Origin of the sequence: Sphingobacterium sp. N143, assembly GCF_030325625.1 — a bacterium.
In the GTDB taxonomy this organism is placed as follows: domain Bacteria; phylum Bacteroidota; class Bacteroidia; order Sphingobacteriales; family Sphingobacteriaceae; genus Sphingobacterium.
In genome coordinates this window covers 1-57,671 of record NZ_JACAIS010000011.1, presented here as the reverse complement: position 1 = coordinate 57,671, position 57,671 = coordinate 1, and the positions used below count along the sequence as shown (strand labels likewise).

General features: G+C 37.8%; 51 protein-coding genes, 2 tRNA genes and 1 pseudogene (1 of these 54 running past the window's edge). 34 read left to right on the top strand and 20 right to left on the bottom strand.

Annotated elements, in window-relative coordinates:
- The 3 genes in view from HX021_RS19165 to HX021_RS19155 are tightly spaced (at most 1 nt apart) and all read right to left on the bottom strand, a layout consistent with a single transcriptional unit that may run on beyond the window.
- Window positions 1-728 carry the start of a ligase-associated DNA damage response DEXH box helicase gene (locus tag HX021_RS19165; protein WP_286592190.1) on the bottom strand. Its footprint begins 1,738 nt before the window's first position, so only the first 728 of its 2,466 coding nucleotides appear in the window; the start codon lies at window positions 726-728; its stop codon lies off the left edge, out of view.
- A 1-nt stretch (window position 729) separates the two neighbouring features.
- Window positions 730-2,310, bottom strand: a complete 1,581-nt coding sequence (locus HX021_RS19160; RefSeq protein WP_286592189.1) for an ATP-dependent DNA ligase — start codon at window positions 2,308-2,310, stop codon at window positions 730-732.
- Entirely contained in the window at window positions 2,307-3,317 is a 1,011-nt protein-coding gene (locus HX021_RS19155; RefSeq protein WP_286592188.1) for a ligase-associated DNA damage response exonuclease, read from the bottom strand. Before HX021_RS19155 ends, HX021_RS19160 begins: the two co-directional genes overlap by 4 nt.
- Window positions 3,318-3,541: 224 nt before the next feature.
- On the opposite strand from HX021_RS19155, the gene HX021_RS19150 reads away from it, so the two are divergent.
- The 5 genes from HX021_RS19150 to HX021_RS19130 all read left to right on the top strand — a co-directional run bounded on the left by HX021_RS19150 (window position 3,542) and on the right by HX021_RS19130 (window position 10,268).
- The gene (locus HX021_RS19150) at window positions 3,542-5,026 is read left to right on the top strand and encodes a hybrid sensor histidine kinase/response regulator (protein WP_286592187.1); all 1,485 of its coding nucleotides are present in this window, start codon (window positions 3,542-3,544) and stop codon (window positions 5,024-5,026) included.
- A complete protein-coding gene (locus tag HX021_RS19145) occupies window positions 5,016-8,621 on the top strand; it encodes a response regulator (RefSeq protein WP_286592186.1) in 3,606 nt (1,201 codons plus the stop codon). The genes HX021_RS19150 and HX021_RS19145 overlap by 11 nt, the downstream gene beginning before the upstream one ends.
- A gap of 14 nt (window positions 8,622-8,635) precedes the next feature.
- On the top strand, window positions 8,636-9,010 hold the full coding sequence (locus HX021_RS19140) for a response regulator (protein WP_286592185.1): 375 nt from the start codon (window positions 8,636-8,638) through the stop codon (window positions 9,008-9,010).
- Window positions 9,011-9,841, top strand: coding sequence for a CheR family methyltransferase (locus tag HX021_RS19135; RefSeq protein WP_286592183.1), 831 nt, complete (start codon window positions 9,011-9,013; stop codon window positions 9,839-9,841).
- A gap of 64 nt (window positions 9,842-9,905) precedes the next feature.
- The gene (locus HX021_RS19130; RefSeq protein WP_286592182.1) at window positions 9,906-10,268 is read left to right on the top strand and encodes a response regulator; all 363 of its coding nucleotides are present in this window, start codon (window positions 9,906-9,908) and stop codon (window positions 10,266-10,268) included.
- 143 nt (window positions 10,269-10,411) lie between these two features.
- Here HX021_RS19130 and HX021_RS19125 read toward each other — a convergent pair.
- A tRNA-Arg gene (locus HX021_RS19125) sits at window positions 10,412-10,485 on the bottom strand.
- Between the two features lie 185 nt (window positions 10,486-10,670).
- Here HX021_RS19125 and HX021_RS19120 point away from each other — a divergent pair.
- From HX021_RS19120 to HX021_RS19105, 4 genes are all read left to right on the top strand, one after another.
- The gene (locus tag HX021_RS19120) at window positions 10,671-11,189 is read left to right on the top strand and encodes a YceI family protein (protein WP_286592181.1); all 519 of its coding nucleotides are present in this window, start codon (window positions 10,671-10,673) and stop codon (window positions 11,187-11,189) included.
- A 55-nt stretch (window positions 11,190-11,244) separates the two neighbouring features.
- Window positions 11,245-11,332, top strand: a tRNA-Ser gene (locus HX021_RS19115).
- A gap of 266 nt (window positions 11,333-11,598) precedes the next feature.
- Entirely contained in the window at window positions 11,599-11,898 is a 300-nt protein-coding gene (locus HX021_RS19110; protein WP_286592180.1) for an MGMT family protein, read from the top strand.
- An 8-nt stretch (window positions 11,899-11,906) separates the two neighbouring features.
- Complete coding sequence (locus HX021_RS19105) at window positions 11,907-12,434, top strand: DUF1697 domain-containing protein (RefSeq protein WP_286592179.1); 528 nt, start codon at window positions 11,907-11,909, stop codon at window positions 12,432-12,434.
- A gap of 105 nt (window positions 12,435-12,539) precedes the next feature.
- Here the strand turns inward: HX021_RS19105 and mgrA are convergent, their stop codons facing one another.
- Entirely contained in the window at window positions 12,540-13,571 is a 1,032-nt protein-coding gene (mgrA, locus tag HX021_RS19100) for an L-glyceraldehyde 3-phosphate reductase (protein WP_286592178.1), read from the bottom strand.
- Window positions 13,572-13,836: 265 nt separating this feature from the next.
- Between mgrA and HX021_RS19095 the strand changes: the two genes are divergently transcribed.
- A complete protein-coding gene (locus HX021_RS19095; protein ID WP_286592177.1) occupies window positions 13,837-14,478 on the top strand; it encodes a peptidylprolyl isomerase in 642 nt (213 codons plus the stop codon).
- Between the two features lie 78 nt (window positions 14,479-14,556).
- Here the strand turns inward: HX021_RS19095 and HX021_RS19090 are convergent, their stop codons facing one another.
- Both HX021_RS19090 and HX021_RS19085 read right to left on the bottom strand, forming a co-directional pair.
- Window positions 14,557-15,192 (bottom strand): HdeD family acid-resistance protein, encoded by a 636-nt coding sequence (locus HX021_RS19090; RefSeq protein ID WP_286592176.1) that lies wholly within the window; start codon window positions 15,190-15,192, stop codon window positions 14,557-14,559.
- Window positions 15,193-15,571: 379 nt separating this feature from the next.
- The gene (locus HX021_RS19085; RefSeq protein ID WP_286592175.1) at window positions 15,572-16,411 is read right to left on the bottom strand and encodes an aldo/keto reductase; all 840 of its coding nucleotides are present in this window, start codon (window positions 16,409-16,411) and stop codon (window positions 15,572-15,574) included.
- A gap of 275 nt (window positions 16,412-16,686) precedes the next feature.
- Here HX021_RS19085 and HX021_RS19080 point away from each other — a divergent pair, with 275 nt between their 5' ends.
- Window positions 16,687-18,906: an NADP-dependent isocitrate dehydrogenase gene (locus HX021_RS19080; protein ID WP_286592174.1), complete on the top strand. Its 2,220-nt coding sequence runs from the start codon at window positions 16,687-16,689 to the stop codon at window positions 18,904-18,906.
- A gap of 113 nt (window positions 18,907-19,019) precedes the next feature.
- Here HX021_RS19080 and HX021_RS19075 read toward each other — a convergent pair whose 3' ends face one another.
- Both HX021_RS19075 and HX021_RS19070 read right to left on the bottom strand, forming a co-directional pair.
- A complete protein-coding gene (locus HX021_RS19075) occupies window positions 19,020-19,973 on the bottom strand; it encodes a glycoside hydrolase family 43 protein (RefSeq protein ID WP_286592173.1) in 954 nt (317 codons plus the stop codon).
- 255 nt (window positions 19,974-20,228) lie between these two features.
- The gene (locus HX021_RS19070; protein WP_286592172.1) at window positions 20,229-21,116 is read right to left on the bottom strand and encodes a DUF4377 domain-containing protein; all 888 of its coding nucleotides are present in this window, start codon (window positions 21,114-21,116) and stop codon (window positions 20,229-20,231) included.
- A gap of 54 nt (window positions 21,117-21,170) precedes the next feature.
- Here HX021_RS19070 and HX021_RS19065 point away from each other — a divergent pair, with 54 nt between their 5' ends.
- The 4 genes from HX021_RS19065 (at window position 21,171) to HX021_RS19050 (ending at window position 26,251) form a co-directional block, all read left to right on the top strand.
- The gene (locus HX021_RS19065; RefSeq protein WP_286592171.1) at window positions 21,171-22,055 is read left to right on the top strand and encodes a hypothetical protein; all 885 of its coding nucleotides are present in this window, start codon (window positions 21,171-21,173) and stop codon (window positions 22,053-22,055) included.
- A gap of 60 nt (window positions 22,056-22,115) precedes the next feature.
- Entirely contained in the window at window positions 22,116-22,982 is an 867-nt protein-coding gene (locus HX021_RS19060) for an alpha/beta hydrolase (protein ID WP_286592170.1), read from the top strand.
- A gap of 138 nt (window positions 22,983-23,120) precedes the next feature.
- Window positions 23,121-25,445, top strand: coding sequence for a TonB-dependent receptor (locus tag HX021_RS19055; RefSeq protein ID WP_286592169.1), 2,325 nt, complete (start codon window positions 23,121-23,123; stop codon window positions 25,443-25,445).
- Between the two features lie 8 nt (window positions 25,446-25,453).
- Entirely contained in the window at window positions 25,454-26,251 is a 798-nt protein-coding gene (locus tag HX021_RS19050) for a DUF4249 family protein (RefSeq protein WP_286592168.1), read from the top strand.
- A 2-nt stretch (window positions 26,252-26,253) separates the two neighbouring features.
- Here the strand turns inward: HX021_RS19050 and HX021_RS19045 are convergent, their stop codons facing one another.
- Window positions 26,254-26,796, bottom strand: a complete 543-nt coding sequence (locus tag HX021_RS19045; RefSeq protein WP_502959016.1) for a polysaccharide deacetylase family protein — start codon at window positions 26,794-26,796, stop codon at window positions 26,254-26,256.
- Between the two features lie 122 nt (window positions 26,797-26,918).
- Here HX021_RS19045 and HX021_RS19040 point away from each other — a divergent pair, with 122 nt between their 5' ends.
- From HX021_RS19040 to ispE, 5 genes are all read left to right on the top strand, one after another.
- Window positions 26,919-28,283 (top strand): TolC family protein, encoded by a 1,365-nt coding sequence (locus tag HX021_RS19040; protein ID WP_286592166.1) that lies wholly within the window; start codon window positions 26,919-26,921, stop codon window positions 28,281-28,283.
- A 22-nt stretch (window positions 28,284-28,305) separates the two neighbouring features.
- Window positions 28,306-29,610, top strand: a complete 1,305-nt coding sequence (locus HX021_RS19035; RefSeq protein WP_286592165.1) for an efflux RND transporter periplasmic adaptor subunit — start codon at window positions 28,306-28,308, stop codon at window positions 29,608-29,610.
- 108 nt (window positions 29,611-29,718) lie between these two features.
- The gene (locus HX021_RS19030; protein WP_286592164.1) at window positions 29,719-30,675 is read left to right on the top strand and encodes a ComEA family DNA-binding protein; all 957 of its coding nucleotides are present in this window, start codon (window positions 29,719-29,721) and stop codon (window positions 30,673-30,675) included.
- Window positions 30,662-31,189 (top strand): adenine phosphoribosyltransferase, encoded by a 528-nt coding sequence (locus HX021_RS19025; RefSeq protein WP_286592162.1) that lies wholly within the window; start codon window positions 30,662-30,664, stop codon window positions 31,187-31,189. Before HX021_RS19030 ends, HX021_RS19025 begins: the two co-directional genes overlap by 14 nt.
- 34 nt (window positions 31,190-31,223) lie before the next feature.
- Complete coding sequence (gene ispE, locus HX021_RS19020) at window positions 31,224-32,045, top strand: 4-(cytidine 5'-diphospho)-2-C-methyl-D-erythritol kinase (RefSeq protein ID WP_286592161.1); 822 nt, start codon at window positions 31,224-31,226, stop codon at window positions 32,043-32,045.
- 85 nt (window positions 32,046-32,130) lie between these two features.
- Here the strand turns inward: ispE and HX021_RS19015 are convergent, their stop codons facing one another.
- The gene (locus HX021_RS19015; RefSeq protein WP_286592159.1) at window positions 32,131-32,976 is read right to left on the bottom strand and encodes an ATP cone domain-containing protein; all 846 of its coding nucleotides are present in this window, start codon (window positions 32,974-32,976) and stop codon (window positions 32,131-32,133) included.
- A gap of 132 nt (window positions 32,977-33,108) precedes the next feature.
- Here HX021_RS19015 and HX021_RS19010 point away from each other — a divergent pair, with 132 nt between their 5' ends.
- Window positions 33,109-33,405 (top strand): YgaP family membrane protein, encoded by a 297-nt coding sequence (locus HX021_RS19010; RefSeq protein WP_286592158.1) that lies wholly within the window; start codon window positions 33,109-33,111, stop codon window positions 33,403-33,405.
- Between the two features lie 286 nt (window positions 33,406-33,691).
- On the opposite strand, the gene ychF is transcribed toward HX021_RS19010, so the two are convergent.
- Window positions 33,692-34,792, bottom strand: a complete 1,101-nt coding sequence (gene ychF / locus HX021_RS19005) for a redox-regulated ATPase YchF (protein WP_286592157.1) — start codon at window positions 34,790-34,792, stop codon at window positions 33,692-33,694.
- A 68-nt stretch (window positions 34,793-34,860) separates the two neighbouring features.
- Between ychF and HX021_RS19000 the strand changes: the two genes are divergently transcribed.
- The 7 genes from HX021_RS19000 (at window position 34,861) to trxB (ending at window position 41,802) form a co-directional block, all read left to right on the top strand.
- Window positions 34,861-35,196, top strand: coding sequence for a Rieske (2Fe-2S) protein (locus HX021_RS19000; protein ID WP_286592156.1), 336 nt, complete (start codon window positions 34,861-34,863; stop codon window positions 35,194-35,196).
- 89 nt (window positions 35,197-35,285) lie between these two features.
- The gene (locus HX021_RS18995; protein WP_286592155.1) at window positions 35,286-36,290 is read left to right on the top strand and encodes an NAD(P)H-dependent glycerol-3-phosphate dehydrogenase; all 1,005 of its coding nucleotides are present in this window, start codon (window positions 35,286-35,288) and stop codon (window positions 36,288-36,290) included.
- A 17-nt stretch (window positions 36,291-36,307) separates the two neighbouring features.
- Window positions 36,308-37,204 (top strand): oxygen-dependent coproporphyrinogen oxidase, encoded by an 897-nt coding sequence (gene hemF / locus HX021_RS18990; RefSeq protein ID WP_286592154.1) that lies wholly within the window; start codon window positions 36,308-36,310, stop codon window positions 37,202-37,204.
- 19 nt (window positions 37,205-37,223) lie between these two features.
- On the top strand, window positions 37,224-38,483 hold the full coding sequence (locus HX021_RS18985; protein ID WP_286592153.1) for a M16 family metallopeptidase: 1,260 nt from the start codon (window positions 37,224-37,226) through the stop codon (window positions 38,481-38,483).
- Complete coding sequence (locus tag HX021_RS18980; RefSeq protein ID WP_286592152.1) at window positions 38,473-39,795, top strand: M16 family metallopeptidase; 1,323 nt, start codon at window positions 38,473-38,475, stop codon at window positions 39,793-39,795. Before HX021_RS18985 ends, HX021_RS18980 begins: the two co-directional genes overlap by 11 nt.
- 72 nt (window positions 39,796-39,867) lie before the next feature.
- Window positions 39,868-40,818 (top strand): 3'-5' exonuclease, encoded by a 951-nt coding sequence (locus HX021_RS18975; RefSeq protein ID WP_286592151.1) that lies wholly within the window; start codon window positions 39,868-39,870, stop codon window positions 40,816-40,818.
- A gap of 27 nt (window positions 40,819-40,845) precedes the next feature.
- Window positions 40,846-41,802 (top strand): thioredoxin-disulfide reductase, encoded by a 957-nt coding sequence (gene trxB, locus HX021_RS18970; RefSeq protein WP_286592150.1) that lies wholly within the window; start codon window positions 40,846-40,848, stop codon window positions 41,800-41,802.
- 121 nt (window positions 41,803-41,923) lie between these two features.
- Here trxB and HX021_RS18965 read toward each other — a convergent pair whose 3' ends face one another.
- A complete protein-coding gene (locus tag HX021_RS18965) occupies window positions 41,924-42,418 on the bottom strand; it encodes a ribonuclease H family protein (protein ID WP_286592149.1) in 495 nt (164 codons plus the stop codon).
- A gap of 209 nt (window positions 42,419-42,627) precedes the next feature.
- Here HX021_RS18965 and HX021_RS18960 point away from each other — a divergent pair, with 209 nt between their 5' ends.
- The 4 genes from HX021_RS18960 to HX021_RS18945 all read left to right on the top strand — a co-directional run bounded on the left by HX021_RS18960 (window position 42,628) and on the right by HX021_RS18945 (window position 46,984).
- Window positions 42,628-44,487 (top strand): alpha-L-fucosidase, encoded by a 1,860-nt coding sequence (locus tag HX021_RS18960; RefSeq protein WP_286592147.1) that lies wholly within the window; start codon window positions 42,628-42,630, stop codon window positions 44,485-44,487.
- Window positions 44,488-44,693: 206 nt separating this feature from the next.
- Entirely contained in the window at window positions 44,694-45,152 is a 459-nt protein-coding gene (locus HX021_RS18955; RefSeq protein WP_286592145.1) for a hypothetical protein, read from the top strand.
- Window positions 45,153-45,164: 12 nt separating this feature from the next.
- Entirely contained in the window at window positions 45,165-45,872 is a 708-nt protein-coding gene (locus tag HX021_RS18950; RefSeq protein ID WP_286592144.1) for an SIR2 family NAD-dependent protein deacylase, read from the top strand.
- Window positions 45,873-45,886: 14 nt separating this feature from the next.
- Window positions 45,887-46,984, top strand: a complete 1,098-nt coding sequence (locus HX021_RS18945; RefSeq protein ID WP_286592142.1) for a DUF2891 domain-containing protein — start codon at window positions 45,887-45,889, stop codon at window positions 46,982-46,984.
- Window positions 46,985-47,078: 94 nt separating this feature from the next.
- On the opposite strand, the gene HX021_RS18940 is transcribed toward HX021_RS18945, so the two are convergent.
- Window positions 47,079-47,621: a dihydrofolate reductase family protein gene (locus HX021_RS18940; protein WP_286592140.1), complete on the bottom strand. Its 543-nt coding sequence runs from the start codon at window positions 47,619-47,621 to the stop codon at window positions 47,079-47,081.
- 79 nt (window positions 47,622-47,700) lie between these two features.
- Window positions 47,701-48,054 (bottom strand): winged helix-turn-helix transcriptional regulator, encoded by a 354-nt coding sequence (locus tag HX021_RS18935; protein WP_286592138.1) that lies wholly within the window; start codon window positions 48,052-48,054, stop codon window positions 47,701-47,703.
- A 93-nt stretch (window positions 48,055-48,147) separates the two neighbouring features.
- On the opposite strand from HX021_RS18935, the gene HX021_RS18930 reads away from it, so the two are divergent.
- Window positions 48,148-48,519, top strand: a complete 372-nt coding sequence (locus HX021_RS18930; protein ID WP_286592137.1) for a DoxX family protein — start codon at window positions 48,148-48,150, stop codon at window positions 48,517-48,519.
- 171 nt (window positions 48,520-48,690) lie between these two features.
- Here HX021_RS18930 and HX021_RS18925 read toward each other — a convergent pair whose 3' ends face one another.
- The 5 genes from HX021_RS18925 to HX021_RS18905 all read right to left on the bottom strand — a co-directional run bounded on the left by HX021_RS18925 (window position 48,691) and on the right by HX021_RS18905 (window position 56,830).
- Window positions 48,691-49,593: a DUF6528 family protein gene (locus tag HX021_RS18925; protein WP_286592135.1), complete on the bottom strand. Its 903-nt coding sequence runs from the start codon at window positions 49,591-49,593 to the stop codon at window positions 48,691-48,693.
- Entirely contained in the window at window positions 49,575-51,332 is a 1,758-nt protein-coding gene (locus tag HX021_RS18920; protein WP_286592133.1) for a RagB/SusD family nutrient uptake outer membrane protein, read from the bottom strand. The genes HX021_RS18925 and HX021_RS18920 overlap by 19 nt, the downstream gene beginning before the upstream one ends.
- 13 nt (window positions 51,333-51,345) lie before the next feature.
- On the bottom strand, window positions 51,346-54,819 hold the full coding sequence (locus HX021_RS18915) for a SusC/RagA family TonB-linked outer membrane protein (RefSeq protein ID WP_286592131.1): 3,474 nt from the start codon (window positions 54,817-54,819) through the stop codon (window positions 51,346-51,348).
- Window positions 54,820-55,004: 185 nt separating this feature from the next.
- Complete coding sequence (locus tag HX021_RS18910; protein ID WP_286592130.1) at window positions 55,005-56,195, bottom strand: FecR family protein; 1,191 nt, start codon at window positions 56,193-56,195, stop codon at window positions 55,005-55,007.
- 50 nt (window positions 56,196-56,245) lie between these two features.
- Complete coding sequence (locus tag HX021_RS18905; RefSeq protein WP_286592128.1) at window positions 56,246-56,830, bottom strand: RNA polymerase sigma factor; 585 nt, start codon at window positions 56,828-56,830, stop codon at window positions 56,246-56,248.
- 530 nt (window positions 56,831-57,360) lie between these two features.
- On the opposite strand from HX021_RS18905, the pseudogene tnpA reads away from it, so the two are divergent.
- Window positions 57,361-57,671 (top strand): annotated as a pseudogene (gene tnpA, locus HX021_RS18900) (IS66 family insertion sequence element accessory protein TnpA); the annotation flags it as partial.

The window sequence follows — 57,671 nt, the reverse complement described above, 5'->3', positions numbered from 1 at the left end:
AGGTGCCCTGCCCAGGGAAGGAGTTCTATTTTGTGGGGATATATTGATCGAATGTCAATTTTCTTTTTTTGTTTGGCAACGACCTTGTAACGTTTTTTTTCTGTTGGCAGTAATACATTCAAAGCTTCATCTAAGTTTCCAATGGTTGCTGTAATTCCCCATATACGAAGGCCTTTTTGTTTTGACTTTAAATAAGATAAAGCTAATTCTGTCATTACTCCACGTTTATTTCCGATCAATTCATGCCATTCGTCTATGGTAATGCAACGTAAGCTTTTGAAATGTCTATCGCGCTGTTTTTGGGCCAATAATAGATGTAAGCTTTCAGGTGTCACCAAGAGAATATCAGGCATAGCTTTAGTTTGCTGTGCTTTTACTTTTGGATCAATATCGCCATTGCGAACCTGTACTATCCAATCTAAACCGATGTTATTGATGGCCATCTGCATTGCCTTTGCAAGATCTTTGGCCAATGATCGTAAGGGAGTAACCCAAAGTAGCTTTAGTCCTTTTTGGTAATCTTCAGGATGATTCATGTAGTCAATCAATACCGCTATAAATACAGAAAAAGTTTTTCCAAATCCAGTAGGCGCTACGACCATGCCACTATAACCTAAAGCATATTTTTCCCAGGTCTTGATCTGAAAGTCGAAGGGTATGTTTCCTTTGGAATCAAAGTACTGTCTTGCGATTTGAAATCCAATGCTATCTTGTAGTTTATCTTTCAATTTATTGTATCAGTTTTTTAATGTTGTCCAATGTATCAATGTCGGTTACCGTTTTGTCTTTGCGCCAGCGTAAAATCCGTGGAAAGCGTAAAGCAACACCAGATTTATGCCTTTTACTATAACCTATTCCTTCAAAAGCGATTTCGAAAACCAATACCGGCCTGACGGTTCGAACAGGTCCGAATTTTTCCAGGGAATTTTGCCTGACAAACCGACTTACCTCTATAATTTCTTTATCTGTAAGTCCAGAATAAGCTTTAGCAATGGTGACTAGGTCATCCCCATCTTTTATCGCAAAGGTATAGTCAGTATAATGTGCACTTCTTCGGCCACTTCCTTTCTGGGCATAGATTAATACTGCATCAAGAGTCATGGGATTAACTTTCCATTTCCACCAGTTACCCTTTTTTCGTCCAACATCATAAATAGAATCTTTCTTTTTGAGCATAATACCCTCACTGTTTATCTCCCGGGCTGTGGCCTGAATACCTCTCAGTTCTGTCCAATTGGTAGGGGAAATGAGTGGTGACAATTGTAGTGTTGGCTGGTTATTATGCTTAATTAACTGCGCTAGAATATGCCTTCTTTGCTGAAGTGGCAGGGGGCGAAGGTCCTCCCGTTCCAGTTCAAGTATATCATATAGATATACTTGAACTGGGATTTCAGTTTGTAGGCTTTTGGAAATAACCTTACGGTTTATACGTTTTTGTAATTCGGTAAAATTCAATATCCGTCCATTTTTATAGGCCAAAATTTCGCCATCTAAGACCATATTTTCTTTCCACTGGGCCAATGCCGCTGTTATTTCAGGAAACTGGGAAGAAATAATTTCTTCTCCTCTTGACCATATAAAAATTTCACCTTCCCGTTTGATGAATTGCCCGCGTATTCCATCCCATTTATACTCGATCTGCCATTCTTGCACTAAGCCTAGCTGTTCCAATTCTTTTTCGATTGGATAGGCTAAGCAAAAAGGATAAGGTTTAGAGAGGTAGGTATCGCTATATTCGCCCTTTATGAGTTTTTCAAATTCAAACTCATATGGATTCCATTCTCCCATGATACTGTGTACAATAATATCGGCATCAATGCCGAAGTGTTGCGCAAGCGTGTTGACTAATCCCTTAGATGATATACCGATACGAAAATTGCCACCAAGTAGTTTGTTGAAAATAAAACGTTCCATGGTGTTCAATGCATTCCATGATGAAAGTACAAAGCTTTTCTTTTCCTCAATTGAAGCATGTTGTAATATGGAAATGTCTTCCATCCAGTCACTCAGATTTTTATCTGATTTTTCTAATGGTGGAGGCAAAAGTAATGCTAAAGTCTCGGCTAGATCTCCTACAGCGGCGTAGGATTCAACAAGTAACCAATCGGGAATACCCGTTATCTCTAATACCCATATTTTAAGATCCTTGGTAGCAATACTTCGTTTTGGTCTTTTTCCTGTCATTAATGCCAAGAACCAAAGTTTGTCCTTTTCAGTAGCGTGTGTCAAGAATTGAATTATGGCCTCTTTTTTCAAAGTGGTCTTATTACTGCTGTCTAAGGCAGTGATCAATGTAGCAAATGTTTTCATGGTTGTGTTTCTGTAAAGACTGTTTGTATATCTTCTTCATTGCCAAAATCAGTCTTGACTTCTTCGGCCTGGATGCCAATCTCGTTGAGATATTTTGCGAATACCGCTGTTTGTCCATGAGTGACATATACTTTTTCGGCATTGCTTTCTCTGACGGCTTGAAGTAAGCCATCCCAATCTGCGTGATCACTTATGGGAAACCCCGCATCTGCACTGCGCCATCTTCGTGCGCCGCGAATTTGCATCCATCCCGAGCAGATGGCATAAGCTAAACTAGGTATTTTTTGTATGAGTCTTGTATCGAGCAATGCAGGTGGTAGCAAGACAATCTGTCTTTCCAGATGCTTTGTGTCCATCTTTAAGTCGATGACCTGATAGGATGGTAGCTTTATTCCTTCATTTGTATAGACTTCATTTAATTTAGCGATACTCTCATGTACATATACTGTTCCCATATCAGCAACTGCATTTAAAATTCGTTGTGATTTCCCCAACGAATAGCCTATGAGGACTGAAGTCTTCTTGTTGCTTTGATTACTTAAGATCCAGTTTTTCAGACGATCATTTTGAGTGGTAATTGGATCCCAGCGATATATTGGTAGACCAAATGTGCTTTCTGTAATAAGTTCATGACATTGAATTGGCTCAAAAGGAATAGACAAGCCGTCATCCTGAAGCTTGTAGTCGCCTGTAAAAACCAGCACCTTACCTTTATATTCTATGCGTACCTGTGCAGAACCAATAATATGTCCAGCAGGATGGAGAGATACCTTGACTCCATTGATATGGATGGGATCATTGTATGCCACACCCTGAACTTGTATGTCGCGGCCAATTCTTCTTTGAAGGATTCCGACTGTCGAATGATGGCAAAGATAATTTTTCATACCCAAATGGGCATGGTCCGCATGACCATGCGTAATAATAGCCAAGTCTACTGGTTGCCAAGGATCAAGATAGAAGTTGCCAGGAATACAGTAAATGCCTTTTGATGTAAATTGAATCATACTTTTTATGCAGGTAAGTATTACTTATAGTTTAATATTCAAACAGGTGAGATCGATTTAAAGTTTTGGGTATTTATGTCAGCGCTTATTAAAAGATATTTTGTTCAATAAGCTATTGTTATGTTTTTTTCATTTTTATCCTGTACGATTACCTTGATGAATATAGGCTGTATTCAGTTAATTTTTTTACATTTGTTTATGTTGATCCTTAGTTTTAGTGCTCTATGATATTAATAGTTGATGATAACCCTGATAATATTTTCTCATTACAAAAATTATTGGAATCCAAGAATTTTAAAGTGGATACTGCTCATTCAGGAGAGGAAGCTTTAAAAAAGATATTAAAGCATAATTACGCTTTAATTATTTTGGATGTTCAAATGCCGGACATGGATGGTTTTGAGGTTGCAGAAAATATTGCTGGATTCAGTAAAACGAAAGAGACTCCAATTATATTTCTATCAGCGGTCAATACGGATAAACGTTTTATTACGAAGGGGTATAACTCGGGAGGGTTGGATTATGTCACCAAACCGGTGGATCCAGACATCCTGATGTTGAAGGTGAAGACATTCTATCGTTTGTATGAGCAGACTCAGGCACTCAAAGAGATTCAGCAAACATTAGAATTGGAGGTCGAGCGACGCAAACAAGCTCAAAAGGAACTCCGATCTAAGGTTGATTATTTACATACTTTATTGGAATCCCTGCCGCAGATTGCTTTTTCCTGTGATTACCAAGGAAATATAGATTTTGTCAATGGTCGCTGGTTTCAGTTTTCGGACAGTGCCTCCAGTTTCCCAGAAACCCACCCAGACGACATGCCTATTGCTACTGCGCTGAATGAAAGTCTTGGATTCGGAAGACCGCTTGAGATGGAGGTGAGAATCAGGAAGCGGGATGTAATGGATTATTCTTATCAGCTGCTACGTGTATGGCCAATTCTGGAAAATAGCAAAAATAATTGGATTGGGACTTTTACGGACATCGATGCGCAGAAAAGAGCTGAAAAGGAAAAAGATGAATTTTTGAGTATCGCTAGCCATGAACTCAAAACCCCATTGACAAGTATTAAAGCCTATATGCAACTATTGGATCGTAAGTTAAAATTGGACCGGGAATGTGCGGAAGCTAAATATGTAAGCCGTGTGCAAGGACAAGTTGAAAAACTCAATAGTTTGATTACGGATCTGCTCGACTTATCAAAAATTGATAATGGTAAATTGGGTATAAATAAGAAAATGTTCTTGCTTGAGCATATGGTTCAGAACGCGATCGATTCTATCGTGCAGACACATGACCAAAGTAATATGAACCTTTATCGAGAAGGAGATATTTCAGGACTAATGGTTTACGGGGATGAAATCCGTTTAGAACAGGTTTTGGTCAATTTTCTAACAAATGCTTATAAATACGCTGCTGGAACTGAAAAAGTGATCGTGCAATGTACTGTGATCAATGATTTTGTTAAAGTCAGTGTCATTGATTTTGGAATAGGGATTCCAGCAAATAAACAGAAAGAAGTTTTTGATAAATTCTACCGGGTAGAAGAAACTTCATTTGATTTTCAGGGATTGGGCATAGGACTCTATATCTGTTCGGAGATTATCCGTAGTCATCAGGGGGAGATAGCTGTAGAAAGCTCAGCTGGAAAAGGAGCTACATTTTATTTTACCTTACCACTAAATCCAGTAACAGATGTCAAATAAGACGATGAACAATTTAAAACTTGGAGTAGGATTTTCCTTATTTGTATTGCTCTTAAGTTCTACAATTTCATATATAAGTATTCAGGAACAAAATAAACATCGTCAAGAATTGTCCAAAACCCGACGAATTATCGGTTTGGCAAATATGATTCTTAATTCATTACAAGGAGCCGAAACCGGGAACAGGGGCTATTTGCTTACCGGTAATAGTGAATATTTGGAACCTTTTGAGCTGGCATTGAAAAGTTTACCTGGGGAACTAAAAGAAATGAAGGCGTTGACTAAACATGATCTCGTGCAAATGGTACGTGTAGATAGTTTATTGTTGGCTTCTAGTAGGCGTTTAGATGTGTTAAGGCAATCTATAGATATCAAAAGAAAAGGCGGTGTTGTACCTATGGATCAGTTGGAAGTGAGTAGGATGGCAATGGATAGATGTCGGGTTCTTATCAAAGATATTGTCCTGCATGAAGACCGGGGTATCGATGAAAAATCGGCTAATTTGGACGGTTCATCTTTAAAAGCCACTTTATTTATAGTTATCAGCGCATTGCTTTCTTTGATTATCACTGCATATTTTTACTTGAAGTTGAAGGATGATTTTCATAAGCGTTCAGAGCTTGAAAAGTCTTTACGAGAAAAAGACGAAGGGACCTCGAGACGGTTGGAGCTGGTGCAAAAAATTACAAATCGTATTGCCTTGGGAGATTATGAAGTGACAACTGGGGAGATCGATCTTCATGATGATGATCTTGGTGCGATTGCAAAATCCGTTAACCGCATGGCGAAATCTTTGAAGCGGTCTTTTGAGCAACTTAAGGAAAATGACTGGTTACATACTGGATATGCAAATCTATATACAGGTTTAGTGGGTAATAAAACCGAAAAAAACATCACTTCCTACTCCATAAAAGCACTCGTGAAATATATTGAGGCCATTACGGGGGCAATTTACATTGTTAATGAAGAGAAGCTCGATTTATCTAGTTCGTATGGACTGGATGTCAAGTCACAAACATCATTTTATCCAGGAGAAGGATACGTGGGACAAGTCTACTCAGATATAGAGACAAAATTATTGACTGATATAAATTCTACGGATTATACAATAAGCTGTGCCACTGGCAAGATCCATGTTCCGCATCTCATTTTTGTACCAATCGTATTCGAAGATCAAGTCCTTGGTGTTTTGGAGATAGGTCATATGCGTACATTTTCAGAGGTAGAAGTAAAGTTTTTGACTGAATGCGCCCGACAGCTTGGAATTGCGTTGGTTTCTGCAAAAAGTAGGGCAAGAATCCAGTCTCTCTTAGAAGAAACTCAAGTTCAATCTGAAGAATTATTGTCACAGCATGCCGAACTTGAAAACTTAAATACTGAATTAGAAGCACAGACCCTGCGCTTACAGTCGTCTGAGGAGGAACTTAAAGTACAACATGAAGAATTGATGCAATCCAATCAGGAATTGGAAGAACGCTCAAAATTGCTTGAGGATAAAAATTTGATGATTGCGGAAAGGAACCTTGAAATTCAACAGAAGGCGGAAGAACTTGCATTGAGTACAAAGTATAAATCTGAATTTCTGGCAAATATGTCTCACGAGCTGCGTACACCATTAAATTCGATTTTGCTTTTATCTCGCCTATTATCAGAGAATACCGAACAAAACCTAAATGTGGATCAGATAGAATCAGCAAAAGTTATTCAAAGTTCAGGGACAAGCTTACTAACACTGATCGATGAAATATTGGATCTCTCTAAGATAGAATCTGGTAAGATGACCTTAGAGTACACTAATTTGAATCTGGATGATATCGTAGAAGACCTCAGTAATTTGTTTTTGCCAATCATTCATGAAAAGAAATTAGCATTCAATATAAATATTGATCCGAAAATTAATCATAATTTTCAGGGTGACCGGCTGAGAATAGATCAAGTGTTACGTAATTTGATGTCCAATGCCATTAAATTTACTGCGAAAGGTGAAGTCAGATTAGACATATATGAGGATTCATCTGATGATAATAGGCTGGTTTTTGCTGTAGTAGATTCCGGCATAGGGATTCCGCTGGAAAAACAAAAAATAATTTTTGAAGCTTTTCAGCAAGCAGATGGTTCGACCAGAAGAAAATATGGTGGAACGGGGCTAGGTTTATCGATAAGCCGGGAGATTGCACGCCTACTGGGTGGAGAAATTAAGCTCGAAAGTGAAGAGGGCAAAGGAAGTGTTTTTCTATTCTGTATCCCAAAATATAAGACAGAAGTTGGTGAAATCCTAACCAAGGAACAACAGCTCGTGGAAGAGATCCAATTGGAAGTTGATGAAGTGAAAGAACTTGTCATGGAGAATAGCTATGATCCAGCAACAATACGTATTCCAGAAGAACTACCGGATGACAGAGACCATATTCTTACAGGAGATAAGGTAATCCTGATTGTAGAAGATGACATTAATTTTGCGAAAGCACTTTTGAAATATGCGCATAGTCAACAGTATAAAGCGGTGGTTGTTGTCCGTGGTGATCATGCCTTGCCTGCGGCCAGGAAATTCCAGCCGAAGGCAGTTTTATTAGATATACAATTACCGATTATGGATGGATGGGCAGTGATGGATGAATTAAAGGCCGACAAGAGCACGCGACATATTCCGGTTCATATTATGTCTTCTCTGGAGGTTAAGAAAGAAAGCCTGATGAAGGGTGCAATTGATTTTATCAATAAACCCGTTGCCCTGGAGCAGATGACTTCTGTGTTTCAAAAGATTGAATCCGCCTTGAGTCAGTCTCCAAAGAAAGTCCTAATCATAGAAGAGAATCCTAAACATGCGAGCGCATTAGCTTATTTTTTAGGTAGTTTTAATATTTCCCTTGAAGTAAAGGATAATGTAAATGATAGTATTATTGCTTTGCAGACAGCGGGAGTGGATTGTGTGATTTTAGATATGGGAGTACCTGATGAGATGGGATATAATACTTTGGATGCCATTAAACACCACGAAGGTTTAGAAAATTTACCTATTATCATATTCACGGGTAAGAATCTGTCGAAAGCTGAAGAGCTCAAGATTAAGAAATATGCCGACTCAGTAGTGGTTAAAACAGCTCATTCTTACCAACGGATTTTGGATGAGGTTGGGTTATTTCTACACTTGATTGAGGTCAATAATTCAGATGAAACCAAGAAAAGAAATAATGGATTGGGATCATTGATTGATGTTTTGAAAGGTAAAAAGGTGCTAATAGCCGATGATGATGTACGCAATATATTTTCAATGACAAAAGCATTGGAGAAATTTCAAGTACAGGTTATCCCTGCAATGGATGGAAAAGAGGCCCTCGCTCTTTTGGGCTCTGGGGATTCGATTGATATTGTATTGATGGACATGATGATGCCTGAGATGGATGGTTATGAAACGATTAAGAATATCAGGCAGATCGCTAAGTTTTCTACTTTACCAATTATTGCTGTAACTGCCAAATCCATGATTGGTGATCGGGAAAAATGCATTCAGGCTGGGGCTTCGGATTACATCTCAAAACCTGTGGATATTGATCAACTTTTGTCGCTTTTACGTGTGTGGCTATATGAAAGTTAATAATGACATATTGAATGAATCAGAATAAGTTAATTTTAATTGTAGACGACGATAGCAGAAATATTTTTGCCTTGAGTCTAACGCTCAGGACAAGAGGATATCAGGTAATGAGCTGCTCGATGGCGCTCGAGGCGATTCGTTTATTGGAAGACAAAGATAATAAGGTATCGTTGGTCTTGATGGATATGATGATGCCAGAAATAGATGGATATGAGGCCATTCGTTTGATCCGTAATTCGCCCATCATATCGGATATTCCGATCATTGCGGTAACTGCTCAAGCCATGAGTGGTGACCGGGAGAAATGCTTGGCGTCTGGTGCTCAATCCTATATATCCAAACCCATAGATGTAGACAGGTTGTTGATTGAAATAGAACGATTCATTTAAATGTTGGGGCATAATATAATTAAAGATGATGAGATAGATATTTTGCTGGAAGATATCTACCAACGTTATGGTTATGACTTTATGCAATATAGTCGAGCTTCCATAAAAAGGAGAATCAATCGAATTATGACCAACGATCGATTTGCAAGTTTTGCAGAACTCAGATTTGCGCTGAAAGATAATACAGAATTTCTACAACATTTTATTGAAGAGATCACGGTCAATTTAACCGAAATGTTTCGGGATCCTTTGTTTTTTAAGCAATTGCGGGAAGAAGTTTTACCCCAATTGGGGACCTATCCATTGATTCGAATTTGGGTTGCGGGATGCTCCAGTGGAGAGGAAGCTTATTCGATAGCAATCTTACTTAAAGAAGCCCATATTCTTCATAAATCCTTGATTTATGCTACTGATATTAATCCAAGGGTTCTTGAAATTGCGAAAAAGGGTATTTATCCATTACGTCATATTAAATCGTTTTCGGAGAGTTATATTGAATCTGGTGGAAAAGAGGACTTTTCTAATTATTATACAGCAAATTATGACTGGGTAAAATTTAATGCTGAACTAAAACAAAAAATGATCCTATCAGCACACAATTTAGTGTCTGATACTTCCTTTAATAGCTTTCAGCTGATTATTTGCCGGAATGTATTGATTTATTTTAACAAAGAATTGCAGGAGCGTGTCTTTCATTTATTTGATGCAAGCCTTGAAAATTTAGGATATTTGGCTTTAGGTAGTAAGGAGACTATTCGCTTTTCAGGTATTCAGCATAATTATACTGCCATTGGTGATCAAAAAATTTGGAAAAAACTTTATCCTTTATAAAATGGTTTATTTAAATAGTACAGGCTGTTTTATAGACTAGTGAAAGGGACTAAAATTAAAATATATGAGCGAAAGAAAAACGGTATTAATATTTGAAGATGATACAATAATTTTGGAAGTCATAACTGTAGTATTGACAGATTTGGGGTTCCGAGTGGAAGTTTCCGAGACTTCTCATGATATTATTCAAAAGGTGGAATCCACAGAACCGGATCTTATTTTAATGGACAATTGGATCCCTAACATTGGTGGGGTAGAAGCGACCAGGCTTTTGAAGGCTGATGATAGATTTAAACATATTCCCGTCATTTATGTTTCCGCCAATAATGATATTCAGACATTGGCAGCCCAAGCCGGTGCGGACGATTTTTTATCAAAACCGTTTGATCTGGACGATCTGGAAGATATCGTCAATAAATATATTTAAGCTAATAGACAATTGCTAAAGAACAATAAGTATCGCGCACAAATTCTTATCGGCGGTATTTATTGTTATTGTTTATGCTTGATTATTTTGATAACTCGCGTAACAATAAAAAGGCCTCTAGTTTTAATTAGAGGCCTTTTTTGTACGCCAATCAGGATTCGAACCTGAGACCGTCGGTTTAGAAAACCGATGCTCTATCCAGCTGAGCTATTGGCGCGTCGCTTTCGGTAATGCAAAAGTAGACATTTGTTCAATAATTCCAAAATATCGCCTGTTTTTTTTTATGGTTTTTCAATAAGTGATTGCCTCTCAATAAGATTATTTTTATTGATCTAGATCAAACAAAATGTTTTAAACTGCTGTTACCTTTGTGTTGTTAAACAAATAAAAAAACACAAAATTATGGCACAGACAAAATGGGAATTAGACGCTGCACATAGCGAAATAGAATTCAAAGTAAAACACATGATGATTACTAATGTTAAAGGAAACTTTGACAGTTTTAAAATAGATGTTGATACTGAAGGAGATGAATTTGAGAATGCACTTGCAAAAGTAGTGATTGATACTGCATCCATTAATACACGTAACGAGCAACGTGATGGACATTTAAAAAGCGAAGATTTTTTTGATGTTGAGAAATATCCAGCGATCACTTTTGAAGCGACAAGTTTAGAGAATGAGCGGATCAAAGGAAACCTGACTATCCGTGACGTAACTAGACCTGTGGTGTTTGATTTAGAATTTGCAGGAATTCAAAAAGATCCTTGGGGAAATACAAAGGCCGGTTTTATTGTGGAGGGAAAGATTAAACGTTCTGAATTTGGCCTAAATTGGAATGCTGCTCTAGAGACAGGTGGAGTCATGGTGAGCGATGAAGTAAAATTTAGTGCTGATATTCAGTTTATAAAAGCTAAATAAAAACGATATATAAAATAAAATTTGGCAGGAGAGTAAAAATTCGTACTTTTGTCGCGGAGAGTTGGCAGAGTGGTCGAATGCGGCGGTCTTGAAAACCGTTAACTGTCACAGGTTCGGGGGTTCGAATCCCTCACTCTCCGCCAGGAAAAGCCTTTCAGAAATGAAAGGCTTTTTTGTTTAACGGCAATTTTAAGGTCTGTTTACCGAGTGAATTTATCACCTTGAAGCTATTAATGAAGAAAGAGGCTTTTAAACATTCTTTAAGTTCGAAATCAAAAAAAGATATGTTGTCTGTTTTACATCGGCTTTTTGTAATTTAGTGATATCTTTTTTAATGAAGATCAGAAGAAGTAAAATAATTTGCCTTTTTGTTTTGACATGACAGAAAAGCAGCAGGGGGGAATCAATTATGGATGAAATATTCAAACAGCAGGTTTATGATATCGCAAGGCTTATCCCAAAGGGGAGAGTAACGACTTATGGTGCTATTGCCAAAGCATTAGGTTGCCCAAATCATTCACGTCATGTGGGAAAAGCTATGGGAGGATGCCCCAAAGATGTTCCTGCACATCGTGTCATTTCAAGTGGAGGTACCTTATCTGTGCCCGAATTTCAAACTAAATTAATGGGAGAAGGTATTGTGGTTAACGGTCTTAGGATTAAAGATTTTAAACATTTGTTTTGGAACCCTATGGATGAACTCATTTGACTGATTATATGAAATATTGTGCTTTTCTTCGTGGCGTAAATGTTAAAGGGACCAATATGAAAATGGCTGAGGTCTGTCAGGTTTTTCAGGAGGCAGGGATGTCCCATGTAAGTTCGGTATTGGCTTCTGGAAATATCGTATTCTCCTCAGAACGTGACGTCGTTGACTTAAAACTTTTGTTGGAAGAGGCTATGTCAAGACACTTTTCTTATGAGGCTTTTTTGTTTGTCAAATCTCAAGAAGAAACAAGGTTGTTTTGGGACAGCATCCCATTTGAAAAACATCCTGATTTTCATGTTTATACTTTCGTCGGTCTTCCAGAAATAGCAGATCTATTAATGCATGAATTTGACAAAGCAAATAAGATAGCTGGAGAAAAAGCGCAGATCATCAATCATATATTTTATTGGCGGGTTCCAAAGGGAAATACACTAGATGCAACTTTTGGAAAGGTACTGGGTAAAAAGGCTCTTAAAGACAAGTTTACTAGCAGGAATGTCAATACGTTTGAAAAGATTTTAAAGAAAATGGAATAGCAATCATCATCATTATTTTTAAGAAAATGTATAAAAAAAGCGTACAGTCCATTGCTAATAGTTCGGTACGCTTTTTAGTATAGGCACTGTTCGCTTTTTGTCGTCTTATTCTATCTCTGCTGATTTTGCCCAAATATTAATATGTCCATCTTTTGCATATAGATCAATTTCTTGAATTTCGTCAGGACTGAAAGTTAAGTTTTTCAAAGCACCGACACAGTCGATCACTTGTTGCGGTTTTGATGCGCCAATAAGGGCAGAGGTGACCTGCTGTTTTCGGAAGACCCAGGCAATTGCCATTTGCGCTAATGATTGGCCTCTGCGTTGTGCGATGGAATGAAGTGCTTGAATATTTTTCTGGTTTTCTTCATTCAGAAATTTTGTTTGAAGCGATTTGGACTGAGACGCACGACTATCCGGTGGAATGTTTTGTAGATACTTGTTTGTCAACATGCCTTGTGCTAGCGGTGAAAAGACAATAGAACCAAGGCCCATCTCATCTAAAGTATCTAGTAATCCATCAGATTCAACCCATCGGTTCAACATCGAATAGCTTGGCTGGTGTATAACAAATGGAGTACCCAATGCTTTTAGAATAGCATAAGCTTCTTTGGTTCGTTGAGAATTGTAAGATGAGATACCTACATATAATGCTTTTCCACTGCGCACTAGCTGATCCAAGGCTGTCATAGTTTCTTCCAATGGTGTATTGGGATCAAAACGGTGTGAGTAGAAAATATCAACATAATCTAGACCAAGACGTTTCAAAGATTGTTCACAGCTTGAAATGATATATTTTCTGCTGCCCCATTCACCATAGGGGCCATCCCACATATGATATCCTGCTTTAGAAGAAATAATCAATTCATCTCTTAAGCCATTAAATTGTTGTTTTAGTATTTGCCCGAATGCCTTTTCAGCACTGCCGGGAGGGGGACCATAATTATTTGCAAGATCAAAATGTGTAATCCCTAAATCAAAGGCGGTTGTACAGATTTCAACTTTGGTCTGATGTGCCATATCATCCCCAAAGTTGTGCCACATACCCAAAGAAATTGCGGGCAAAAGGAGGCCTGATTTACCACAGCGATTATAGATCATGTGCTGATATCGGTCGGGATTCGGTATATACTGCATATATTCTTGAATTGTTTATTCCAAACTAAAATAAAATGCGGTTATTTGCAAGTTAATTATCGAGTTTTTTCCTAGGCCTATTTATTAAGAGCTGTTTATTTTTATCTTCTCTGACCTTGATGACCTGTCCAATGAAATCGTAAAGGTCTGTTTTCCAATAATGGTGATAGGGAACTGCTTGTAGGAAAAAGATTGGGAAAGAGGTCTCTTAATCTAATATTTAATGTATTTTTATGGAATTTTTGGGTAAATTAGGTATTAACACATGAAGAAAGTTCTATTTATTTTAAGTCTTTTTTTTGTTTGTGCAGGGAATATCCATGCCCAGACAAAACATCTGCTATTCAAAACCGCAATCGGGAATTTTAAAGTTGTCTTATATGATTTCACTCCAAATCATCGTGATTTGATTTTGAGGTCAATTAGGGACAGTGTCTATCAAGATGCTTTATTTAATAGGATTATTGAAAATTTTGTTGTGCAGGGGGGAGAACACGATGTGGATATTGCCAAACGTGAGGCTGCGGATTCTTTGAAACGAAAGCCGAGGCTGGCTCCAGAGTTTGATGAAAGAGCTTTTCATAAAATAGGATCATTGGGAGCAGGTCGAGATGGAAACATCGAAAAAGCATCATTTCTCAATCAGATCTATTTTGTAGTAGGCAAAAAGATCAATGCAGCTGAGCTTGATAGCCTAGAAATGAAAAAAGGTATAAAATATACAGCTGCACAACGTAAAGAATACCTTGACCAAGGCGGGCAACCTAGACTTGATCACGATTTTACTGTTTTTGGAGAAGTTTATGAAGGGTTGGATGTCATTTTAAAAATAAGCCAGGTAAAAACAGATAAACAGGATTATCCAGTCCAAAAAATACCTTTTAAAGTTTTAGAAATTGACAATTAGGCAAGTGCACTTATATCAAGTGTACTGATATTGGGAATAATTGATAAATAAAAATGGGGCTTTTTATAGCCCCATTTTTTATTTATGGTGTTGATTGAATTCTTCTTTAAGCTTTTCATAGCGCTCCTTCCAATCATTGGATAGTTTATTAGGAATATCTTTAAGGCTTTTCAGTTGAAAAGCAAGTACGCATGCTGCAAAACCGACTGTAATGATTGCCATACCTGTCCATATGACCAAAGAGAATCCCGCAAATAGGGGATTCCAAAGTAATATAAAGCTGAACACGATCCCTAATATAGCAAAAAGTGTAACCCAGGCCCAAGATTTGTTGCCATAATTTTTAAGGTCAAATGAAAAGGATAGCAACTGAAAAGATTTAAATAATGCATAGAAACCTATGATGAAGGTCAATGTGCTAGCTGAAAGCAATGGGTTGACGAGCAGCAATATCCCAAATAAAGTGTAAAGAATGCCACCTGTGAAATACCAGCCCCATCCCTCAACTTCATCTCTATTTTGCAAGGCGAAAATAATTTCTAAAATTCCCGAAATGATGAATGACCACGAAAACAAAATTGCTAACGTTAGAAACGAGGTTACAGGTGTGGAAATAGTATAAAAGCCCAAAAGTATTAAGAAAAGGCCAATGATGAGGGGAATATACCAGTGTTTGACTGACGTCCTGATCGTTTTAAAAAATGAAGTTGCCATAATAAATAAGTTATATGCTATATAATCTCAAATCAAAAAAAACTCTTTAAGAAAATTAATGAGGCTTGTATGCAGTATTAACAGCTACGTTTATCTTTTGTTTCACCACGGTTTCATTTTCTGTTTTTTTCAATTTGCAGTTCGTTTAGCTTAAGTTTATCGTCGGTTGTGTACAAGGAGGAAATATGGTAGCCACGGGAATGCTGGTATTCCGTGTGTTCATATATATCAATGACTGGCATAACATTGGTGGTTGGTTTCACGTGCTATGCGGAGTAGCATAATTGTAGTGAAGGGAATTGGAAGGGTGTAAAGTAAAAAAGAAAGGATATAAACTGGAGCCTTTTTATTAAAAAAGCTCCAGTGTCTTGGATATCATTTAAAATGCTACTTTTTTAGGATCTGAACCAGAGAAGCCCATTTCAGGAAATGCACGTATCCTCTGAATGTCGCTTTCTGTCAAGTCAAAACTGTCTATATCTAGATTCCGTTTTATGTTTTGGGGATTGGTAGATTTTGGTAAAGGTAATATGCCTTGAGACAAGGCAAACTTAATACAAAGCTGTCCAACACTGGTATTCTTTTCCTGTGCCAATTTTAGCAATGTTTCGTTTTGTAATATTCTACCTGAACCTAGTGGGGACCATGCTTGGACCAGAATAGTATTGGACTGGCACAGGGCAACGGTATCTTCTTGTAAATAGCCTGGATGGAATTCAATCTGGTTAATACTAGGTACGACAGTCGCTGTTTCAAGTAATTTTTTTAGATATTCTTTTGGAAAATTGCTTACTCCAATGGCTCGGACTTTTCCCTGTTGGTACAGGTATTCTAGCGCTTTCCATGTGTCCGCATTAATTTCTGCCCAATTCTCAAATTGAGCCTCATTTGCAGGCCAGTGGATTAAATAAAGGTCAAGATAGTCAAGTTGCAAATCGTTAAGAGATTTTTCAAATGCAGCGATTGCTTTTTCATACCCGCGTTCGGTATTCCAGAGTTTAGTTGTGATAAATAATGAACTACGGTCCAATCCACTGTCTTTTATAGCTTTGCCAACACTTTTTTCGTTACCATAAATGGCAGCAGTATCTATATGAGTATATCCTGCGGTAATTGCTTCTTTAACGGCTTGGTATGCTTCGTTGCCATCAGGAATTTGCCAGGTCCCAAATCCAATTGCCGGAATTTCAATTCCATTGTTCAATTTGAATGATTTCATTGTCAATCGTATTTTTTGTTTGCTCTAAAAGTAGTATTTAACTCGTATTATCCCGTCACCGAAATGTAAAGAGGAGGACTGCTGGTCGTTGGTAGCTTTCTGCTTATTCTCAATTGCCAAAATATATTTTTTTTCACAACTTTATTGTCAAAAAGGCCAGAATTCCTCGTTGTTTATGGCATTAATTCTTATCTTTAGGCGAAATTTTGAGAAATTCAGATTTTTCAGTGATTTCACATAGCATTAAAAATTAAACATATTTCTAATAGATTACTATGTCAAACAAATCAAAAATTGTTTGGACAAAAACAGATGAAGCGCCTCTATTGGCGACTTATTCGTTTTTGCCTATTGTTCAGGCGATTACAGCTACAGCTGATATCGAAGTTGAATTGAGAGATATCTCTTTAGCAGGCCGTATTCTTGCTAACTTTCCAGAATTTTTAAAAGAAGATCAAAAAATTGTTGACGCATTGACTGAGTTGGGGCAATTGGCAACAACAGCAGAGGCAAATATTATTAAATTACCGAACATTTCTGCATCCATTCCGCAGTTAAAAGGTGCTATTGCAGAGCTGCAAAAAGCAGGTTATGCTGTGCCTAATTATCCTGATGAGGCAATGACTGAAGAAGAGAAATCGATAAAAGCCAAATATGCGAAAGTATTAGGTTCGGCAGTAAATCCTGTATTGCGTGAGGGTAACTCTGATCGTAGAGCACCTAAAGCCGTGAAGAACTATGCAAAAGCAAATCCACATAAGATGGGCGCTTGGGCAAAGGATTCCAAGACAAAAGTAGCGTCTATGACATCTGGTGATTTCTATGGTTCAGAGCAGTCCGTAACTGTGGAAAATGCTGGTCAATTCAGGATTGAATTTGTGGATGCACAGGGCAGCGTGACAGAATTGAAAAGCTTGGCCCCATTGAAGGCTGGGGAAGTAATTGATTCTTCTACCATGAGTTTAAATGCGCTAAAAGGGTTTGTGGCTGATACGATTGCTGAAACAAAAGCCGCCGGTGTATTGTTATCTGCGCATTTAAAGGCTACGATGATGAAGGTTTCTGATCCCATTATATTTGGTGCAATCGTTGAAACATACTTTGCCGATGTCTTTGTGCAGTTTGGTGATTTGTTCAAAGAGTTAGGGATTAACAAAAATAACGGTTTAGGGGAAGTTTATGCTAAAATTGTAGGTCATGCAAAAGAAGTTGAAGTAAAAGCAGCAATTGATGATGCTATTGCCAAAGGGCCAGCTTTAGCGATGGTGAATTCCGATAAGGGCATCACAAACTTCCATGTTCCTTCTGATGTAATTGTAGATGCTTCAATGCCAGCGATGATCCGTATTGGTGGTAAGATGTGGAATAAAGATGGGCAAGAGGAGGATACGATTGCCATGGTACCTGATCGTTGTTATGCAGGGGTCTATGAAGCTACCATAGAGGACTGTAAAGAGCATGGAGCATTAGATCCTAAAACAATGGGATCAGTTCCGAACGTAGGTCTTATGGCCCAAAAAGCGGAGGAATATGGATCTCATGATAAAACTTTCCAAGCAGCGGGAAATGGTTTTATCCGTGTTGTTGATGCCGAAGGAAATGTTTTCATGGAGCAAAAAGTAGAAGCTGGAGATATTTTCCGTATGTGTCAGACAAAAGATGCGCCAATCCAGGACTGGGTAAAGTTAGCTGTCAACCGTGCGCGTTTATCAGATACACCAGCCATATTCTGGTTGGATAAAAATCGTGCACACGATAGAGAAATTATTAAGAAAGTAGAAAAATACCTTCCTAATTTTGATACTACGGGCTTAGATATCCGTATCTTATCTCCAATAGAGGCTACGAAATTCTCTTTAGCGCGTATCCGTAAAGGCGAGGATACCATTTCCGTAACAGGTAACGTTTTACGTGATTATTTAACTGACTTATTCCCAATTTTGGAAGTAGGGACTTCTGCTAAAATGTTGTCTATTGTTCCATTAATGAATGGGGGTGGACTATTTGAGACTGGTGCCGGAGGCTCAGCACCTAAACACGTTGAGCAATTCCTTCAAGAAGGTTATTTACGTTGGGATTCACTAGGCGAATTTTTGGCTCTTGGTGCGTCTTTAGAGCATTTGTCACAAACACAAAATAACCCTAAAGCATTAGTGCTTGCGGAGACTTTAGATGAAGCGACGGAAAAATTCCTAGCAAACGATAAATCTCCTGCACGGAAGGTGGGACAAATAGATAATCGTGGATCTCATTTTTATTTGACACTGTACTGGGCACAAGCCTTGGCTGCGCAAACCAAAGATGCTGATTTAGCAAACCAATTTGCAACTGTTGCAAAAGAACTGACCGAAAATGAGGCTAAGATCAATGAAGAACTGATAGCTGCACAAGGACATGCACAACATATTGGTGGATACTATTTCCCTAATGATGAACTGGCAGCCCAAGCGATGCGTCCATCAACGACGTTGAATAAGGTAATTGCTAGTATATAAGGCGATCTCCATAAAAAGAAAAGCCTCAGTTGTATAAACTGAGGCTTTTCTTTTTATGGAATACGTAGGTTCGAAAAACAGATTTATGAAAACTAACCGGTATTCCATAATTATTAATTTAAAGGGTATTTTACTCCCGTAAATGTCATTTTGATTGGGATGATGTGACCATTTTTGTCAAATTTCATTTCCTCAATACAGGTAACCCGTTCATTAGCTCCGTCTTTCCCGATTGGTCTGCGGTGGTAAACAATGAAATATTTGTCCTTATTGGGGATTTTAATAACAGAGTGATGTCCTGCACCAACTGCTACTTGAGGATCCCGTTCAAGAATTGTTCCGATCCGCTCAAATGGTCCAAACGGAGAGTCGGAAATGGCATATGCTACCTTATAATCTGGCCCAGTCCAGCCGCCTTCTGACCACATAAAATAGTATTTTCCATCTTTTATAAACATAAATGGACCTTCCACATAGTCTTTAGGTGTAATCTCCTTATAATATGTTCCATCATCGAAAGGGAGAAGGCCTGTAAAATCAGGTTTGAGTTTGACAATGTTGCAATGTTTCCAGCCTCCGTAATACATGTAGAATGTTCCATCTTTGTCTTTAAATACAAACTGATCTATGGGTTGAGCACCATTGATAATATCATTGATGAGTGGCTTACCGATAAGATCTTTATAAGGACCTTCTGGATTATCTGCGACTGCTACACCAATGCCCCCGATTTCACCCTGATGAACATCATTGGCACCAAAAAATAAATAATATTTTCCTTCATTTTCCAATACCGCAGGTGCCCACATTGCTTTTTTTGCCCATTTAACATTCGTGTTTTCTAAAATACGGCTGTGTTTCGTCCAAGTAGCCAGATCTGAAGATGAGAAAGCATCAAAGAAAACCTGCTCTTCATAGGGTGCTGAATAAGTAGGAAAAATCCAGTATTTGTTGCCATAAATAATGCCTTCTGGATCAGCATAATTCCCGGTTATAACAGGGTTCTGTTGGGCAAGTAGAGCACCGGCCCATAAAAGAGTGACTGTGGTAAAAATGGTTTTGATCATTATTCTTATTTAAACTGTTAATATACTATGTGTAATCTAAATCAATGTGCTGAATTGACTCATTTTTATGCCTATTTGTATCATTGTTTTTTGTAATGTTAAAATTGTGTTAAAAGCTATTGTGGCTTTTGACTTGAGAAGATTTATTTCGCATATTTGCTTATGTCATTTCCAAAGTGACATAAATACTTTTCATAAAATAGGTTAATAATATGGCTAAGATACCCGGAGTTCCCCAAACTTCGGGTGTTTTTTTTATTGTCTTTCAAGCCCGAAAATCATGACCAATTTATTACCAACATATAGATTCAATGTCTGTTCTGCAATGTCAAACTGAATGTTTTTTTGTTCAAGGATGTCAAAAAAAGCATTTTCAATATGTATATCATTGCAAGAGCGCATGTTGCTTGCCAGATGTGAAAAACGTATTAAATTGTCTTTAATATTAAAATTACCCCAAAAGGTATTGCACCCGGTAAATCCGGCGACAGTGCCATTTTTTGCATCAAATCCGATGCTTGCCCTACTTGTAGATACATCTTTCCCATTGAGCTGAAGTAAATTCCATTTAAACCTGGCGAGGAAGGAAGCTACGCTAGGGAGTTCTGTTGCCTTTTCTTTGGCGATGATTTCTATCAATTGATATTGGAGGGTATCTGTATCTTGTTGTTTCGTTTGCTGTACTTTTATTCGATAGCGATAGCCTTCTCGGTAATCAAAGCCTTGGATTGGTGTGGTTATATATTCCCATTTGGTGCTTTCGTTAGATTTTATCTGGAGGCATTTCATTTTTCCTAATTTGGATGCATTAACATAGGTCTCGTTGACATCCCATGTGAGGGTATCCGTATTTTCTGATGAAGACTTTCTTATAATTTTATCCAAAATATAGGTTGAACGTTGATTTATGCGATGTTTTTTTACGCGAATGTTATATTCAAATTTTGGATCATAGTCGAATTGTTGAATGTCTAAATAAAAAGTTTCCCAGTCTTTACTATTGAAATACTTGACCAAATAAGGTGGAGTATGTTGAAGACCAGATTTTACTTTTATCCGGAATGAAGTACTTTGGGCTTGTGAATTATATTGGAACGTAAAGAGGAGGAGCAGGATTAAGCTGAATTTTAGGAACTTCTTCATAACAGGAATTTAAATATCAATAAAACCGTATCTTTAAACATGAATGTTGCGCGAATGAAAGTAGTAGTATTTTTGCTACTTTTCTTACTCACCCTACAGATATATGGACAAAATAATAAGGATTATTTTAAAACGCAAATAGCTTTAGGTGAACTAGTCGATCCTGAGCTGAAAGAAGTTTCGGGAATTGTTGCTGCAAGTACGAAAGAAAGATTCTGGGTGCACAACGACAGTGGGGATGGTGCAAATATATATTTGATTGATTCGAATGCTAAACTGATGAAGACATTTACCCTCGAAGGGGTAGATGTGGTTGACTGTGAAGATATAGATCGTGTGCAAATTGATCATAAGAATTTTCTTGTGCTTGCCGATATAGGGGATAATCTAGGAAAGCGAAATTGGCTCTGTTTGTATATGTTTCCTGAACCAGCTATTGGGGATGCAATAGTCATACCGAAGCAATCTGTCAAAACTATATTTTTGAAATTTCCAGGTCAGCGACATTTAGATGCAGAATCTATTATGATTGACCCTCTTGATAACATGTTATATGTGATTTCCAAGCGTGAATTTCATTCTACAGTCTATCGCGCTTCAGTTTTTGCGAATCAGAAACAACAATATTTCACACTGAACAAAACGGTGGAATTACCCTTTACGTTTGCAACTGCAGCGGCGATAGATCCAACTGGTAAGGAAGTATTGATTAAAAATATTACTCATATTTTTTATTGGAAACGAAAAAATGGTGAACCGTTGACGTCTATACTTCGGCAGAAACCTGTTGTATTGCCCTACCAAGTTGAACCTCAAGGTGAAGCTCTTACTTTTGACACGGAGGGGGAAGGGTTTTATACAATTAGCGAGCGTCCTTTTGGTTTAAAATCTTATCTTTATTTTTTTGAAAAAAATTATAAGCAATATGATCAACACTAAGCCTAACTGGAAAAATAAAAACCTGAATTTAATAAACAATACGAATCATTTTAGAATCTAATGAAAACAACAAACTATCCTTTAAATCTTCTGATCATCAAAATAGGAAGAGCATTTTTTGTGCTGGCTGCATTGTTATGTTTTATGGCAAAAAGTCATGCCGCTAAGGTTGATACGTTATCTATTCAAAGTGCGGCCATGGGAAAAGCAATTAAGACAGTTGTAATTCTACCTGAAAAGTATTCAGAACATGCAAATTACCCTGTGTTATACTTGCTTCATGGTTATTCAGGTAACTACAGTAATTGGGTCAAAAATTCAAGCGTAGCTAATCTTACAGATCAATATGGTTATATAGTCGTCTGTCCAGATGGCGGTTTTGGCAGTTGGTACTGGGATATTGCCAATGATCCGAATTATCAATATGAAACTTTTGTGTCCAACGAATTGATTGCTTATATCGATCAGCATTATGCCACGATCAAAAATCGTCAAGGAAGAGCGATTACAGGATTAAGCATGGGAGGGCATGGGGCCTTGTCGCTTGCTATAAAACATCAAGATATTTATGGTGCGGCGGGTAGTACAGCTGGAGGAGTGGATTTTAGACCTTTTCCTTTAAATTGGGAAATTCATGATCGTATCGGTAATTATAGTGATGTACCTCAGGAATGGGATAATCGAGTTGTTATCAATATGTTGTCAAAATTGATAAATAATAAACTTCGCTTGATAATTGATTGTGGTAAAGATGATTTTTTCTACGCTGTTAATATGGCCCTACATGATAAACTCCTATATCACAATATCAATCATACTTTTATTACCAGTGAGGGAGGACATAATTGGGAGTATTGGTCGCGATCAATTGTGTACCAGATGGCCTTTTTTAAAAACTATTTTGATCAGCCTGAAAAGAAAAAATAGATAAATATTTGGCTTGAATGAATAAATTGTTATTTTTGTTTATAGAAAACCTTGACTAACAAATTATAAACTTATTATTAAGCCTTACACATTGTAAGGCTTTTTTATTATTTTCAAAAAAAATTGACTTCAATTGATATGTTTAAACCTTTAAAGGTTATTTTCTGTTTTTCTTCTTTTTTATTTACTGTGCAGCATGGTCATTGTCAGCATACTAAATCGATATCAGGGTTTATTAGGGACAGTATTAGTGGTGAAAATATCATTGGTGCGTTGATTCATAATGATCTTGATCAAAAGTCCACTGCCTCCAATAAGTATGGCTTTTTTAGTCTTTCCTTTCGCAGTGACAGTACAGTTCTAAGCGTATCGTCAATTGGCTATAAGACTAAAGCCATATCGGTTGAGTTCGATAAAGATTCAACTTATATTATCCAGTTGGTGCCGGAAGAAAATCAATTGGAAGAAGTTGTTGTCACAGGGAATAAGAGGAAATCAATGAAAGATTTGACACCAGGACTCACACAGTTTAGTCCTAAAGAAATCGAAAAAGTTCCGGTTCTGTTTGGTGAAAAAGATATTCTCAAGACGATCCAATTATTTCCTGGTGTAACCAGCGGAGGTGAAGGTAGCAGCAATTTTTATGTCCGGGGTGGTGGTGGTGACCAAAATCTTATTTTATTGGATGAAGCGCCAGTATATAACAGCTCACATCTTTTTGGCTTCTTTTCTACATTTAATTCAGATGCCATCAAAGATGTCAATTTTTATAAAGGAGGAGTTCCGGCGCAATATGGCGGTAAAATTTCATCCGTTATGGAGATCACAACATTAGATGGCAATAATCAGCATTTCAATGTTGAAGGCGGATTGGGGCTTATTGCTTCCAGACTTAAATTAGAAGGACCAATACAAAAAGGCAAGAGCTCGTTTATGATTTCAGGAAGGCGTACTTATGCCGACCTATTCTTGAAACTCTCAAACGATGAAAATGTCAAGAAAAGTGCCTTATTTTTCTATGATCTCAATGCAAAAGTAAACTATCGTATCAATGATAAGAATACAATCTACCTATCTGGGTATTTTGGGAAGGATGCAATGGCCTATCATGACCTGTTTGATTTCAATTGGGGAAATGCAACGGGAACTATACGTTGGAATCATGTGTGGGGCAATAGATTATTCAGTAATACGACGTTTATTTTTAGCAAATTCAATTATCAGGTCTCGATAGAGGATGATAATAACTTTAAAATTCGTTCCGATATTTATAATTATAATTTTAAACAAGACTTTCAATATAGCCTTTCAGACCGACACAATCTAAAATTTGGTTTGCAGACGGCATTGCAGGAAATACGACCGGCCAGTATTGAAGCCGGGGAAGATTCGAGGGTTAATTCGTTGCGCATTCAACATCGAAAAGGTATTGACATTGCGGCTTATCTGGCAGATGACTGGTCTATTACTGATAAAGTGAAATTGAATTATGGTATCCGAGCTACAGGGTACGCGACGTTGGGTCCGGGCATGTTCTATACTTTTGACAAGGATGGAGAACCCATCGATTCTACCTATGTAAGAGATGGAAAATTAGGTAGGAAATATTTGTATTTAGAACCACGTGTTTCCCTGAATTATGCCATTAATGAATCGACGACGTTAAAAGCTTCATATAACACCAATGTCCAATATCTACACCAGTTGAGCAATACTACGAGTAGTTTACCAACAGATCAATATGTGTTGAGCAATAATACAATCAAACCTCAAATATCCAAACAATATTCACTTGGTTATTTTAAAAATTTTGCAGCCAATAGGTATGAATTTTCTGTTGAAGGATATTATAGAAATCTACAGAATCAAATTGACTACAGGAACGGAGCTGATCTGCAAGCAAATGAATTTTTGGATGGTCAGCTGCTATTTGGTAAGGGACGGGCATTTGGAATAGAATGGTTTTTAAAGAAACGATTGGGCCAATTCAGTGGTTGGCTAAGTTATACGCTTTCTAAAAGTGAGCGAAAATTTGCGCAGATCAATGAGGGAGAATGGTTCAACGCACGTCAAGATAAAACACATAATATAGCGGTTGTGGCTCAATATCAAGTAAATCCGAAATGGAATCTAAGCGCTAATTTTGTTTATTATACAGGTGATGCAGTAACAATGCCTGCCGGTAAGTATTTTGTTGACGATAGGACAATTTTCTATTATGATAGACGGAATGGCCAACGAATGCCTGCTTATCATCGATTGGACCTCGCAGCGACTTATGATATAAAACGTTCAAAAAACAATTATTCAAGTATTTCCTTTGGTATTTATAACGCCTATAATCGGAAGAATGCCTATTTGATTGATTTCAGGGAAAAAGAAGGGCAGTCTAACGTTACAGAGATTTATAGAATTGCCTTATTTGGTATAATTCCATCCATTACTTGGAACTTTAAATTTTAATACAAATAATGAAAAAAATAGTAGGACTGATTGCTCTATTTGCGGGTATACTATTCAGTTGTGAAGACAAAATTGACCTAGAATTACCTGAAAATACTGGACAACTAGTTATTACAGCTGATTTAATGGCTTCAGATCAATTACATCAGATCAATATTCAAGAGGTTGTGGGTATTAAAGACGAAGTTCTTTCGCCAATAACAGATGCTGAAGTCATGGTCAAAAATTTAGAAAACAATGAGATCTATACTTTTCTCGCTGGACCAGATGGTGTTTATACCAATAAAACATTGCGACTACGCGAGAAAACAAGCTATCAGCTGTATGTCAAAACTGTGGAAGGTAAGGTGATAGAAGGAATTTCAACCCTACCTTCATATGTGGATGTGGATTCAATCGGGCTATCCGAACGAGTGTTATTCACAGACACTATCTATTACCCGACAATGATTTTTAATGATCCGCCGGAGAAAGGAAATTATTATAGGTATAAAATGTCTGTAAACAACGGTGAAATGCGTTTTATTGACGTGTTTAGTGATAAATACAATAATGGATTGGAAGTCCAACATGATATTGTGGATCGTGATAGAGATCTAAAAATAGGAGATAAGATACATATTTTACGTCAATGCATTGATGTGGGGGCTTATAACTATTGGAATAGTTTCCAGATGATTAATCCTGGTGCAGCTTCACCGTCCAATCCTATTTCAAATCTCAGCAATAATGCTTTAGGGTATTTTAGCGTTAGTGTAGGAAAATACTATGACTCTGAAGTGGTTTTAACGAATAGTAACCCCTAAACTCATTCTATACGGGCGATATGATATTTATTTTCTAAAAGAAACTCTATCGTTTTGGGCAAGGCATATGTCACCCGTGGGATAGCTTTAATATTGTCATGAAAGATTATTATCGAACCATTATTGATGTTGGACAATACGTTTTCTAAGCACTTTTTGGGGCTTAAATTTTGATCAAAATCGCCGGACATAATATCCCACATGACAACTCTATATTTTTTATACAATTGTCTAAGCTGTGATTTTTTGGCTTTGGCATACGGAGGCCGAAAAAGATCAGTCTTTGTTAATTCTTGACATTTTGCTATATTTTCCAAGTAAGAGCTGTCTGCCGTGTCCCAACCTTTGAGGTGATTATAGGTATGATTGCCAACTTGGTGACCTTCTTGTAAAATTCGTTGAAATAAATGTGGATTTTTTTTAATATTTTCACCAACACAAAAAAATGTTGCCTTAACCTGATATTTTTTTAGGATATCGAGTATAAAAGGTGTAATTTCAGGAATTGGACCATCATCAAATGTGAGATAGACTTTTTTTTCCATCCGTGGCATATGCCAAATAGATTTGGGATAAAGCCAACGCAGGAAAAATGGAGATTTGACAAAATACATAACCGATAAATGAAGTTCAAATCTAAAAAAATTGTATGGTTCTACATATGGACATGAAAAGATTTTATTATTCTGCAGTATTATTCACTGGGTTGTTTTTGGGAAAAAGTAACCAGATTCAGGCCCAACAAGTCGTAGGGGTGGCCGATGCTATACGCATGACCTTAGAACGCAATGTACAAATTAAGCAGGCTGAACTGAATAAAGAGTTGGCTGCCCAAGATTTGTTTCAGGCAAAGTCAAATCTATATCCAAGTTTGAGTGCAAGCGTTAGTCAACAATTAAATAACGGTCTTTTTGTGGATCGTACTACCAACCAGCTTGTCAAAGGAAATCAATGGTCCTACAATATGTACCCCGGGATTGGGTCATCTGTTAATTTATTTAAGGGCTTCCAACAAGTTAACCAGATTAAGGCCAATAAGATGCAACTGGAATCCTCTTCAACTCAGGTCGATAAGATAAAAAATGATTTGATACTGAATGTTTTAGTAACTTATTTGGAGGCAATAACGAATTTTGAAATGTATACTGCGAGTGGTGGACAATTAAAACTTTCTCAACAACAGTTCCAGCTTGATTCAATTCAATTTGAGGTGGGAAATAAAACTGTTGCGGATATTGCTAAGTCAAAAAATCAAGTGGCATCGGATGAATTAAACAGGATCAACCTAAAAAATTCATATGAATTGTCATTGTTAACATTGAAACAATTGATGGAAATGCCTCCGCAAACTAATATTTCCCTTGTCAGACCGAGCGTTGAGCGTGTGCTTCTCGATTCGGAATCCAAAAATTCCACGGATGTTTTTGAGATGGCTTTAAGAAATCAGCCGGATATTAAAAAAGCCCTGATTGATATAGATGTTGCCGCCAAACAGATTGACATTGCCAAGGGGGGGTATCTGCCGAGCTTAGATTTAAATATTAATTATGGTTCCAGTTATTCTTGGGGTGGGAGAGATCCAATTACAGGACAGAAAATTGGATTATTTGAACAATTTAAATTATATAAAAGTTTTGGAACAGGAATGACATTGAATGTTCCTATTTTTACCAATAATCAAAATCGAGTAAATGTTGCCAAGGCAAAGATAGGTTTGAAACAGGCGGAGGCTGCAGAACAGCTTGCCAAAAATAATTTAAATAAAGCTGTCAATCAGGCGGTTTTAGATGTGAGTGCAGCGAAACAAGGATATGTGTCGGCAACAACTGCGTTTGAAAGTGCTGAAACGGCCTACAAGGCAACAAAAGAGAGGTATGATATTGGCATGGCAAATTCATTCGAATTATTCACCGCGCAAACAGAACGTAATAAAGCTGAATTTGATCTGATTCAAGCAAAATATAATGTAATTTTCAAGTCAAAGATCATCGACTATTATTTAGGAAACTCAATTCAATTCGACAACAATTAACCTACTTGATTAATTAAAGAAAATGGCAAAGAAAAAACGTAGTGTAATAAAAATTATATTAATTATAATAACACTTTTGGCAATATTTGTTTTTATCGGCTTTAAAGCAGGCTGGTTTGGCAAAGGAGATATCACAAAGGTAGCAGTGGATGTTGTCAAGGAAATGGATGTGGACGAGTTAGTGTCTGCAAGTGGAAAAATACAACCGGAGATTGAAGTCAAATTGAGTTCTGAAGTTTCGGGCGAGGTTGTGGAGCTTAATATTAAGGAAGGTGATTTTGTCAAAAAAGGACAAGTTCTCTGTCGAATTAAACCGGATATCTTACAATCAGGGTACGACCGTTCTGTAGCAGCATTAAATTCACAACGTGCCAATCTGGCTGCTTCGCAGCAACAGCTGAAACAACAGGAAGAAAATTTCAAGAATATAGCTGCTACATTTAAGAGAAACCAGGAACTATTTGAGAAAAGAGTGATATCTGCAGCGGAAATGGATAAGAGTTCTTCAGAATACTATTCAGCTTTGGCATCAATTCAGGCGCAAAGAGAAACTGTGCGTTCCACTCGATATGGTATTGATCAATCGCAGGCTTCTGTCAAGGAAGCGCAAGATAATTTGAATCGCACAACAATCTATGCACCGTCTGATGGTATCATTTCTTTGTTGTCCATAGAAAAGGGGGAGCGTGTTGTAGGAACAGCGCAAATGGCAGGTACAGAGATTATGCGTATTGCCAATATGTCAACTATGGAGGTAAATGTTGATGTGAATGAAAATGATATCAATAATGTAAAAGTAGGTAATCAAGCAGAGATCGAGGTAGATGCGTTTCAAGATAGAAAGTTTAAAGGTGTGGTAACTGAAATAGCTAGTTCATCAAAAAATATTGCCACAACAACAGCTGCCACTACTTCAACAGATCAAGTGACAAATTTTAACGTGAAAGTTCGTATTAGTGCAGAATCTTATCAAGATTTGATTAGAGAAGATGTAGCTTCTCCTTTTAAACCAGGCCTTTCAGCAACCGTGCAAATATTTACGAAGCATGATAAGGGATTAGTGGTACCTATTCAATCCGTTACAGTACGCTCAGATGACAAGGATTCTACAAATACAAACAAAAAAGTTCAAGAATATGTATTTGTTTTAAAAGATATGACTGTCAAACAAACCTTGGTTAAAACCGGTATTCAGGATGACAAAAATATCATTGTGGTGTCTGGACTTAAAAAAGGAGATCAGGTTGTTTCCCGACCATTTGATGCAATTTCTAAGACACTAAAGGATGGAAGTAAAGTTGAAAAGGTCGATAAGTCAATGTTATAAATAATCATATTGTTTGGAGTTATGAAAAGGGAATTTGTTTTTTTACAATTCCCTTTTCATTTTCTTTGTAATTTATTAAATTTAAAAAACCCAATTATGTGACCGCATATGAAACGGCTATTAACTTATTTTAAATTTAGTAAAACAGAACAAAATGGGTTCTTTATTATTTTAGTGATCATTATCTTATTTATTGTCCTCTATACAATCATTACAAAACAGCGTACAGGAGACCCAATCCCAAATCAGGTTAAAGTTTTTGAGCAGTCGTTTCATGATTCTACAGAGATTATTGATTCTCCAAATAAGAAATATATTAATGAGAAGGTGAATGTAGAGAAAAAAAATAATATCCATAAAAAACGACCTACAATTGATTCGGAGGATGCGAAATTATTTTACTTCAACCCCAATAATTTGTCTGTTACAGAGTGGCGTAAACTAGGTCTTTCGGATAAGCAAATCACTGTGATCAAGAATTACGAAAAAAAAGGCGGGTCTTTCAAAGTTAAAGAAGATCTAAAAAAAGTATACTCCATCAATAGTAGATTATATAAAAAACTTGAACCTTATATCAATATAAAACCTGTTGTAGAGAAGACGATAGAGAAAGCACCTATGCTATATGATAAATATGAGACCAATAAGAGTGAGTTGATTGATGTTAATACGTGTGATACTGTAGCTTTAATGAGACTGAAGGGGATCGGTACAATACTATCGAAACGTATTTTAAAATATAGAGATGTGCTTGGCGGATTTTATCGTATAGAGCAGTTGAAAGAGGTCTATGGGGTTTCAGTCGAAACATATGAGATGATCAAAGATGAGATTGTAGTGTCTAATGTGGATGGGGTCAAAAAAATCAATATTAACCAGATTGATGCAAATTCATTGGCCAAACATCCGTATCTTAGCCCGAAGGATGCGAAATTAATAATCAACTATCGGGATCAGCATGGCAATTATGCTAATATAGAAGATTTGGCAAAAATTGGAACGCTTTCAGACCTTGCTATTGCGAAAATCGCTCCGTATTTAATTTTTGAGAATGATTCAAGATAAATTGAAACTGGAAATTCGTGATATTGTGGATTTCCCAAAGCCGGGGATCGTATTTAAGGACATCACCCCATTATTGAAAGATGCTACACTTTGCAATGAAATGATTGATGCTATTATTGATCAGCTTAAAGGAATAGAAATTGATGTGATAGCCGGAATTGAGAGTCGAGGATTTCTTTTTGGATTTTTACTTGCAAATCGGTTGGGACTCCCCTTTATTCCAATTCGTAAGCAAGGAAAATTACCCTTTAGAACAATTGCCGAGTCATATGCTTTGGAATATGGACAAGCAACTATCGAGATTCATGAAGATGCTTTTGCACATGGCAGCCGAGTATTGATCCATGATGATCTTTTGGCAACTGGAGGTACCGTGGTTGCCGCAAGTAAACTTATTGAAAAACTTGGTGGAGAAATAGCAGCTTACAGTTTTATTATCTCATTGGACTTTCTGAAAGCAAAAGGCAGATTGTCTCGATTCAGCGATCATATTTATTCATTAGTAAGTTATTGATGTAGCTGTTAAGTGTTTATTTATACGATATTACATGATACTCTTCGCAAATGCAAAAATAAATATCGGTTTACAAGTGATTGCCAAACGAGCTGATGGCTATCATGAACTGAACAGTGTGTTTTATCCGCTGCCTATTTATGATGTGATTGAACTGTTAGAAACCACATCTGATCTACCTTCATTGAATATTCAAGGGCAATACGTTCCAGGAGATATTGCTGATAATCTATGTATAAAAGCTTATGAATTATTAAGAAAAGAGTATGTTATTCCTACTGTCTCTATTGATTTAATCAAACAAATCCCAATAGGGGCAGGGCTGGGCGGAGGATCTGCCGATGCGGCATTTATTTTGAAAGGACTGAATGAACTATTTCGCTTGGAGCTAAGAACAGAAGAACTTGAAGCCTATGCTACACAATTAGGAGCTGATTGTCCTTTTTTTATTTCAAATACAGCAGTTTTTGCAAGAGGTATCGGAACTGATTTTAAAAAAATATCACTTAGTCTAGATCCGTACTTTATGGTAGTCATTATGCCTGATATTCATGTCTCAACTGCAGAGGCATACCATACTGTCAAACCAAAGCTGCCTGAGGTCAATCTGGAAGAAGCGATCCGTTTGCCTATTCAGGAATGGAAGTTCCACATCCGAAACGACTTTGAAGAAGGTATTTTCGAAAGATACCCTTTGTTAAAAGAAATTAAAGAGGCCCTTTATCAAAAGGGAGCCATATATGCTTCGATGTCTGGCTCAGGATCGGCAATTTACGGTATCTTTTGGGAGCAAATAGATCTGAATGAATTTGTAAAATATGGACGGATTTACTATCCAAGTCCGATGACATCATAGCCTTAACTTACCTAGGAAGCAATATAGAGCGCATCAAAGATTGGACCGATAATGAAGGACTATATTGCTTTCTAGACAAATTTTCCTAATATTCTTCTTCTACTTTGTAATCGACCAATTCACGGGCTTCATTTAGGACTTTCTCTTTTCTTTCTTTATTTAGCCCCAAAAAATCTAGTTTATCTGGATTATTTACTATATCCTTGACAAGAATCAATTGATTTTTTAACAATTGTTGTTCCTCTAGATCTGAAAGTGTCGTTAGACAGGTAATGGGGTAAAATACGGCTTTATCAACTCTTCTTTTGATGCTGCTTTCTTTTGGATAATCCCAGGAAAGTAAGTTGATATTGTAGTATTTGGCAAAGTCAATCGAGTCGGATGTAAAATAAGCATTCGTGATTAGCCAACCTTCTTGAAATCGTAATTCCTTTCCAAAAAATTGATAATTAATTCCACTAATGTCTTTGAACCGAGATAGATAATACATCGGCGTTGTTACGGAAATTTTTGCATCAATATCATTCCTGAATTTACATTCCGCAGTAATTAATTTACCATCTTTATACGCAACCACGTCTAGTTCATGTGAAACAGCGTGCCCTTGTACGGTCTGTCCTGTGGTGCTTTCATATCCAACAGAACGAAGTAAATGAGCAATGTACTTTTCGAAATAAAAGCCTTCTGGTCCTAGTTCACGCAATGCCTTTTTTAGACTGTAGCGAGCGGCATAAGAATTTCGAACGGTTTTTAAGGTGTCAAAAGCAAGCTGATAGAGCTCTCGGGTTGAGATACCATCATATATTTCATTGACGACTTTATCGTATACTTGATTGACCTGTTCAGAATTGGCTCCCGAACGGCTGAGGGAATGGCGCAACGCTTCACCACTGAAGGGGACTAGTTCACCCGAATATTTTTTAACTTGCATGAATTTTTAATTTGATAAACACTAATATAAGAGATGTAATCCGGGAAACCACATAAAAACTATTATTCTAGTTTAAACCTTTTTGGACCGCAATTTGTTTACTTATTGGACAGTACTTAAAAAGAGATTATTATGAGCAACTTATTGACATTTGCATTTGATAAGATTAAATCGAAAATAGAAGAGGATTGTATCGAAGAAAATATTGGAACTTCGGAACGGGTCTTGTCTGTCATAGCTGGCGGTTTTATTTTGGGTTTGGGGGTAAAAAAACTATTAAAGTCGCCCTGGACAGGAGTTTCTGGATTAACGCTGGGAGGTGCGTTGATATATCGTGGCGTAACTGGGCACTGTGATGTAAAGAAGGTGCTCGAAGATAAAGATGTCAAAAAAGTAGAAGTGATCGAACATCGCTATTTTGTGAAATAAGATGAGATTATTGCTTGAGATCTATTGATATAAGCACCACTATGCTCTATTATTGCTACAGCAAGATGATTTACTTCGAACTGGAGGTTTTTTCTAGGGCGTATAAGTACATGGGATTACAACTATTTATAGATTTATTATGCAGACAAAAAATACCTATTATGGTTTGAGTGCTCGCATAAAATTAAGTGTGCTATTGAGATAAAGTAGAAAACAAAACAAGCCAAAAAGATATCTTTTTGGCTTGTTTTGTTTTTCTTATCAGTCATAAAGTGCTGAAAGCATATTATACATTGAATCGGAAATGCATGATATCGCCATCTTGGACTATATATGTCTTTCCTTCCACAGCAAGTTTCCCTGCCTCTTTTACAGCGTTTTCTGAACCAAGACTGATAAAATCTTCATATTTGATCACCTCGGCACGGATAAAGCCTTTTTCAAAATCAGTGTGGATTACACCAGCGGCCTGCGGCGCTGTAAAACCTTTTTCAATCGTCCAGGCACGAACCTCCTGAACACCAGCGGTGAAATATGTAGCTAGATTTAACAGTGAGTATGCAGCTCTGATTAATTTATGGACACCAGATTCTTCCAGACCAAGGTCCTCCAAAAACATTTTGCGTTCCTCATAGCTCTCGAGCTGTGCTATTTCAGATTCGATTTGAGCGGAAATAATCAATACTTCAGCTTTCTCATCTTTGACGGCCTCTTTAACTCGCTCTACATAATCATTGCCCGTATTAACAGATCTTTCATCCACATTACATACATAAAGTACCGGCTTCGCGGTGAGTAATGCGAGATCCTGTATAAACTCAAAATCTTCAGGTGAAATAGGAGCAGTACGTGCAGATTTGCCAGCCTCCAAATGTTCTTTTATGATAGACAGGATGTCAAAGGTTTTCTTTGCATCTTTATCACCTCCTGTTTTGGCCATTTTTTCAACTTTCTGAATACGTTTTACAACTGTATCCAAATCTTTAAGTTGTAGCTCTGTGTCGATGATTTCTTTGTCCCGAATAGGATCAACCGAACCATCCACATGTATGACATTGCCATCATCAAAGCATCTCAAAACATGGATGATCGCATTTGTGGTCCGAATATTCCCTAAAAACTGGTTCCCTAAGCCTTCACCTTTTGAAGCTCCTTTTACTAAACCGGCGATATCGACGATTTCGATGGTATTAGGTACGATTCGTTGTGGGCTGACTAATTCAGCTAATTTATTTAGACGGGCATCCGGCACGGTAATCACCCCAACATTTGGTTCAATTGTACAAAAGGGAAAGTTCGCCGCTTGTGCTTTCGCATTGGACAAACAGTTAAATAATGTTGATTTACCAACGTTTGGTAAACCTACGATACCGCATTGTAAAGCCATATATAGTGCAAATTTTTGAAATTCCACAAAGATAGAAAATTCACTGTAATTTTTAACTATCTTGTACTATGCTTCGTTGGTATAAAATTGAACAGGCTCTATCTTTAAAGAATAAGGGGATTACTGAACATAAGTTTGGAGCCAGAGTACTATGTGTTGCCTGGTTTGAAAACGAGCTATATGTTTTTTCAAGGAACTGTCCACATGCGGGGGCTCCATTAAAAAATGGCTGGTGTGAGCGTGGAAAGGTGATCTGTCCGTTCCACCGTCATGAGTTTGATCTCATTACGGGAAAAGGTGAAACCAAGCACCACGATTTTATTCATACATATCCTGTGAAATATGAAGATGAGGCCTATTATGTAGGGGTTGAAAGAAGCTTTTGGCATCGCCTTTTAGGTTAACTAAGTAACGATAATATCATATCTCCTCACCTGGCCCCATATCTAACGAGTAAATAAGTATATTTGCTTCCTGAAAACAAATTAAAGACATGCAGGGGAAAAAAATTGGTATAATTGGTAGCGGTAGTTGGGCGACAGCGATGATCAAGATGCTATGCGAAAATGACCAAGATAAACATATTTTTTGGTGGGTCAGAAAAGAGGAAGATGCAGCATATATTGAGAAATTCAGACATAATCCAACTTATTTGAGCAGTGTTTCAGTAGATTTAGATATCACAACTATCAATACTGATGCAAAAAATGTGATTACCCATTCGGATATCGTCATACTAAATACGCCAGCAGCGTACTTAAAGGATGCTTTGGTCAATGTCACCAAAGAAGATTTTAAAGATAAAATCGTGGTGTCGGCCATTAAGGGAATTATTCCAAAAGATAACCTGATCATTGGAGAGTTTTTGGAAAAGTATTATGATCTGGACATTGAACAATTATGTGTCATTGGTGGCCCATGTCATGCTGAAGAAGTTGCTTTGGGTAAATTATCCTATCTGACATTTGGGTGTAAAAATCAGGCAAATGCAGCTTTAGTAGCCTCTTTTTTATCTTCTAGGGTGATCAAGTCAATTTTATCAGAAGATATTTTAGGTATAGAGTTTGGTGCAGTGTTGAAAAATATTTATGCCTTAGCAGGTGGTATTTGTCATGGTTTGGGCTATGGTGATAACTTTCAGGCAGTTTTAGTTTCCAATGCCATTCGTGAGATGCGTAGATTTGTAGGAAAAGTTGATGGTGATACCTCAAGAGATGTAAATACTTCTGCTTACTTGGGCGATTTGTTGGTAACAGCCTATTCACAGTTTAGCCGGAATAGGACTTTTGGTAATATGATCGGCAAGGGATATAGTGTACAATCGGCTCAGTTGGAAATGAATATGGTAGCAGAAGGTTATTATGCATCCGCATGTGTGGCTGAATATGCAAAAAAATATGAGGTTGAACTACCTATTTGTGATGCCGTATATCAGATTTTATATCAACATCAATCTGCATCTAAAATTATTCAGGCATTAAGCGAAAAATTAACATAAACATAGCGTTAGAGTAAATGATAACAAAAGAGGAGATTGCTTTAGCTTATAAAAAGATTCAGGACGAGATATGTCAATCATTGGAAGACCTGGATGGATCGGCGAGATTTGAAGAAGAGCTATGGGAAAGAGAAGGTGGAGGCGGTGGTCGTACTAGAATCATTCAAAATGGCAATATTCTGGAAAAAGGAGGAGTCAACTTCTCTTCGGTATATGGCAAATTACCTGCTGTAATCAAAAAGTCATTTGGTGTGGATGAAGATGATTTTTTTGCCACAGGTGTTTCCATTGTGATTCACCCGAATAATCCTTGGGTTCCTATTATCCATATGAATATCCGTTATTTTGAACTAAACGAGAAAATCCGTTGGTTTGGTGGTGGCATTGATCTAACTCCCCATTATGTTGATGAGCATGATGCTCAGTATTTCCATCAGCAGCTGAAAACAGTATGTGACAAACATAACCCTACGTTTTATGATACATTCAAGGCTTGGGCAGATGATTATTTCTACATTCGTCATCGGAAGGAGACAAGGGGCATCGGTGGTGTATTTTACGATAAGCTAAATGCTGAAAAAACAGAGATGAGCATGGAAGAAATTTTTGCTTTTTCATGTGATTTGGGGCGGACTTTCGCTCCCACATATACTGCACTGGTCGAAAAGAACCGACATAAAATATACAACCAACAACAAAAAAACTGGCAGTTGATCCGCCGTGGACGCTATGTAGAGTTTAATTTGGTATGGGACTCGGGTACCAAATTTGGTCTTGAAACAAATGGGCGGATAGAATCCATATTGATGAGCCTGCCGGCGCAAGCGAATTGGGTTTATGACTACCAGCCTGAAAAAGGCTCTGAAGAAGCCAAGACCTTATCTTTGTTGAGAAAAGGTATTAACTGGATTTAAAAACACCGAAAAGAATTAGATGGTTTCCTATCAAAAATTTACGTTAGAAAATGGGCTTCGAGTATTGGTACACGAAGATCACAACACGGCCATGGCCTGTGTAAATATATTATATGATGTCGGTGCCCGGGATGAATCACCAGAGCAAACTGGGTTTGCACATTTATTTGAACACCTCATGTTTGGGGGGAGTGAGCATATTCCCAACTTCGATACTGAATTGCAAAAAGTCGGAGGTGAAAATAATGCTTTTACAAGCAATGACATCACAAATTATTATATCACCTTGCCTTCATCCAATTTAGAGACAGCATTGTGGCTGGAATCGGATCGGATGTTGAATTTAGCTTTTTCACCACAAAGTCTAGAGGTGCAACGCAACGTGGTCAGTGAGGAATTTAAACAGCGTTATTTAAACCAACCTTATGGTGATGTATGGCTCAAATTACGTCCTTTAGCCTATAAGGTACATCCATACCGTTGGGCAACGATCGGAAAGGAATTAAAGCATATTGAAGATGCCACCATGGAAGATGTAAAAGCTTTTTTTAAGTTACATTACAATCCGCAAAATGCTATTCTTGTTATTGCTGGTGATGTACATCTTGAAGAGGTGAAATTATTGGTTCAGAAATGGTTTGGTGATATTGTCCCTGGTAAAAAGTATGAGCGTCAGCTCCCTCAGGAACCCACACAAAGGGAATTGAGACGTGAAATAGTATGGGCAGAAGTACCATTAGATGCTCTTTATATGACTTTTCATGGCCCAGCACGTTTGGAAGATGGTTATTTTGCAATGGATCTCCTTTCGGATATCTTATCTAGAGGTTCCTCATCACGGCTTTATCGTAGGTTAGTAAAAGAAGAACAGTTATTCAGTGAAATAAATGCATATGTTATGGGTAGCATTGATAACAATCTGTTTGTCATTGAAGGGAAACCCTCCGATGGTGTGTCACTCGAAGAGGCTGAACGTGCTGTATGGGCTGAGTTAGATTTATTAAAGTTTGAGTTGATCCCTGACATGGAGCTGGAAAAGGTTAAAAATAAGATTGAGTCGACCAATGTATTTGCAGAATTGTCAATCTTGGATAAAGCAATGAATTTGGCTTATCATGAGCTTTTAGGCGACGCCAACGGAATTAATACAGAGGTATCCAAGTACCTATCTTTAACCGCAGAAGAACTTCAGCTGCAAGCCCAGGCAATTTTTAATCCTGAGAATGCATCGATATTAATGTATAAATCAAGAGGGGAGGAAGCAGTACATGTTGGATAGAACGAAAGCACCTGAATTTCGAGAAATTGGAAATATAAGCTTAATCGAGCCTTTAAAGAAGACGTTTTCAAATGGATTGCCCGTCTATATCTTTCAATCTCCGGAACAGGAACTCGTCCGAATAGAATGGATTTTTGAAAATGTATACCTTGACGCTCAAAATGAAAATCCTTTATTGAATAGTGCATTGAGTGCATTACTTAAAGAAGGAACAATAACCATGTCTAGTGCTGAGATTGCGGATAAGGTGGATTTCTATGGCGCTTTTCTTGTTCCAGAATATTCATTCGATGTCACATCTTTATCGTTGTATACGCTAAACAGACATAGTCAGGTATTATTGCCTTTGGTTAAAGATATATTAACGGAAGCCTCGATCCCACAACAGGAGCTCGATACCTACTTACGGAATAATAAGCAAAAATTTCAGGTTTCTATGCAGAAGAATGACTATCTGGCTAGACGTAAGTTTTATAATTCGATATTTGGCGAAAATAACCGCTATGGGCGTACACCAAAACTAGAAGATTATGATGCCATTAGCCGGTCGCAATTAGTTGAGCTGTACAAAAAAGAAATGGTTCCGAGCAATTGTACATTAATCGTCTCAGGAAATGTTTCTGAAAGCCTAATTCAGGAACTGGAGCAAATTTTTGGTGCAGAATGGCAGGGGATCAGAGCTACGACAGTTCATGAATCTCCAGTTTTGCATCAGGGATCAGGAGATTTGGTTTATGAAGAAAAAGAAAATGCTTTGCAATCTGCCATCCGTTTAGGATATCAAACGATATCCCGGACACATCCTGATTATCCTGCTTTACAATTCGTGAATACCCTCTTGGGTGGTTTCTTTGGTTCCCGTTTAATGCGCAACATCCGAGAAGAGAAGGGATACACCTATAGTATTGGTTCAGCTGTAGCAACATTGAAACATACAGGCTTTTTGACCATTGTTACCGAGGTTGGAGTTGATGTTACCCATGCGACCCTACAAGAGATAGAGAAGGAGGTTAATCTACTAAAAACAACCTTAGCCTCAGATGAAGAAGTTGAACTTGTGAAAACCTATATGGAAGGCTCGATGTTAGGCTCGTTGGAGAGCATTTTTTCACATGCTGACAAATTTAAAAGTGTGGCATTGAACGGAATGACATTAACTTATTATACCTATTATATGGACCAGATCAGACAGATGTCGGCAGAAAAGGTAAGAGATATCGCCAATACATATTTGGATTTTGATAAGATGGTCAAAGTTATTGTAGGCAAAATTAGTCAGATGGAGCCGATTCATCAAACGGCTGTAAATTAAATTTCATAGACTACAAAAATCGAATACTACTTTGTATTTTTGGTTTTTGATTAAAAAAGCATAATATCCAGCATGGAGTTAAAATTAAAGAGACCGTTGGTATTTTTCGATCTGGAAACTACAGGAATAAATGTGGCTAGTGATCGTATTGTTGAAGTATCATTTTTGAAAGTGATGCCCAATGGTGAAGAAACAGTATATACGAAGAAGGTTAATCCAGAAGTACCGATTCCAGCAGAATCGTCTTTTTTTCATGGAATTTATGATGAAGATGTTAAGGATGCCCCTAATTTTAAGGCTATCGCTGTTGAGTTGGCGGCATTCATAGCCGATGGTGACTTAGCGGGATACAATTCAAATAAGTTCGACGTACCTATGCTTATGGAAGAATTTTTGCGTTCAGGCGTTGATTTTTCGTTGGAAGGTCGTGCTTTCGTTGATGTTCAGAATATTTTTCATCAAATGGAGCAGCGGACATTAAAGGCCGCTTATAAGTTCTATTGTAATGAAAATCTCGAAAATGCACATACAGCAGAGGCTGATGTGAGGGCTACTTATGCGGTACTGAAAGCTCAGCTGACGAAATATGAGGGGGCAGCATTTGAAGACCGTCATGGTACCGTGTCGTACCCTGTGGTTAATGATGTGGCGGCATTACATGAGTTTACCAATTTGAGTAAACCAGTCGACTTTGCTGGCCGTATTGTGTATAATGAAGATGGTTTGGAAACAATTAACTTTGGAAAACATAAGGGGAAACCTATTATTGAAGTATTTGAGCAGGAACCTAGCTATTATGCTTGGATGCAAAATGGAGATTTTCCATTATATACGAAGAAAGTTCTAGAAAATATCTGGATCAGGTACAAGAAAGAGAAGAGTGAGCATAAGACAAAGACGGCTGCTCACAGTATAGAAGATAAGAAACTTGCTAAAAAAGAATTCAATCAACCAAAGGAAGAAGCTTCCCAAAGCATCTCCTTGGATATGTTGAAAGGATTGCAAGATAAATTTAAAAAATAACTTTATTAATAGCTTAGAAAAAGGATTATGGAATTCAAACAAGAAGTGGAACATGTGCAATGTCTGATTATTGGTTCAGGACCGGCAGGGTATACAGCTGCAATCTATGCCGCTCGTGCGGATATGAAACCGGTAGTCTATACAGGTATTGTACCGGGAGGGCAGCTGACACAGACAACAGAAGTAGACAATTTTCCAGGGTACCCCAAAGGGATTACCGGTCCGGTAATGATGGAGGATTTACGTGAACAAGCGGAACGTTTTGGGACATCAGTACGTTTTGGTTATGTGACAAAAGTAGATTTTACGGGTGAAGTACACCGTGTAGAAATTGATGGGACTGTTCAGGTTACTGCAGATACGGTAATTATTGCAACAGGGGCTACAGCGAAATGGCTGGGCCTGGAATCCGAACAAAAATATAATGGTTTTGGTGTATCCGCATGTGCGGTATGTGATGGTTTCTTCTTTAAAAATCAAGAAGTCGCTATCGTCGGTGCTGGTGATACTGCAGCAGAAGAAGCCACTTACCTTGCAAAACTATGTTCAAAAGTACACATGTTGGTTCGCCGAGATGAATTCCGTGCTTCTAAAGCTATGGTACATCGTGTAATGAACACAGCCAATATTGAAGTTCATTATAATACCGAAGCGAAGGAAATTTTAGGTGATGGTCAAGTTGTTACTGGGATTCGGATGCTCAATAATAAAGATCAATCTGAAAAGGATTTGGCCGTGACGGGTTTCTTTGTTGCTATAGGTCACAAGCCTAATACTGAGTTGTTTGCTGGGGTGTTGGATATGGATGAAACTGGATACTTGATTACTAAAGCCGACAGTACGGCAACAAATATTCCAGGGGTTTTTGCCTGTGGTGATGTTCAAGATAATGTCTTTCGTCAGGCTATAACTGCAGCAGGAACAGGATGTATGGCTGCTTTAGAGGCTGAAAGATACCTTGCTGCCAAAGAAAGCGCTGAGTAATATAGCTATAATTATGAAGGGCCTCGGTATGTATGAAGCAAAAGTTCTGACTGACCGAAGGAGGGATTCGTCCAATAAGGGCCCGATATTGTATCGGGCCCTTATTGCGTATATAACAAGTTTATTTATTTTCTTCCATCTCAAAAACACTGTCAATTTTCCAATTGGCTATATCCTTAGAGGCAGCAACGGCAAGCCGATCACAGCGCTCATTAAGGGGATGTCCAGCATGTCCCTTGACCCAAATCAATCGGACAGTATGCAGTTTATAAACATTCATGAGGCGTAACCATAGATCTTTATTTTTCTTTCCTGCAAAGCCTTTCTGAATCCAGCCATACACCCATCGTTTGTCAATGGCGTCAATAACATATTTTGAATCTGAATATATCGTCACCTGTTGATTCAGATTTTTCAACGCTTCAAGCCCCACGATGACAGCTAAAAGTTCCATTCGATTATTCGTGGTTTTTCGATATCCTCCAAAAAATTCCTTTTCGATCAGCTTTCCTTTAAAGGCTTCGTTGTCACCTGTATAAATTGTTCTTAGAATCGTTCCATAACCCCCTGGACCTGGGTTACCACTTGATGCCCCGTCTGTATATAATTCAATCATACTGTCCAAACTTAGATAAATTTGTGTTTATATACAATAATAATTATGTTCATAATACATTCCGGTCTGTCGCTTTTAGCTTTTACAGATCTATTCAATTATCAAAAAATAGCGCTAGATTGTATTATTTGTCATTTATGCAATTGGATTTTGCCGATTTATATGTATTTTGCCAGCTTAAACTCGTTATGTAATCGATAATTTAGCTTATGAAGTTTCGAAAAGTTTCTCTTTTTGTTCTTTTGGCCTCTGCGTGCTTAAACGTTTCAGCCCAAAATAACGTATCTAGCAAAAAAAACAATCTTTCTCCACAGAAGATGGAATGGTTTGAAGATGCTAAGCTCGGTATTTTCATTCACTGGGGAATTTATTCCGTAGATGGGATTGCAGAGTCTTGGTCATTTTTTAATAACTATATTAACCATGACAATTATATTAAACAGCTGGACGGTTTTACTGCAAAGGATTATAAACCAAAAGAATGGGCTAAATTGATTAAGGAAGCAGGAGCGAAGTACACGGTGATCACCACTAAACACCATGATGGTATTTCTTTATGGAATACGAAGGCAGATAAAGCAATTACGACATTGAATGATGCTGCTGCAAAGCAAGATGTGATCACACCTTTTGTCAAAGCTATACAGGAAGAAGGTCTCCACACAGGTTTATATTATTCCTTACCTGACTGGAGCCATCCGTATTACGATATTTTTACTCGAAGTAGAAAACGATATCAATTGGCTTCTGAGCCCAATCGATGGGGTCAATATGTAAAATATTATCAGAAACAATTAGCCGAACTGTCTGAACAGTATAAACCCGAACTGATTTGGTTTGACGGAGATTGGGAACACAGTGCTGAAGAATGGAAAGCCAAAGAAACATTATCCCTTTTGCGAAAGTATAACCCAAATATTATCATTAATTCAAGACTGAACAATCACGGAGATTACGAGACCCCTGAACAAGGAATTCCTGTCACAAGACCTGATTCCAAATTTTGGGAGCTCTGTTATACAATGAACGATTCATGGGGTTATCAGCCTTTCGATAAAAAATACAAATCATCTAATATGATTATTCGTACATTGGTGGATTGTATCTCCATGGGGGGAAATTTGTTATTAGATATTGGACCAAAAGCTGATGGGAGCATTCCTATCGAGCAATTAAATATCTTGAAGCAATTGGGGAGGTGGACAAATAAACATGCTGCTGCGATTTATGGCACTAGAGCCGGCATCCCATTTACGAATTATAATGGAAAATCTGCATTATCAAAAGACGGAAAGACCCTTTATTTGTATTTATACGAACAAAAACCAGCTTTGTTGCTCCGAGGTCTGCTTAACCCATCTATACGAAGCATTTCAGTTGTTGGTGAAAAAGAATCAAAAGTAAATGCAACAGTATTAGACCATGGGAATATTCAATTGGATTTGACAAATATTGCTTTTGATCAGGACGTCACGGTATTAGCCTTATCTTTTGAGGAAGAGGTGAGATGTACCTCACCAGAAGATATGGTGGTGAATCTGCAATCTGTTATGGAGAATAAAGATACAGGTAGAGCATTAAATGAAATTGCTAGCACACTCCATGCGGGCAAAAATATCTTTGATAATTCCGGACTGACATTAGATGGAATGGAAATGACCATGCAAAAGCGGAAAACAACAAATCCTGCAGTATGGACGTGGATGAAAAATCATGCTGAAGCTTTATATGAAACCGGTAAAGGACTACCGGATGGACATTATGAAGGATTAAGTGCACTTTCTAAAGATCGTCAAACACTTTACTTGTTTGTGGAGGGCACACCGACCGGACCTGTTGCGTTAAAAGGTATTAAGAATGGTATTGCCCGTATCCGCTTGGTTGGCGAAGGATCTATGATCAATCATGAAATTTTTAATAAACTCTACTGGAGCAGCATTCCGGGGATTATCTATATTCAAACCCCCAAGGAACGATTGGATAAAAACATGACTGTAATCGCTGTTCTATTGGATGCTCCATTGGAGCTTTATCGTGAACAAGTAGGGGCAATTGAAAATAATCTATAGTTACGCAGAATATTGGCATCTGGTTGCTTTCTTTAAGGTGATGATTTTAAGCCCAGGATCAAAGTCCTGGACTTTGTATTTTATTGATGTCCGTTGTCTCATCAGCCTGTGGGCAGATCTTTGCTTCCATGCAGTGCATGTATTTGAATTGAAGTTTTGATTCTGAAGGTTTGGTCGTAAATCATTTTTTATCCTAACTTAGGATTATGAATTTATTGAAAGTAAATTTTGTGTTATTGATAGGAATGCTATGTTATATTTCGTGTAATACAGGAGATGGAAACAAGGTAGAGCGCCTAAGAGCAGACTCATTAATCAATGAAGTCATATCGGGAAAATTAAGTTTGGAATCTTTGGCCACATCGAATGAATTTATGTATTTTAATGAAAAGTATTTTCACCAATCGACAGATTTAAACTCGATTCCCCTGTTTGATAAGAAACAGATTCAAGTCGTTACCTACCGCATTTACCAAAATGTAAAGTTGGTAGGCAACCGTTATCAGTTTATGGTAAAACAAGCAAAAGATCTTCACATACCTAATAAGGCCTTTGTATATTACCAGCGGTCTTTTGAGGAGATGAATCGTAGAGCAGCGGCCAGCAAAGATTCAATTCGTTTGGAGCTGCCAGATGACTATGCATCGCAACTCATCGAGCAATAAGCCGGATAGATAATGGAAAAGAAAAATATTGTAATATTGACAGGGGCCGGTATTTCGGCAGAAAGTGGTATACCAACTTTCCGGGATGCCAATAGCTTGTGGGAAGGACATGACGTCATGGAAGTTGCTTCCCTTGCGGGCTGGAAGAAGAACCCTAGTTTGGTACAGGAGTTTTACAATCTGCGAAGGAAAGCTGCGAGCTCTGCAAAACCGAATGCGGCACACCTTGCCCTGAAGAAATTAGAATCGGTATATCATGTTACTATTGTGACACAAAATGTCGACCTCTTACATGAACAAGCTGGGTCATCACATATTATTCACTTACATGGTCGGTTGGACCAAGCAAAGTCATCTATTGATGATCGATTGATCTATCCTGTTTTAGGTAACGAAATAAGAATGGGAGACCTTTGTGAGAAAGGGAGTCAATTGCGGCCTAATATCGTTTGGTTTGGGGAGGCTGTTCCAGAAATTGAGCACGCAATGACTCAGGTCTCCAAAGCTGATATTTTGTTGATCATAGGAACTTCCCTACAAGTATATCCAGCGGCAGGTCTTAAAGAATTTGCCCCAACTCATTGTCGGATTTACTTGATCGATCAGAAAATACCAGAAATAATGGTCTTGAATAAGGTTCATTGTGTGGAAGAAGTTGCCACTATTGCAGTTCCTATTTTAGTAGATCAATTGCTTGAACAAGCTATAGGTAAAAGTTAATAAAACAATAGATTATGAAAAGAATAATAGGATTACTTTGTGGCTCCTTTTTAGCAATTTCCTGCCAGAATAGCGCCGATGTAAAAGAAAATAAAGATGCAAACATCAGCCCGTTAAGTTTAGATAGTGTACAGGCAAAACATCTACTTGCTTTACCGTTACAATGTATTGAAACAGAATATCCAAATAAATTGGGACAAGTATTGGGCAGTTCTGAAGACTTGAAAGCTCCTCGTAATTTACATCCGGTTTTTTATGGATGTTTTGATTGGCATTCGTCTGTACATGGTTATTGGTCAATTGTACATATTTTAAAGCGGTTTCCATATTTGGATAAGGACAATCATATCCGTCAACAGCTCAACCGGAATATTACCGTTGAGAAAATAACCACTGAATTAGCTTTCTTTCAGGATAAGAATAATAAAAACTTCGAACGTACCTATGGCTGGGCTTGGCTTTTGCAGCTACAAAAAGAACTCTTGACCTGGAATGACACAGATGCACAACGATGGGCCAGCATTCTTGATCCGTTGACCAAACATATTATAAAATCTTATCAAGAATACTTGCCAAAGTTGGTGTATCCAATTCGAACTGGTTATCATGATAACTCTGCCTTTGGTCTTTCATTAGCCCTTGATTATGCAAAAGAAACAAATAATGTAACATTTGAAAAGTCTTTAATGACAAATGCGCTACGATTATTTAATCAGGATAGAAACTGTAATATTTCGTTTGAACCAAGTGGAAGTGATTTCCTATCCCCATGTTTAGAAGAAGCACTTTGTATGAGTTTGGTTATGCAACAAGATGATTATCGCAAATGGTTGAAAAAATTTCTTCCGGAGCTTTTTAATCCAGAATTCAATTTAGAACCAGGTGTTGTAGGAGATCGTAGTGATGGTCATTTAGTTCATTTGGATGGATTGAATTTCAGTCGTGCCACTTGCTTGAATGGGATAGCAAGAGCACTCCCCGAATTGAGCTATCTGCATATGGTTGCGAATAAACATCTTAATTATTCATTACCTAATATTACAACGAAAGACGATTATATGGGCTCACACTGGCTTGGTACATTTGCACTTTATGCGTTATCAAAGAATTGATCGGATGATTTGAACTTGGTAGTTTTGTTGAAAAAAAAATAGGTCCATATATTCCTTGTCGTCTTTACACTGGCAAGGAATATATTCTTGCCGCCTAATCATAGTTGATCTTGTAAGTCAATAATTGTATTCCGTCAGCATAAGATTTGCTTTCTAAGAGATCTAGCTGATAACTTGTATCAATTCCTTCAAACAACTTGGTCCCTCTGTTCAATATAAGGGGGTTGACTTTGAGTTTAATAACATCTATTTTTTTGTTCTCTAATAACCAACCTGCCAATTTGCCACCACCACACAAGTAAATATCTGTCTCGGATACCGTTTTTATCTTATCTATTACTTCCGGGATTAACTTTTTAACCTCTACTTGATCGCTTTTATTATCAAAAGTCAAATTATTCGAAAATATATAATGTTGCATATGTGCATAAGTAGGTGAGGGTGCTCCTGGCTTTGCACCGAATTTGTAACCAAACTCATAAGTATTTCTTCCCATAATGACAGTTTGGAAAGATTGGAGGTCATTAAGATACTTGTCGATAGCTTTTCCTGTAAACTTGAACCCCGTTACATCATCATCCACTCCGGAGATATAACCATCCAACGATGATGCTACATAGTATATAATTTTCTTCATAATCTAAATATATATAAAGAAAAATGTAGTCACAATTAAATTATTTTGTATTTTTGATTCTTTCATAGTAGCTAGCTCTTTATTGCATGTTTAGCTCACCCCATTTATTCATTAAAATCAAGATTTCTTTCAATGAGCGTCCGTGATCAGTCAGTTCATACTCTACCTTTGGTGGTACCTGTTGGTATATATTTCTTTTGATTAATCCGTCCCGCTCTAATTCTTTCAGTTTCACGGTTAACATACGTTCGGAAATACCTATGAGTCTTTTTCTCAATTCACCAAAACGAAGTATTCCTTCATTTAAAAGAAAGGAAAGAATGTTAATTTTCCATCTTCCACCTATTATTGATAAGGTGAAGGCGATTCCGCAATGGTCTTTCCAATAAATTTCATTTATATTATTCGTCGAGTTTTCTTTCCTGGTGTTCATACTTATTTTTTTGTTCGTATCATACAATCGTGTATGTACTGGTATCCATACAAATTAATAAAGAAATTTGTATGAATCTAATAAAGTATAAAAATGGAACTTATCAAGACAATTATTCATTGGTTGAGCTACGCATGTTATCTGTATGTGTTTGGCTACGCTTCATTATTTAAGATTTTTCAAAAGCAATCCATGATGCAGAGTATGCAATCATTGGGGTTTAATAAAAGCTGGACAATACTTATCGGTATCGCAGAGTTGTTGGGGGTCTTACTTCTGCTGCTCGGTTTATATAAATCCCAATTTAAAAATTTAGGTATTTTGGTTTTGCTCCCCTTTGCGATAGGTGCTTTTACAGCACATATGGCACATCAGGAATATGAGCATTTTTACAGTTCCTTGCTCATGTGCATTCTCACCTTGGTTTTGCTGGCAACCGATAAAAATTTCCGCATCACCATTTAATCAAGTGTTTGTAGACAGCGAGTCTCATGCTAAAGGCATTTCTGGTCTAGGTAATATTAGTTTTACACTACGTCTACTTGGTTTAGGTAGTAGACGTAGTGTTTATTTTAGTGGTACACCTTGGATTAGGATAAAATGTCACCTCGGTGTAAATCAAGTAGGACGCAACGTCTAATGGGCAACCCGTACCTTATAAAGTTTTACAGTGGGTATATGAACTTTTTGCCTCGGATTGATTCCGTAAATATGGTAAGTCCACCAACTTTCTTCCGCTTTCGTGTAGACTAGCTGATCTGATATTGGATTCCAGTTGACTGATTTTATATGATGTATATCTTTTAAAGGAGGAAATTGTTCAAATTTTTTACTCTTTATAGAATAGACAGCTATACCTTCACTATAAGAAACCAATAAACGGTCATTATCCACATAGGAAAGGTCATGCCCCCCTTCACCAGGGATGATAATGGTATTGAGGAGCTTTAATGCGTTTTTATCTGTTGTTAGCTGATAAGTGCGAAGGTCTGTGTAACCTAATACGAACAACTGTTGTAACTTATCATTCCATACCACACCATGGCCCGAGTAAAGAGAATCGCTGTATATCACTTTGTCCATTTGGTCCAGACGATAAAGTTCCAGAGAATTTCCTTTAGGATGTGTGGAATTGGCAACGGCCACTAAATTTCCGGGCAATAAATCTGCAGAGTGTGCCATTGGCGTTTTAGCATAAAATTCAATTTGTTTATTGGCGATATTTAATAAACAGGTTGCTCCGGTCGAAGAGGTGATCAAGATCTTTTTATTATCTAATACGGGTTTGCAGTCATCCAGAGATTTAAAATAATCGCCATATTCCTTAGGCAATTGGTTGGCACTTTCCTTGAATTGCCATTTCCAGATGATAGCAGAACTGTCTGAGCCTATTGCTGGATTAATAACGAGTACCTTGTCATCACCACAGACCACCCAATAACCTTTGGGGATTTGAGATAGGATTTGACTATTACCTATAAATGGAAGGGCGATGGCAATCCATAACGAGATTAGCTGAATTATTTTACTTGGTTCCATCCTTCATTTTGTTTTAAATTATTGTTCAATGTGAGTTCTTCCAATGGAATAGGGCTTAGATATTCCCAAGATTGAAATGGTTTACGGGCCAAGCTATAAGGCATAATACGGCCTGAGTTACCGTCACTTAGGCCATTAACATTAGATAGCTTGAAATATTGTACTCCTGTGATTTTATCTGTAGGGGGAGTATCTGTTGGGCGCATGACATAGAGATCAAATTTACCATCATGATCCAAATCAATATATTCGTTATAGCCCTTTATATAGATTCCATGGTAATCCGACCTGAATAAATGACCTTCGTTCCAGCGAATTAGATCATCTTTTCTGAATCCCTCAAATGCCAATTCTATGCGTCTTTCACGACATATTTCCAGCACATTGGCATCTTGTGTCCTTTTATAGCGTGAAAGCTGATTAGCGTCAGTCTTTAATGGTAGAATCAATTTGTTATTTATTCCTGCACGTTGACGCAAAGCATTGATGGTGAGGTCTAGGTCTTCCTGTGTCAGCTTATTCAATATAGCTCGTGCCTCGGCATAGTTTAACAAAATTTCGGAATAACGAATAAGGATGACATCGCGGTGGTCACTGCCCTGATCCTCCATGGGTGTGCCAACCCGTTTTGTCACCTGATAACCGGTGCGGTTTTCAGCGAAATCATTGACAGCAATATTTGAAGTGCCGATTCTGATATAACCTGGATGGACGATACTTTGCTTCATCCTGAAATCTCTGTTTTGGAACTCTTCGTAATAGGTCTTTTTGAAGATATCGCCATTATTAGTTTCAAAATAAGACCGGCCATCGAGGTTAGGATAATCTGACAATAAAGAAAAAGTGGCGCCAAAATTACCATTTGAAGTTGAGGTGAACTCTGGGGTATAATAGATGAAATTTTCTGTAGATGAACGAGCTAAAATAACTTCATTTGGGTTTGCTGAAGCAGCTTGGAAGAGAGCCGCATAATCTTTATCTGCAAGCCCTGTCGTGTATAGACTATATACCTTTCCATCGATAAGCTCTTTGGAGGCACTGATCGATGAGGCGAGCCAAGATTCCGCATTTGGTAGTTTGGCTTCTGTATGATATTTTCGATATGTTCCTTCAAAAAGGGCGATTCTTGATTTTAATGCAAGTGCTGTCCATTTGGTCATTCTGTTTTTACTTTTTTCTGCGGGAAGATGTTCGATGGCAAAATCAAGATCACTGAGAACACTGTCCATGACCAGTATTCTTGCGTCCCGTCCCTTATAAAGCTCTTCCGTATCGCTTGTTTTTAGCGGACTGGAATACCAGGGGACATCGCCGAAAGTCTTTACTTTCTGGAAGTAAAACTGTGCTCTGAATATGCGAGCTATTGCCAGATACTTTCTTTTAAGTTCCTGGTCCTCAGTATATGCATTGACGTTTTGGATAAAGTAGTTAATATTTCTTAATTGGGACCAGCTCCAACCTCCACTACCCAAGGCGGTTGGGACTGTGTAGTTTGAGGATCTCATTGCTGGGGGTGTTGTTATATGCTCCATATTGTCACTATATTTGTCATCTTTAATGACATTTGGATCCAGATTATTATAAAATCCATTAGCAAATGTTTCCAGTCCGGCATCCGTTTTATAAAGAGACGGCGACTCTGCCACTTGTGTTTCTGGGCGTAAATCAAATTCCTTACTACAGGCCGTTGTCAGAAGGAATATGATGCTATAAATCGAATAATATGTGATTTTTTTCATGAGTATGATAGAATTAAAAGCCAAGTTCAATACCAAATGAGAAGGTTCTCTGGATGGGGTAGGCTGTTCCCATCCCAACACTGGCAGCATTTGCATCTGGATCTTTTTCCAAGCCTTCGGGGTCAAGTGTATCGTGTAACTTGGTCCATTCCAGTAGATTAGTCCCCGCTAGGTATACACGTAAATTATTGATCTTATTGTTAAACGTTCTTTTTGGAAAAGTATAACCTATAATCAAGTTGCTTAGCCGTAAAAAAGCTGCATTTTGAAGATAGCGCGTCTGTGCCACCCCTAGATCATTTTCCCCAAGTGCAATATAACCTTGAGGTTTTGGAAAGTAAGCGTTGGGATTGTCTTCTGTCCACCGGTCATTAACAACATGCTCCAAGAGTACCTGATATTTACGGTTGTATGAACTCCAAAAATTTGCTGTTTCGGCACTTGGGTAGATGTCACGTTTTCCCACACCTTTGAAAAATGCCGCTATATCAAAACCATGGTACCTAGCATTTAAGTTGATACCATATTGATAGCGAGGAGTAGAGTTTCCGATAATTCTATAATCTCCATGGTCATCCAATGTCCACGCTCCCTTGCTAATCTCTCCATCCTGATTACTATCTTCAAATCTAATTGTTCCTTTGGATACAAACTGCTTATAGCTGTTGGTCTTTAAGATTGGAGAGTTCTTTGCCTCTTCATCACTCTGGAAGAATCCTAACGTATTCAATCCCCAGATTTCGCCCATTTCCTTTCCGATATAAAGGTCCCCTAGGTAATTGGTGGGATTATAATAATCAGTAATAAAAGCTCTGTAATCCGAAATATTAAATCTGATGCCATATTCGACGGGGTCAGTGATTCCGATTTTGTCATTCCAAGCAAGACTGAGTTCCCAGCCACGGTTGCGTAAGGAAGCTATGTTTTCTTTAGGTACGGTGGCTCCAAAGACGGATGGGAGTGAATGGTAAGGAGCAAGCATGTTATTGGTATTTCGTTGGTACCAGTCGGCCACAAGTTCAAGTCTGTTGTTAAAAAAACTGGCATCCATTCCCACATCGACACTTTTGCTTGTTTCCCAAGTAAAATTCTCGGATTTTGGCGCCGGTACTGAAGTGTAAGTATATTGTTCTCCATCAAGCAAAAAGGGAGATCGGGTCATGCTCATGATCGATAGATAGTCAAAAGAACCAATATTCTGATTACCAAGGGATCCAAACGAACCGCGAATTTTTAAGTTGTTGACGGTATTTTTCAGTGGCAGGAAGAATGGTTCTTCGGATATACGCCATCCACCCGAAATGGAACCGAAAAATGCACCTCTTTTTTCTTTTCTAAATTTTGAAGTTGTATTGTGCATGCCGTTTATTTCTAAAAGGTACTTCTCATTGAAATTATAATTGGCCCTTAGAAAGAAGCTTCTGTTGGCATATTTGTCATCATCATCGCTACCCTGAAATAACCCCGTTGCAAGATTAATCGCATGCTCATCAAGACCAACAATAGGGTTTTGGTGTTCTACCGTTTCATAATGATACCGGTAGGATTCAAAGGTCATACCGGAAGTTAAATCGATTTTATGTTTTCCTAATGATTTTTGGTAATTGGCGTAGGCATTGATATTATACAGGTCGCTCTGTGTATTGCTTTTATATACCTTTGGTGGACCGGCATCCGCATACGATGCCAGTACAACATTTCTATTATTGAATGAGTGCGATAAATAGGGACCGGTATTGTCCCACCATCTATTTCGATACCATTGGTAATATAGGTAAGAAAAGTCGGCATGTAATTTTAGGTCATCATTCAATAGCTTGGCATCGCCACCAATCGAATTCAAAAAGCTTTTGGTGTTGAGGTGATCATCCGATTGGCTTTCGATAAACTTCCTGTAGAAGCCAATATCTGTGGGTACTGCTTTGCCATCCACCATTATCGTTTCGGGTAGCAGTGGATTGGTATTGTCGATAAAACGCCAGGGATTAGAACTAAAACCATATAGATAAGTATTGGGTACATTGTCATTGCGGATGGTCAACGATGATTTTGTAAAAATACTCACCTTGTCTGAAATAGCAAAGGTATTATTGTTGCGAAGGTTGTAACGATTGATTTGATCCGGTTTAAACTTTAAACTGCCTTCTTGTTTGTTATAGTCTCCGGAGAGGTAAAACTTCAGTTTGGTACCGCCACCACGGATACTTAAATTGTGGTTTTGACTGGGACTATAGTCCTTAAACCATTCATCATAATAATTGATTACAGGACCTCCAAGCAGAAGAGTGGCCTTTCCGCCTATGGTCTGCAAATCATATAAAGGCAACGATGGATCATTGGTAACATCATAGGGATATTGTACCTGCGGCGAGGTATAGTAAGTTTGTCCTATGTTAGCGTTGAACTCCTTCTCCTGGATTTCCAGGTAATCTGTTCCTGTATATACTTTAGGAATCTTAGTAGCTTTTCCCCATTTGAAGTTGTTGTTGTAGTTGACTTCAGTTTTACCTTCTTTTCCTTCTTTAGTGGTGACGAGAATTACACCGTACGCGGCCCTTGCTCCATAAATTGCAGCAGATGACGCGTCCTTCAGAAAGGAAATATTATCAATGGTTTGAGGACTGATATTATTGAGTTCAAAAGAGGAAATTGGTACTCCATCCAATAATACTAAGGGTGAACCACCATTAATTGATGTTGTCCCTCTAATATTGAAGGATGCTCCACGGCCGGGTTTCCCATCACTGAAATTAATATTGAGGTTGGGTACCTGTCCAGCAAGAGATTCACCAAGATTTGTTGTTTTGAATCGTTCCAACCTGTCCGAAGAAATCTTATCTACAGCACCGGTAAGATTAGCCTTTTTTTGCTGGCCATAACCTACCACGACCACCTCATCTATTGCCGTCAGTGTAGGAAATAGTTGTATTTTCATCGGCTTTCCCGTATCTGCATATACTTCCTGATGTTCAAAACCGATCACGGAAAAGACCAGTATTGCTTTATTGCCAATGAGTTTAATCTCGAAGAAGCCCTTGTCGTCCGATACCGCTTGGTTGCCGGTACCTTTTTCTGTGATGGAAACGCGCGTCAATGGCATATTTTTATCGTCTACAATAGTTCCGGAGACCTGCTTTTTCTGTTGAAGTTGGTCTACCTCAACCTCAAATTCAACAGCCCTTTCTTTTGGTTTGCCAGGTATAAGAATGATATTGTTGTCCACAACATTAAAGCTTAGATTAAATGAAGACAGCACTTTATGAAGCGCTAGGTCAATTTTCTCGTTGGCAAGATGAACATCGATTTTTTTTGAAGGTATCAGAGCTGAGTTATAGAGGATACTATAACCACTCTGTTTCTGGAATTCCTTCAATACGACTTGAAGTTTGACATTTTTTCTATTCAAGGTAATACTTTGCCCGAACGTGTTGGTTTTAGCTTGCAATGAAGCTACAAATAGAAGCGGTATAGCCAATGACAATTTCATGGAAATTGATTTAAAAGCGTAAGCATATCCTTTTCCACATAAAGGATAGCGTTGAAATTTTTTATACATTTGTAATTGGTTGTTTAAATTTTACAATGGATTTAAATGCAATCGTTTGTCGCAAGACAATGGATCAGGGGCGGGACCAGCGCTCCTGATTTCATGTATAGCGATAGAGCACAAAACTATTTCATCACGATCACCCTCCTTTCTGTAATTTTAAAGTGTACGTCGCCTGATAATTCAAGAAATTTAAGCAGTTTGTCAAGCTGTTCAAATTTGGAGACTGTTCCGGAAAAGCGGATGTTGCTGATATCCGTGCGATAAGAGATATCTACATTGTACCATCTGCCGATAGATTCCATGACTTCGTTTAGAGGCTTGTCATCAAATGCAAATTGCCCTTTTTTCCAAGCAATGATATAGAATGGATCAACCATATTGAGGACAAAATCGCCGCTGCCGGTGTCCATCTGTGCCATTTGATTTGGTTTCATCACCAAAGGGGTATCTCCAGATTTTCTGTTTGTGAGGCTTACACTTCCCTCTACTAATGTAGTTTGGATCTGCTTCGTATAACTGTTGATATTAAATTCTGTTCCGAGCACCACCAATTGTTGGTTGCCGGTATTTACGATGAAAGGAATATGCTTTCCTTGGTATTGTTGCTTGCTGACTTTAAAATAAGCCTCACCATCCAATTCCACAACTCTTTCTTTTGCATCAAATGATATGGGATACCGCAAGGTTGTCATGGCATTTAACCATACTTGTGTTCCATCTGGCAGTATGAGATGATATTCGCCAGCACGCGGGGTGATTATTTTATTGTACACAGTAGTCCCTAAACTGGAGGCAGAGGCTGTATTGATATACGATATCGACCCATTTTTTCTTTTTATGATACCAATTTTTCCCACCTGTACCACATGATCTGTTTGTAAGGATTCTAAATCAATAGACTGGCCATCGTCAAAGAAGATTTTAGCTTTTTCCTGGCCAGGAAGAATGGCTGTTGGATTTGAAGATGGCCTTGTTGCGATAACAGTTGTTTGCTGTTGTATCAAAAGCAGGTATACACCCAAAATTAAAAGTAGGCATGCCACAGCTACCATTGCTCTCAATGAATTTCTACGCCATATGAAGCGTATCTTTCCTTTTTCTTGAGTATCAGCGATAACTGCCTCAAAACGGCGGCTTGCAGTTTGTGGCTGGGACAACACGGACTCATGATCTTCTGTGTCCCATATAGCGTCAAATTGGGATACATAGTCTGAAGATTCCAAGAATCTATTTAATTGTTCCAGTTCTTCTGCAGTGCAGTTGCCTTCGTTAAATCGTTTGATTAGATATTTTAATCGAGCTTTATCTTCCATACTTGCGCGCTTCTAATAGTGTACACGCTGAAGTCAGGTGAAAGTACCAATCAAAATAAAGTTTTTATAAAAAACATAAATAATAACAGTTTTCCTAATCTAAAGCGTACAAATTTACTTGCTAAGGCTATATGGTTTCGCACGGTATTTCTCTTAATGCCATATTGATCGGAGATCTCTTGATAAGATTGGTCTTCAAGTTTATTCTTGATGAAAATAAGCTTTTGCTGAGCAGGCAGTTCATCCAATATTTCAAGGATCAACCTGTGTATGTCGTGACTTTCCATTTGATCCTGAAAAGCCATCGATAGCTCTGTCCAGTTCTTCCCCAAACTTTCGAGATATTTCGCTTTGACTACCCTTTTTCTAAAAAAAGTAATGGAAAGGCGTTTAGAAACAGTAAATAGAAATGGGTAAATAGCTGCTGGTTCACCAATGGAAAGGCGATGTTGGTAAAGACGGATAAAGGTTTCCTGAACGATCTCTTCAGCATCTTCTACTTGACTACAAAATCGCATAGCTTTTACTAAAATAGCACTTTGGAAGTGATTATAGACTCTTTTGAACAAAATACAGTCGCCTGCCTGAAATCTTTTGAAATCATCAGAGGTCCATATAATGTCTTCACCTTTCATAGTAGCAAAATGATCAAATATTAAATCCTAAAATAAGGGTCCTAAGTTTAATTGTTTATTAAACGAAAGTTACTATATCGTTATCTCTTTCGTATGGTTATACTTCAAACTTACACAAAAAAGACGTTATTGTAAGTATTTTATATAATGCAAACTAAATTAGTATGTGCGACAATAGGGTGACTGTTAGTCTATAAAAAAATCTATTGTTGGTTGCCAGTTAAAGTTTATTATTCTTTATCTGATTGATGATTAGAGAAAAAAGACCCCATAAAAATTTAAAGAGAATGGCATTTCTAAAATTAAACCAAACCATTTCTTATTAAAGATTAGTTCATGTTAGAGACCACATGTCATTTAAATCTCTATAGATTGAATTAGGAATAAATTAAATTTATTGTGATGGAGAGAAAAAGGAAGCCAAAAAAAACGTTGTTGACCAGCCTGAAAATGAAAAATTGAAGTCGAGGATCTGTAATCTCCCCTAAAAATAGCTACGATTATTAATGTAGTTTTATAAATTAGGGACAATGAAAAAAAGCAAATTCAGCGAGTCACAGATCATCAAGATCTTATCATTCCAGGAGTCAGGGCAATCGGTATCGGATATCTGCCGTGAGCATGGAATCAGTCAGGGAACATTCTATTCGTGGAAAAGTAAATACTCCGGTATGGAGGCATCTCAGCTCAAACAGATGAAGGATATGGAGCGCGAGCTGGCCCAATATAAAAAGATAGTTGCCGAACAAGCTCTGCATATTACCGTTTTAAAAGATGTCATCGAAAAAAAGCTCTAGGGCCTGCCGAGAAGCGCGAGCTTGTTGGTTACTCCCGTGAGGAG

Bases quoted from the DNA above. Each gene is read 5' to 3' on its own strand.
- HX021_RS18965 (WP_286592149.1), bottom strand. From the start codon at position 42,418: ATGATTGAATTATATACAGACGGGGCATCAAGTGGTAACCCAGGTCCA.
- HX021_RS19070 (WP_286592172.1), bottom strand. From the start codon at position 21,116: ATGAAGAAGTTCCTAAAATTCAGCTTAATCCTGCTCCTCCTCTTTACG.
- HX021_RS19160 (WP_286592189.1), bottom strand. From the start codon at position 2,310: ATGAAAACATTTGCTACATTGATCACTGCCTTAGACAGCAGTAATAAG.
- HX021_RS19120 (WP_286592181.1), top strand. From the start codon at position 10,671: ATGGCACAGACAAAATGGGAATTAGACGCTGCACATAGCGAAATAGAA.
- HX021_RS19110 (WP_286592180.1), top strand. From the start codon at position 11,599: ATGGATGAAATATTCAAACAGCAGGTTTATGATATCGCAAGGCTTATC.
- HX021_RS19065 (WP_286592171.1), top strand. From the start codon at position 21,171: ATGAAAGTAGTAGTATTTTTGCTACTTTTCTTACTCACCCTACAGATA.
- HX021_RS18975 (WP_286592151.1), top strand. From the start codon at position 39,868: ATGGAGTTAAAATTAAAGAGACCGTTGGTATTTTTCGATCTGGAAACT.
- HX021_RS19075 (WP_286592173.1), bottom strand. From the start codon at position 19,973: ATGATCAAAACCATTTTTACCACAGTCACTCTTTTATGGGCCGGTGCT.
- HX021_RS18925 (WP_286592135.1), bottom strand. From the start codon at position 49,593: ATGGAACCAAGTAAAATAATTCAGCTAATCTCGTTATGGATTGCCATC.
- HX021_RS19095 (WP_286592177.1), top strand. From the start codon at position 13,837: ATGAAGAAAGTTCTATTTATTTTAAGTCTTTTTTTTGTTTGTGCAGGG.
- HX021_RS18920 (WP_286592133.1), bottom strand. From the start codon at position 51,332: ATGAAAAAAATCACATATTATTCGATTTATAGCATCATATTCCTTCTG.
- HX021_RS19030 (WP_286592164.1), top strand. From the start codon at position 29,719: ATGAAACGGCTATTAACTTATTTTAAATTTAGTAAAACAGAACAAAAT.
- HX021_RS19015 (WP_286592159.1), bottom strand. From the start codon at position 32,976: ATGCAAGTTAAAAAATATTCGGGTGAACTAGTCCCCTTCAGTGGTGAA.
- HX021_RS19130 (WP_286592182.1), top strand. From the start codon at position 9,906: ATGAGCGAAAGAAAAACGGTATTAATATTTGAAGATGATACAATAATT.
- HX021_RS19155 (WP_286592188.1), bottom strand. From the start codon at position 3,317: ATGATTCAATTTACATCAAAAGGCATTTACTGTATTCCTGGCAACTTC.
- HX021_RS19080 (WP_286592174.1), top strand. From the start codon at position 16,687: ATGTCAAACAAATCAAAAATTGTTTGGACAAAAACAGATGAAGCGCCT.
- HX021_RS18950 (WP_286592144.1), top strand. From the start codon at position 45,165: ATGGAAAAGAAAAATATTGTAATATTGACAGGGGCCGGTATTTCGGCA.
- HX021_RS19010 (WP_286592158.1), top strand. From the start codon at position 33,109: ATGAGCAACTTATTGACATTTGCATTTGATAAGATTAAATCGAAAATA.
- hemF (WP_286592154.1), top strand. From the start codon at position 36,308: ATGATAACAAAAGAGGAGATTGCTTTAGCTTATAAAAAGATTCAGGAC.
- HX021_RS19035 (WP_286592165.1), top strand. From the start codon at position 28,306: ATGGCAAAGAAAAAACGTAGTGTAATAAAAATTATATTAATTATAATA.
- HX021_RS19050 (WP_286592168.1), top strand. From the start codon at position 25,454: ATGAAAAAAATAGTAGGACTGATTGCTCTATTTGCGGGTATACTATTC.
- HX021_RS19090 (WP_286592176.1), bottom strand. From the start codon at position 15,192: ATGGCAACTTCATTTTTTAAAACGATCAGGACGTCAGTCAAACACTGG.
- mgrA (WP_286592178.1), bottom strand. From the start codon at position 13,571: ATGCAGTATATACCGAATCCCGACCGATATCAGCACATGATCTATAAT.
- trxB (WP_286592150.1), top strand. From the start codon at position 40,846: ATGGAATTCAAACAAGAAGTGGAACATGTGCAATGTCTGATTATTGGT.
- HX021_RS18940 (WP_286592140.1), bottom strand. From the start codon at position 47,621: ATGAAGAAAATTATATACTATGTAGCATCATCGTTGGATGGTTATATC.
- HX021_RS19055 (WP_286592169.1), top strand. From the start codon at position 23,121: ATGTTTAAACCTTTAAAGGTTATTTTCTGTTTTTCTTCTTTTTTATTT.
- HX021_RS19025 (WP_286592162.1), top strand. From the start codon at position 30,662: ATGATTCAAGATAAATTGAAACTGGAAATTCGTGATATTGTGGATTTC.
- HX021_RS18960 (WP_286592147.1), top strand. From the start codon at position 42,628: ATGAAGTTTCGAAAAGTTTCTCTTTTTGTTCTTTTGGCCTCTGCGTGC.
- HX021_RS18985 (WP_286592153.1), top strand. From the start codon at position 37,224: ATGGTTTCCTATCAAAAATTTACGTTAGAAAATGGGCTTCGAGTATTG.
- HX021_RS19135 (WP_286592183.1), top strand. From the start codon at position 9,011: ATGTTGGGGCATAATATAATTAAAGATGATGAGATAGATATTTTGCTG.
- HX021_RS19140 (WP_286592185.1), top strand. From the start codon at position 8,636: ATGAATCAGAATAAGTTAATTTTAATTGTAGACGACGATAGCAGAAAT.
- HX021_RS19060 (WP_286592170.1), top strand. From the start codon at position 22,116: ATGAAAACAACAAACTATCCTTTAAATCTTCTGATCATCAAAATAGGA.
- HX021_RS19145 (WP_286592186.1), top strand. From the start codon at position 5,016: ATGTCAAATAAGACGATGAACAATTTAAAACTTGGAGTAGGATTTTCC.
- HX021_RS19150 (WP_286592187.1), top strand. From the start codon at position 3,542: ATGATATTAATAGTTGATGATAACCCTGATAATATTTTCTCATTACAA.
- ychF (WP_286592157.1), bottom strand. From the start codon at position 34,792: ATGGCTTTACAATGCGGTATCGTAGGTTTACCAAACGTTGGTAAATCA.
- HX021_RS19085 (WP_286592175.1), bottom strand. From the start codon at position 16,411: ATGAAATCATTCAAATTGAACAATGGAATTGAAATTCCGGCAATTGGA.
- HX021_RS18955 (WP_286592145.1), top strand. From the start codon at position 44,694: ATGAATTTATTGAAAGTAAATTTTGTGTTATTGATAGGAATGCTATGT.
- HX021_RS19045 (WP_502959016.1), bottom strand. From the start codon at position 26,796: ATGGAAAAAAAAGTCTATCTCACATTTGATGATGGTCCAATTCCTGAA.
- HX021_RS18905 (WP_286592128.1), bottom strand. From the start codon at position 56,830: ATGAAAGGTGAAGACATTATATGGACCTCTGATGATTTCAAAAGATTT.
- HX021_RS18980 (WP_286592152.1), top strand. From the start codon at position 38,473: ATGTTGGATAGAACGAAAGCACCTGAATTTCGAGAAATTGGAAATATA.
- HX021_RS19105 (WP_286592179.1), top strand. From the start codon at position 11,907: ATGAAATATTGTGCTTTTCTTCGTGGCGTAAATGTTAAAGGGACCAAT.
- HX021_RS18910 (WP_286592130.1), bottom strand. From the start codon at position 56,195: ATGGAAGATAAAGCTCGATTAAAATATCTAATCAAACGATTTAACGAA.
- HX021_RS19040 (WP_286592166.1), top strand. From the start codon at position 26,919: ATGAAAAGATTTTATTATTCTGCAGTATTATTCACTGGGTTGTTTTTG.
- HX021_RS18945 (WP_286592142.1), top strand. From the start codon at position 45,887: ATGAAAAGAATAATAGGATTACTTTGTGGCTCCTTTTTAGCAATTTCC.
- ispE (WP_286592161.1), top strand. From the start codon at position 31,224: ATGATACTCTTCGCAAATGCAAAAATAAATATCGGTTTACAAGTGATT.
- HX021_RS18995 (WP_286592155.1), top strand. From the start codon at position 35,286: ATGCAGGGGAAAAAAATTGGTATAATTGGTAGCGGTAGTTGGGCGACA.
- HX021_RS18935 (WP_286592138.1), bottom strand. From the start codon at position 48,054: ATGAACACCAGGAAAGAAAACTCGACGAATAATATAAATGAAATTTAT.
- HX021_RS19000 (WP_286592156.1), top strand. From the start codon at position 34,861: ATGCTTCGTTGGTATAAAATTGAACAGGCTCTATCTTTAAAGAATAAG.
- HX021_RS18915 (WP_286592131.1), bottom strand. From the start codon at position 54,819: ATGAAATTGTCATTGGCTATACCGCTTCTATTTGTAGCTTCATTGCAA.
- HX021_RS18930 (WP_286592137.1), top strand. From the start codon at position 48,148: ATGGAACTTATCAAGACAATTATTCATTGGTTGAGCTACGCATGTTAT.